Annotated in this window: 50 protein-coding genes, 6 tRNA genes and 2 other annotated features (1 of these 58 running past the window's edge); of the genes, 49 read left to right on the top strand and 7 right to left on the bottom strand. The window is 30.3% G+C overall.

What is annotated here, in order from left to right; all coding sequences use genetic code 11:
- The 4 genes in view from G594_RS0110470 to G594_RS0110455 are tightly spaced (at most 20 nt apart) and all read left to right on the top strand, a layout consistent with a single transcriptional unit that may run on beyond the window.
- A protein-coding gene (locus G594_RS0110470) for a sensor histidine kinase (protein WP_027098535.1) crosses the window boundary here: on the top strand, positions 1-1,930 show its 3' portion. The gene continues 788 nt to the left of window position 1, outside the view; only the last 1,930 of its 2,718 coding nucleotides appear in the window; its start codon lies off the left edge, out of view; its stop codon occupies positions 1,928-1,930.
- Positions 1,899-2,591: a response regulator gene (locus G594_RS0110465; protein WP_081663676.1), complete on the top strand. Its 693-nt coding sequence runs from the start codon at positions 1,899-1,901 to the stop codon at positions 2,589-2,591. The genes G594_RS0110470 and G594_RS0110465 overlap by 32 nt, the downstream gene beginning before the upstream one ends.
- Before the next feature lie 20 nt (positions 2,592-2,611).
- Entirely contained in the window at positions 2,612-4,477 is a 1,866-nt protein-coding gene (locus G594_RS18790) for a HAMP domain-containing sensor histidine kinase (protein WP_051195978.1), read from the top strand.
- Positions 4,455-5,117, top strand: coding sequence for a response regulator (locus G594_RS0110455; RefSeq protein WP_027098533.1), 663 nt, complete (start codon positions 4,455-4,457; stop codon positions 5,115-5,117). Before G594_RS18790 ends, G594_RS0110455 begins: the two co-directional genes overlap by 23 nt.
- Before the next feature lie 44 nt (positions 5,118-5,161).
- Here the strand turns inward: G594_RS0110455 and asnS are convergent, their stop codons facing one another.
- Positions 5,162-6,556, bottom strand: a complete 1,395-nt coding sequence (gene asnS / locus G594_RS0110450) for an asparagine--tRNA ligase (RefSeq protein WP_027098532.1) — start codon at positions 6,554-6,556, stop codon at positions 5,162-5,164.
- Positions 6,557-6,619: 63 nt separating this feature from the next.
- Positions 6,620-6,858 (bottom strand) — a binding site (T-box leader).
- Between the two features lie 88 nt (positions 6,859-6,946).
- Here asnS and G594_RS18785 point away from each other — a divergent pair.
- The 5 genes from G594_RS18785 to G594_RS0110425 all read left to right on the top strand — a co-directional run bounded on the left by G594_RS18785 (position 6,947) and on the right by G594_RS0110425 (position 11,596).
- A complete protein-coding gene (locus tag G594_RS18785) occupies positions 6,947-7,369 on the top strand; it encodes a cytochrome b5 domain-containing protein (RefSeq protein WP_051195977.1) in 423 nt (140 codons plus the stop codon).
- 99 nt (positions 7,370-7,468) lie between these two features.
- A complete protein-coding gene (locus G594_RS0110440; RefSeq protein WP_027098531.1) occupies positions 7,469-8,452 on the top strand; it encodes a DUF4178 domain-containing protein in 984 nt (327 codons plus the stop codon).
- A gap of 15 nt (positions 8,453-8,467) precedes the next feature.
- Positions 8,468-9,592 (top strand): DUF4178 domain-containing protein, encoded by a 1,125-nt coding sequence (locus G594_RS0110435; RefSeq protein ID WP_034866442.1) that lies wholly within the window; start codon positions 8,468-8,470, stop codon positions 9,590-9,592.
- Positions 9,593-9,607: 15 nt separating this feature from the next.
- Positions 9,608-10,030 carry a DUF350 domain-containing protein gene (locus G594_RS0110430; RefSeq protein WP_027098529.1) on the top strand — a complete coding sequence of 141 codons (423 nt, stop codon included), beginning with the start codon at positions 9,608-9,610 and terminating at the stop codon, positions 10,028-10,030.
- Positions 10,031-10,069: 39 nt separating this feature from the next.
- On the top strand, positions 10,070-11,596 hold the full coding sequence (locus G594_RS0110425) for a polyamine aminopropyltransferase (protein WP_027098528.1): 1,527 nt from the start codon (positions 10,070-10,072) through the stop codon (positions 11,594-11,596).
- Positions 11,597-11,668: 72 nt separating this feature from the next.
- On the opposite strand, the gene G594_RS0110420 is transcribed toward G594_RS0110425, so the two are convergent.
- Complete coding sequence (locus G594_RS0110420) at positions 11,669-12,367, bottom strand: metallophosphoesterase family protein (RefSeq protein ID WP_027098527.1); 699 nt, start codon at positions 12,365-12,367, stop codon at positions 11,669-11,671.
- A 115-nt stretch (positions 12,368-12,482) separates the two neighbouring features.
- Between G594_RS0110420 and G594_RS0110415 the strand changes: the two genes are divergently transcribed.
- The 4 genes from G594_RS0110415 (at position 12,483) to G594_RS0110400 (ending at position 15,666) form a co-directional block, all read left to right on the top strand.
- Positions 12,483-13,565 (top strand): M24 family metallopeptidase, encoded by a 1,083-nt coding sequence (locus tag G594_RS0110415; RefSeq protein WP_027098526.1) that lies wholly within the window; start codon positions 12,483-12,485, stop codon positions 13,563-13,565.
- Between the two features lie 123 nt (positions 13,566-13,688).
- Entirely contained in the window at positions 13,689-14,057 is a 369-nt protein-coding gene (locus tag G594_RS0110410) for a GntR family transcriptional regulator (RefSeq protein WP_027098525.1), read from the top strand.
- Positions 14,050-14,922, top strand: a complete 873-nt coding sequence (locus G594_RS0110405) for an ATP-binding cassette domain-containing protein (RefSeq protein ID WP_027098524.1) — start codon at positions 14,050-14,052, stop codon at positions 14,920-14,922. The genes G594_RS0110410 and G594_RS0110405 overlap by 8 nt, the downstream gene beginning before the upstream one ends.
- The gene (locus tag G594_RS0110400) at positions 14,923-15,666 is read left to right on the top strand and encodes a hypothetical protein (RefSeq protein ID WP_027098523.1); all 744 of its coding nucleotides are present in this window, start codon (positions 14,923-14,925) and stop codon (positions 15,664-15,666) included.
- Between the two features lie 161 nt (positions 15,667-15,827).
- Here the strand turns inward: G594_RS0110400 and G594_RS0110395 are convergent, their stop codons facing one another.
- From G594_RS0110395 to murC, 3 genes are all read right to left on the bottom strand, one after another.
- Positions 15,828-17,048: a NupC/NupG family nucleoside CNT transporter gene (locus G594_RS0110395; protein ID WP_027098522.1), complete on the bottom strand. Its 1,221-nt coding sequence runs from the start codon at positions 17,046-17,048 to the stop codon at positions 15,828-15,830.
- A 49-nt stretch (positions 17,049-17,097) separates the two neighbouring features.
- Complete coding sequence (locus G594_RS0110390; protein ID WP_027098521.1) at positions 17,098-17,916, bottom strand: purine-nucleoside phosphorylase; 819 nt, start codon at positions 17,914-17,916, stop codon at positions 17,098-17,100.
- A gap of 206 nt (positions 17,917-18,122) precedes the next feature.
- Positions 18,123-19,499 (bottom strand): UDP-N-acetylmuramate--L-alanine ligase, encoded by a 1,377-nt coding sequence (murC, locus tag G594_RS0110385; protein ID WP_027098520.1) that lies wholly within the window; start codon positions 19,497-19,499, stop codon positions 18,123-18,125.
- 204 nt (positions 19,500-19,703) lie between these two features.
- On the opposite strand from murC, the gene purR reads away from it, so the two are divergent.
- The 34 genes from purR to G594_RS0110215 all read left to right on the top strand — a co-directional run bounded on the left by purR (position 19,704) and on the right by G594_RS0110215 (position 52,328).
- Complete coding sequence (gene purR, locus G594_RS0110380; protein WP_027098519.1) at positions 19,704-20,519, top strand: pur operon repressor; 816 nt, start codon at positions 19,704-19,706, stop codon at positions 20,517-20,519.
- A 126-nt stretch (positions 20,520-20,645) separates the two neighbouring features.
- Positions 20,646-20,933, top strand: a complete 288-nt coding sequence (gene spoVG, locus G594_RS0110375; protein WP_027098518.1) for a septation regulator SpoVG — start codon at positions 20,646-20,648, stop codon at positions 20,931-20,933.
- 370 nt (positions 20,934-21,303) lie between these two features.
- Positions 21,304-22,671, top strand: a complete 1,368-nt coding sequence (glmU, locus tag G594_RS0110370) for a bifunctional UDP-N-acetylglucosamine diphosphorylase/glucosamine-1-phosphate N-acetyltransferase GlmU (protein WP_027098517.1) — start codon at positions 21,304-21,306, stop codon at positions 22,669-22,671.
- Positions 22,672-22,725: 54 nt separating this feature from the next.
- On the top strand, positions 22,726-23,685 hold the full coding sequence (locus G594_RS0110365) for a ribose-phosphate diphosphokinase (RefSeq protein ID WP_027098516.1): 960 nt from the start codon (positions 22,726-22,728) through the stop codon (positions 23,683-23,685).
- 190 nt (positions 23,686-23,875) lie between these two features.
- A complete protein-coding gene (locus G594_RS0110360) occupies positions 23,876-24,562 on the top strand; it encodes a response regulator transcription factor (protein WP_027098515.1) in 687 nt (228 codons plus the stop codon).
- Positions 24,563-25,978: a HAMP domain-containing sensor histidine kinase gene (locus G594_RS0110355; RefSeq protein WP_027098514.1), complete on the top strand. Its 1,416-nt coding sequence runs from the start codon at positions 24,563-24,565 to the stop codon at positions 25,976-25,978.
- Between the two features lie 16 nt (positions 25,979-25,994).
- Complete coding sequence (locus G594_RS0110350) at positions 25,995-27,113, top strand: S1C family serine protease (protein WP_027098513.1); 1,119 nt, start codon at positions 25,995-25,997, stop codon at positions 27,111-27,113.
- A gap of 168 nt (positions 27,114-27,281) precedes the next feature.
- The gene (gene pth, locus G594_RS0110345) at positions 27,282-27,857 is read left to right on the top strand and encodes an aminoacyl-tRNA hydrolase (protein WP_027098512.1); all 576 of its coding nucleotides are present in this window, start codon (positions 27,282-27,284) and stop codon (positions 27,855-27,857) included.
- A 14-nt stretch (positions 27,858-27,871) separates the two neighbouring features.
- Positions 27,872-31,378: a transcription-repair coupling factor gene (mfd, locus tag G594_RS0110340; protein ID WP_027098511.1), complete on the top strand. Its 3,507-nt coding sequence runs from the start codon at positions 27,872-27,874 to the stop codon at positions 31,376-31,378.
- Positions 31,379-31,473: 95 nt separating this feature from the next.
- Positions 31,474-32,487 (top strand): peptidylprolyl isomerase, encoded by a 1,014-nt coding sequence (locus G594_RS0110335; RefSeq protein ID WP_027098510.1) that lies wholly within the window; start codon positions 31,474-31,476, stop codon positions 32,485-32,487.
- Between the two features lie 139 nt (positions 32,488-32,626).
- Positions 32,627-33,184, top strand: a complete 558-nt coding sequence (gene spoVT, locus G594_RS0110330) for a stage V sporulation protein T (protein ID WP_027098509.1) — start codon at positions 32,627-32,629, stop codon at positions 33,182-33,184.
- 101 nt (positions 33,185-33,285) lie between these two features.
- Positions 33,286-34,824, top strand: a complete 1,539-nt coding sequence (locus tag G594_RS0110325) for a putative polysaccharide biosynthesis protein (protein WP_027098508.1) — start codon at positions 33,286-33,288, stop codon at positions 34,822-34,824.
- Between the two features lie 25 nt (positions 34,825-34,849).
- Positions 34,850-36,301, top strand: coding sequence for a bifunctional methyltransferase/pyrophosphohydrolase YabN (gene yabN, locus G594_RS0110320; RefSeq protein ID WP_027098507.1), 1,452 nt, complete (start codon positions 34,850-34,852; stop codon positions 36,299-36,301).
- Positions 36,302-36,518: 217 nt separating this feature from the next.
- Positions 36,519-36,794 carry an HU family DNA-binding protein gene (locus G594_RS0110315; RefSeq protein ID WP_027098506.1) on the top strand — a complete coding sequence of 92 codons (276 nt, stop codon included), beginning with the start codon at positions 36,519-36,521 and terminating at the stop codon, positions 36,792-36,794.
- Positions 36,795-36,850: 56 nt separating this feature from the next.
- Complete coding sequence (locus G594_RS0110310) at positions 36,851-37,111, top strand: RNA-binding S4 domain-containing protein (protein ID WP_027098505.1); 261 nt, start codon at positions 36,851-36,853, stop codon at positions 37,109-37,111.
- 64 nt (positions 37,112-37,175) lie between these two features.
- Positions 37,176-37,448, top strand: coding sequence for a sporulation protein YabP (gene yabP, locus G594_RS0110305; RefSeq protein WP_027098504.1), 273 nt, complete (start codon positions 37,176-37,178; stop codon positions 37,446-37,448).
- 5 nt (positions 37,449-37,453) lie between these two features.
- A complete protein-coding gene (yabQ, locus tag G594_RS0110300; protein WP_027098503.1) occupies positions 37,454-37,846 on the top strand; it encodes a spore cortex biosynthesis protein YabQ in 393 nt (130 codons plus the stop codon).
- A 75-nt stretch (positions 37,847-37,921) separates the two neighbouring features.
- Positions 37,922-38,215 carry an FtsB family cell division protein gene (locus tag G594_RS0110295; protein WP_027098502.1) on the top strand — a complete coding sequence of 98 codons (294 nt, stop codon included), beginning with the start codon at positions 37,922-37,924 and terminating at the stop codon, positions 38,213-38,215.
- A 60-nt stretch (positions 38,216-38,275) separates the two neighbouring features.
- Positions 38,276-38,683: a S1 domain-containing RNA-binding protein gene (locus G594_RS0110290; protein ID WP_027098501.1), complete on the top strand. Its 408-nt coding sequence runs from the start codon at positions 38,276-38,278 to the stop codon at positions 38,681-38,683.
- A 174-nt stretch (positions 38,684-38,857) separates the two neighbouring features.
- Positions 38,858-38,946, top strand: a tRNA-Leu gene (locus G594_RS0110285).
- A 19-nt stretch (positions 38,947-38,965) separates the two neighbouring features.
- Positions 38,966-39,041: transfer RNA gene (locus tag G594_RS0110280), tRNA-Met, on the top strand.
- Positions 39,042-39,047: 6 nt separating this feature from the next.
- Positions 39,048-39,124, top strand: a tRNA-Met gene (locus G594_RS0110275).
- 5 nt (positions 39,125-39,129) lie between these two features.
- Positions 39,130-39,218 (top strand) — tRNA-Leu (locus G594_RS0110270).
- A 418-nt stretch (positions 39,219-39,636) separates the two neighbouring features.
- On the top strand, positions 39,637-42,027 hold the full coding sequence (gene spoIIE / locus G594_RS0110265) for a stage II sporulation protein E (RefSeq protein ID WP_027098500.1): 2,391 nt from the start codon (positions 39,637-39,639) through the stop codon (positions 42,025-42,027).
- Positions 42,028-42,131: 104 nt separating this feature from the next.
- Positions 42,132-43,526, top strand: a complete 1,395-nt coding sequence (gene tilS / locus G594_RS0110260) for a tRNA lysidine(34) synthetase TilS (protein ID WP_207734678.1) — start codon at positions 42,132-42,134, stop codon at positions 43,524-43,526.
- 4 nt (positions 43,527-43,530) lie between these two features.
- Complete coding sequence (gene hpt, locus G594_RS0110255) at positions 43,531-44,070, top strand: hypoxanthine phosphoribosyltransferase (RefSeq protein ID WP_027098498.1); 540 nt, start codon at positions 43,531-43,533, stop codon at positions 44,068-44,070.
- A 73-nt stretch (positions 44,071-44,143) separates the two neighbouring features.
- Positions 44,144-45,973 (top strand): ATP-dependent zinc metalloprotease FtsH, encoded by a 1,830-nt coding sequence (ftsH, locus tag G594_RS0110250; protein ID WP_027098497.1) that lies wholly within the window; start codon positions 44,144-44,146, stop codon positions 45,971-45,973.
- 197 nt (positions 45,974-46,170) lie between these two features.
- On the top strand, positions 46,171-47,838 hold the full coding sequence (locus G594_RS0110245) for a formate--tetrahydrofolate ligase (protein WP_027098496.1): 1,668 nt from the start codon (positions 46,171-46,173) through the stop codon (positions 47,836-47,838).
- A 142-nt stretch (positions 47,839-47,980) separates the two neighbouring features.
- Positions 47,981-48,760 (top strand): type III pantothenate kinase, encoded by a 780-nt coding sequence (locus tag G594_RS0110240; protein ID WP_027098495.1) that lies wholly within the window; start codon positions 47,981-47,983, stop codon positions 48,758-48,760.
- 5 nt (positions 48,761-48,765) lie between these two features.
- A complete protein-coding gene (gene dusB / locus G594_RS0110235; protein ID WP_027098494.1) occupies positions 48,766-49,734 on the top strand; it encodes a tRNA dihydrouridine synthase DusB in 969 nt (322 codons plus the stop codon).
- 262 nt (positions 49,735-49,996) lie between these two features.
- On the top strand, positions 49,997-50,479 hold the full coding sequence (gene greA, locus G594_RS0110230) for a transcription elongation factor GreA (protein WP_027098493.1): 483 nt from the start codon (positions 49,997-49,999) through the stop codon (positions 50,477-50,479).
- A 13-nt stretch (positions 50,480-50,492) separates the two neighbouring features.
- A complete protein-coding gene (gene lysS, locus G594_RS0110225) occupies positions 50,493-52,004 on the top strand; it encodes a lysine--tRNA ligase (protein WP_027098492.1) in 1,512 nt (503 codons plus the stop codon).
- 150 nt (positions 52,005-52,154) lie between these two features.
- Positions 52,155-52,229: transfer RNA gene (locus G594_RS0110220), tRNA-Asn, on the top strand.
- 24 nt (positions 52,230-52,253) lie between these two features.
- Positions 52,254-52,328, top strand: a tRNA-Asn gene (locus G594_RS0110215).
- Between the two features lie 30 nt (positions 52,329-52,358).
- Here G594_RS0110215 and G594_RS0110210 read toward each other — a convergent pair.
- Entirely contained in the window at positions 52,359-52,862 is a 504-nt protein-coding gene (locus G594_RS0110210) for an LURP-one-related/scramblase family protein (protein ID WP_027098491.1), read from the bottom strand.
- A gap of 116 nt (positions 52,863-52,978) precedes the next feature.
- Positions 52,979-53,147: a binding site (T-box leader), on the top strand.
- A gap of 52 nt (positions 53,148-53,199) precedes the next feature.
- Between G594_RS0110210 and G594_RS0110200 the strand changes: the two genes are divergently transcribed.
- Together G594_RS0110200 and murD are read left to right on the top strand one after the other, a co-directional pair.
- Positions 53,200-54,600, top strand: a complete 1,401-nt coding sequence (locus tag G594_RS0110200; protein ID WP_027098489.1) for a glycine--tRNA ligase — start codon at positions 53,200-53,202, stop codon at positions 54,598-54,600.
- Positions 54,601-54,800: 200 nt separating this feature from the next.
- Positions 54,801-56,180, top strand: coding sequence for a UDP-N-acetylmuramoyl-L-alanine--D-glutamate ligase (gene murD, locus G594_RS0110195; RefSeq protein ID WP_027098488.1), 1,380 nt, complete (start codon positions 54,801-54,803; stop codon positions 56,178-56,180).
- Positions 56,181-56,210: 30 nt separating this feature from the next.
- Here murD and G594_RS0110190 read toward each other — a convergent pair whose 3' ends face one another.
- Positions 56,211-57,197 carry a DUF5050 domain-containing protein gene (locus G594_RS0110190; protein ID WP_027098487.1) on the bottom strand — a complete coding sequence of 329 codons (987 nt, stop codon included), beginning with the start codon at positions 57,195-57,197 and terminating at the stop codon, positions 56,211-56,213.
- Between the last annotated feature and the right edge of the window lie 474 nt (positions 57,198-57,671).

The raw sequence follows: 57,671 nt of genomic DNA, 5'->3' as shown, positions 1-57,671 counted from the left end.
TGCAAAAGTTATTAGAACAGCTGCAAGAATGGCAGAAGCTTTTCATGGGAAATTTATAGCTTTGTTTGTAGAAACTACTTATTCAAAAGAGTTAGGTTCAAAGAATATAGAAAGACTTAGAAATAATTTGAAATTAGCAGAAGATTTAGGAGCAGTTATAGAAACTGTTTATGGAGATGATGTTCCTTATCAAGTTGCAGAATTTTCGAAAGTAAGTGGAGTATCAAAAATTATTATTGGGAGAAGTGAAAGAAGAAGAAATATATTTGCAAGTAAAATTGGAGTTGTAGATAGGCTTATAGAATTAGCTCCGGATATAGATATATACGTCATTCCAGATAAAGAATCACGTTTATATAATCCAAAAAGAAAATATATAAAGCAGATAGAATTATCAGCAATAGATACTTTAAAGACTGTAGTAGTATTAACGTTCTGTGCAATGTTAGGACAGTTGTTTTTTAAAGCAGGGTTTGGAGAAGCCAATATTATTACAATATTTATACTTGGTGTTCTTGTTATTTCTAATCAAACAAGAGGAAGATTTTATGGTGCTGTTTCATCATTTATAGGAGTAATGAGTTTTAACTTTTTATTTACAGAACCAAGATTTACCTTTAACGCCGATGATCCAGGTTATATAGTTACATTCTTTATAATGCTTATAGCAGCATTTGTTACGAGTACATTAACGAGCAAAGTAAAATCTCAAGCTAATTTATCTGCAATAATAGCATACAGGACTAATGTATTATTGGATTTAAGTAGAGATTTAGAAAGGTGTAATGATATAGATAGTATTATATTATGTGCTCAAGAGAAAATATATAAGTTACTTAAAGAACCAGTAGTTATTTATACAGCAGAGGATGAAAAGATAAGTAAAGTTTATAATTATAAAGATGAAGATGGAATAGAATTAGAAGAAAAGTTTATAGGGGTAGATGAACAAGCTGTTGTTAGTTGGGTAATAAAAAATAAGAGAAGAGCAGGAGCAAATACAGATACTCTTCCAGGAGCAAAGCTAATGTATACGCCCTTAGTTGGAGAGAAAAAAGTAATGGCAGTTGTAGGAATTGTTATTAATACAGAGGAGAGAATAGACAGTGGTGAAAAGTCATTGTTTGCTGCATTATTAAATCAGATATCATTTGCGATAGAAAAGTTTTTATTAAATGAATTACAAAAAAAAGCATTGATGCAAGCAGAAAATGAGAGATTTAGAGCAAATCTTTTAAGGGCGGTATCTCATGATTTGAGAACACCTCTTACAAGTATATCAGGAAGTGCAAATTCGATATTATCTAATAACTTTGATGAAGATACAAAGAGAAAATTAATTTTAGATATATATGATGACTCTTTATGGTTGATTAATTTAGTAGAAAATTTATTGTCAGTATCAAGAATAGATAATGGAAATGTTAATTTACGAACTGAACCTCAACTTGTGGAGGAAATAATAAATGAGGCATTACAACATGTTAATAGAAAGTCAGTTAAATATAAGATTAATGTAAATTTACAAAATGAACTATTAATGGTTAATGTAGATGTTAGATTAATAGTTCAAGTTGTAATAAATATAGTAGATAATGCTATAAAGTATACAGATGAAGGTTCAGAAATAACTATAAATTCATTTGTAAGAGGTAAAAAGGTAGTAATAGAGGTAGCTGATAATGGAAGTGGAATAAGTGAACAAGATAAGAAATGCATATTTGATATGTTCTTTACTGTGAATGGAAACAGAGGAGACAATAGAAGGGGCTTAGGTTTAGGGTTAGCACTGTGTAAATCTATAATAAATGCACATGGAGGAAAAATATATGTTAGAGATAATAAACCGAAAGGAACGATAATGGGGTTCACATTAGATTTAGTGGAGGTAAGGAATAATGAAGACATCAATTTTAGTAGTAGAGGATGATAAGGCAATAAGAAACTTTATTAGTGCTACACTAGAAGTACATTCTTATGATTGCTATACAGCAGAGAATGGAGAGCAAGCTATTTTATTAGCTACATCTAAAAGGCCAGATATAATAATTTTAGATTTAGGATTACCTGATATTGATGGAGGAGAGATTATAAAAAAAGTTAGAATGTGGTCAAACTGTCCAATAATTGTGGTAAGTGCTAGAAGCGAAGATAAAGATAAGATTGAAGCTTTAGACTCAGGTGCTGATGATTACCTAACTAAGCCTTTTAGTGTTGATGAACTTTTAGCAAGAATTAGAGTTGCTATAAGAAAAATGAATTATGATAATACAAAAAATAGCGAAAGTACAGAATTTATTAATGGAGGATTAAAAGTAGATTATGTATCAGGATGTGTTTTTGTAGATGGAGAAGAGACTCATCTAACGCCTATAGAATTTAAGCTTATTTGTTTATTGGCTAAAAATGTAGGGAAAGTTCTTACTCATAAATACATATTAAAAGAGATATGGCAAAGTTCATTAGATAGTGATATACCGTCATTAAGAGTTTTTATGGCTACATTAAGAAAGAAAATTGAGAAAGGCAAAAAAACAGGAAGCTATATTCAGACTCATATTGGAGTAGGTTACAGATTAGTAAGACTTTAGGATGAGGAATAAGTTAGATTATGAAAAGTATAAAATCAAAAATATATTTAATTTTAGTTGTGTTTATTTTTTTTACTGTTGGAAATAGCCTTGTATCTATAAATTATTTTAATAAGCTTCAAAAGTCGATAGAGTCAATAATGCTTTCTAATTATGACAGTGTTGTTGCTGCTCAGAGCATGAATGATGCTATAGAAAGGCAAGACAGTATTGAGCTGGCTTTTATCTTTGAAGAGAATTTAAGTCTTGGAAGTGAATATGAATCTAACCATATGAAATTTTTAGAATGGTTTTATAAAGCAAAGGATAATATTACGGAGGATGGAGAGGGGAAAATTATTTCTAATATAGAGAAGCATTATGTAGAATATACAAATAAGGTTAATAAACTAGAAAAGCTAAAAAGTAATGAAGGAAATAATATTACAAGTAGATATTATTATACCGATGTATTACCTTGCTTTGAAATATTGAAAAAAGAATGTAGTAATCTTTTAGAAATAAACCAAAATTCAATGTTAACTAAAAAGTTAGAGTCACAAAGGTTAGCTGATAAAGCTAGTTATTCAACATTGGGAATGTCAATGGTCGTATTACTATTAGGGATGTCTATCATGTGGTATCTGCTAAATAAACTTATTCATCCATTAGAGGATTTAGCAGTAGGAATAAATGAGGTATCAAGGGGGAAATATGAGTATTCTATACCACTTAATAGAGAAAAAGAGGTAAATTATATACTAAATGATTTTAATATAATGGTATCTAAATTAAGAGAGTATGAACAATTAAATATTAATGAGATATTAAGAGAGAAACAAAAAGGTGAAGCAATAATAGAAAGTATAGATTCCCCCCTTATTGTTACTGATGGTAGCAATAAGATTAATATGGTAAATAAATCAGCAGAAAGACTTCTTGACGTTAAAGAAAAAAATATATTTGGTAGACATTTCCTTGAGGGGATAAATAATAGAGATATTTTTAATATAATAAAAAAATCAAGGGAGTCTATTAAAGAATATAAGGGAGTTGAATATATAGAACTTGGGGAAGGGGATTTAAAAAAGTATTTTAAAGTTATATCAAATCCGATATGGTTTAGGAATGAAAAAAATATTGGTACTGTAACAATAATGCAAGATATAACTAAGTTTAAAGAGATAGATAACATGAAATCTGAATTCATATCCACCGTTTCTCACGAATTTAGAACCCCATTAACATCTATAATTATGGCTGTAGAGCTACTTAAAGAAGAAGCCTACGAAGGAGAAGAAGGAAAAAAAGAATTGCTAGATATTATAAGTAATGATAGCGATAGGCTTAATAATCTTGTGAATGATCTTTTGGATTTATCAAAAATGGAATCTGGGAAGATAGTAATGGATATAAAAGAATTTGATATATCAAAAACAATAATTGAAGTAAAGAAATCATTTAAGATGCAATTAGAAGAAAAAAAGGTAGGATTAAATATAGATATAAATGGAGTTAATAAGAATGTAAAAGCTGATGAAAGTAAAGTTTCTTTGGTTTTAGCTAATTTATTAGGTAATGCCTTAAGATACGTTGATAGTAACGGTGAAGGGTTAATAGAGATATCTGTTAAAGAAGTTAATAATACAATGCTTATCTCTGTTAAAGATAATGGAGAGGGTATTGAAGAATGTGATCAGAAAAAGATATTTGATAAGTTTGTGCAAATAAAAAGCAATAATAAAAATAATTCTGGAAGTTCAGGATTAGGTTTAGCTATTTGTAAGGAGATTATAAAGGCAAATAGTGGTGATATATGGGTAGATAGTATTATTGGTGTAGGAAGTACTTTTTATTTTACTCTTAAGCTTGGAGGGGTTATTTATGAAAAAGATATTAATAGTTGATGATGAAAGTAATATTAGATTAGGGCTTAATAAATGCCTTGCAAAGGAAGGGTACTATATAGAAGAAGCTAGTAACGGTGAAGAGGCATTGCAATTAATTTATAATAAAAAATATGATCTTATTTTAATGGATGTACAAATGCCAGAATTAAATGGATTTGATGTGTTAAAAAGAATAAGAAAGTTTGGAAATTCAACTAGAGTTATCATGATGACTGCATTTGGAACAGTTGAAATGGCAGTAGATTCTATGAAGATTGGAGCAGTAGATTTTTTGAGTAAGCCATTTACTATTTCTAAAGTTAGAGATGTTGTAAAAGAAGTATTAGATAAAGATATGAATATTTTAAGAGTAGATAAAGATATCTCAAGATATATAGAAGAAGCTAGAGATGCTATCTTTAACAAGGATTATGATAAAGCTAAATTCTGCTTAAAAGAGGCGTTAGTGAATGACAGTAGTAGTGCAGAAATACAAAATCTTCTTGGAGTTATTGAAGAAAAAACAGGAGATAGGCAATTAGCACAAAAATATTATAGAGCAGCGTTATCTCTAGATCCTACATATGAGCCAGCAGATAATAATTTAAAAAGGACAGCAATGTTTAATAGCTTTAGTTCGAAAGTTGATTTAGGATAATAAAGAAAAGCTAGTAAACAAGCTGTTTACTAGCTTTATTTATATTAGAAATCAGATTGTCCTGTAGTTCTTGGGAATGGTATAACGTCTCTTATATTGCTCATACCAGTGATGTACATGATTAGTCTTTCAAATCCAAGACCAAAACCAGCATGTTTAGTTTCTCCATACTTTCTAAGTTCTAAATACCACCAGTAATCTTCTTCCTTAAGACCTAATTCAGCCATTCTGCTCTTTAATACATCAAGTCTTTCTTCTCTTTGACTTCCTCCAATGATTTCACCTATTCCAGGAACTAAACAGTCAGTTGCTGCAACAGTTTTTCCATCATCATTTAATCTCATATAGAATGCTTTAATGTCTTTTGGATAATCAGTAACGAATACTGGCTTCTTAAAGTATTCTTCAGTTAAATATCTTTCATGTTCAGTTTGAAGGTCTATACCCCATTCTACGTCATATTCAAAAGCTTTACCGCAGCTTTTTAATATTTCAACAGCTTCTGTATAAGTAACTTTACCGAAGTCTGAAGAAACTACATGGTTAAGTCTTTCTAGTAATCCTTTATCAACAAATTGATTGAAGAATGCCATTTCTTCTGGACATTCATCCATAACATACTTGATTACATACTTTAACATATCTTCTGCAAGTTCCATATCATCTTGTAAATCTGCAAAAGCTATTTCAGGTTCTACCATCCAGAATTCAGCAGCATGTCTTGCTGTGTTTGAGTTTTCAGCTCTAAATGTAGGACCAAAAGTATAAACATTTCTAAATGCAAGTGCAAAAGTTTCAGCATTTAATTGTCCTGAAACTGTAAGGTTAGTCTCTTTACCAAAGAAATCTTCCTTAAAGTCTATAGCGCCTTCTTCAGTTTTTGGGATGTTGTGTAAGTCAAGAGTAGTTACTCTAAACATTTCACCTGCACCTTCACAGTCACTACCTGTTAATATTGGAGTGTTAGTGTAAACAAAGCCTTGTTCTTGGAAGAACTTATGAATAGCATAAGCTGCAACTGAACGAACTCTGAATACTGCTGAAAAAGCGTTACTTCTTGGTCTTAAGTGAGCTATTGTTCTTAAATACTCAAAAGTATGTCTTTTCTTTTGTAGTGGGTAATCAGAGTCTGATAAACCTTCAACAATAACTTCCTTTGCATGAATTTCAAATGGTTGCTTAGCTTCAGGAGTTTCAACTAGAGTACCTATAACTGTTATTGATGAACTAATAGGTAACTTAGAAACTTCTTTAAAGTTTTCTAGTTTGTTATCAAAAACTACTTGAATGTTTTTGAAGAATGATCCATCGTTAACTTCTATAAAACCAAAAGCATTTGAAGCTCTTAAAGTTCTAATCCATCCTGAAATTGTAATGTCTTTTGATAAATATTCACTTGTGTTTCTGTAAAGTGATTTTACTAATGTTGATTTGTTCATTTCATACCTCCTGTTAATATTAATAGTTATTTTATCCTAAAAATAAAAAAACTTTCATCCTATTATCAGGACGAAAGTAAAATTCGCGGTACCACCTAATTTGCTATAAATAGCCACCTTAATAGACACTATATAATGTCTTCCAACTGTAACGTGTTGGCTACGTCTAAGTCTACTTGTTATAAAACTTTCGGTTAGAAACTCGGAGATGTTCTTCATCATTAGGCTTCGTATAAGGCTTACACCATCCCTTATTCGCTAAGACTACTTCCTAAGATTACTCTTCTCGTCAAAGTTAATAAAATATAATAAGTAAATTTTACAATACTTTTCTAACAAATGCAACTTATCTATCATACATTATTATAGATTATGATTTTGGAGGAATATATGAACCAAGAAAAATTGTTATTAAAGAAGTTTAATAGACTAAATTACTTAAAGGGGGTATTAGTGTCCAGAAGTGAAGAAGACAGAGAAGCTATAATAGAAGAAATAAAAGATATTATAGATGATATTGAGTTAATTATTAATGATTCTAATGAATCTGAAAATAATGAAGAAGTAACTGGATATAGATCAGGTAAAGAATTTACCTTAGAAGAGCTAGAAGGGTTTGATGGAAAGAATGGTAATAGTGCATATGTAGCTGTGGATGGAACTATATATGATGTTACTGAAAGTTCTTTTTGGAGGAGTGGTAATCATTTTGGAGTGCAAGCGGGAAAGGATTTGACAGAGCAATTCTATTCATGTCATTCCAACAATTTAGAATCTATGAGAGGTATAAAGGTAGTTGGCATACTTAAGTAATAACTAGAGTATAAAAAGAGTAGTGAACAAAGATTAGATTCATTACTCTTTTTTGTATGCTTATTACTCTTTGTGGTAAAATATAGGAGGGTGAGTGAGGTGTTCTTTAGGACTAATTCTAAATTGAAAATTGATGATAATAATTATAGAGTTATTGGGGTAACAACATTTTCTAATATGAATACTAAAGAAAAGTGGGCAGAATATATATTGGAAGATTTAGATAGTAATAAAGTATGTTGGTTAGAAGTAAATGAAGCTTATAAAGAATACATATTATTTCAAAATAGAGAGTTTTTTAGGGGAATTGACTCTAATGAATTATTTAGTAATAATTTTATTTTATATAGTTCAGGAACTGCAGAAATAGTGGTTAATACCGGACTTTCCAATAGGAGTAATGGAGATGAAATAAAGTATAGAAGGTTTGAAAATGAATTTATAGGAAAGGTTATAGAATATAAAGGATGGAATGATGAAGAGGAATATTCAATAGGGGAATTTATAAATGAAAATAGAATAAGTGTACCAACTAGTAGTGTAAAAACAGATTTTGATGGGGTAAAAGATGAAGATGGAATGTATGATAATATATATGAATTAAATGTTGTAGAAAACTCTGATGAAGAAAGATTTAGAAAAACTTCATATTCTATCTTTACTATTTGTCTAGTGCTTATTTTAGTTTTCTTAGGGATTAAGTTTATTGGAGTAATTAAGGGGGAGACCCTTGATAATGTAGTAAGGTTTGATAAAAATTTTACCTACAAAACATCTTTGAGTGATGGTAATAGCTTAGCTAATGTATATAGCTCATCAGAGACATTAGAAAGAACAGAAAATATAATATTAAATAATGCCAGTGTAAGCTATAAAACTAAAGATGTAGAAACTGGTACTATAGTACTTATGGATGATAAAGAACTTTGTATTATTTATACTAGTATATTAGGAGAGATATTAATACAGATAAGCAGTAGTGAATATGATGCTAATACTGGAGTTTATGATGCTACTGAAGAGGTGAAAAAAATATATATAAAAAGTTTTAGTTTATATAATTCAAATAAATTGAGTTTTTAGTTTTTGGGGGTAAAAATGAATTTTGATATTAATTCTAAAATAAAGATAGAGGGAATCTTATATTCAGTATTAGGGAAAATATCATTTATAAATTATGCTGATAATTATAAATGGACAGAGTATAAAGTAATGTGTGCTAATACAAAAGAAATAAAGTGGCTAAGTGTTGACGAAACTTATGATGAATATGCACTATATACTCAAAAAAATAGCTCTAGGGGATTTAGTGAGGATGAAATACTGAAAAAAGGATATAAAGAGGCCGACTATGGTACGGCTAAGGTAACTTATGTCGAAGGAGTAAGTGATACACAGGTTGGAGATAATGTAAGTTATAGGGAATTTGAAGATATAACAGAAGAGAAAGTTATTTCTATTGAAGATTGGGAGGGAGATAAGGAGTATTCAACAGGATATTATTTAGATAAAGGTGAGATTACTAGAGAATATACAACAACATATGAAGAAGATAGGTATGCTAATAGTGCAGATTCTTCACATAAATTAAGAAATAATACGTTGTCAATTTTTATAGGTGGAGTTGTAGTTTTATTGATACTTATGTCTTTAGTAGTTTTTTTTACATCAACCAGTGGAAGTGGTTCTAGAAAAATATCAGAATATTTAAAGACAAGTATTAACTATGAATATAGCACTTCTATAACATCAGAAGTTGAAAGTGATGAGAGGGCTGATGTTTATAAGACAAGCTTGACTGTAGACGGTTCATCAAAAGATATAATAGATGGAATAGATGGCGATGTGGAGGATGTTCAGGAGAATCCAGATGACGGTACTGTGGCAATACTAACTAAAGATGAATATTGCTTAGTATATTTTAGTGAATCTAATGAAACATTGGTTCAAGTAAGCTCAAGGTTATATTCTTATACAAGCAGTAATGCTCCATATAGAGCAAGACATAGTTCTGCGTCTTATTATAGAAGATATTATTATTCCAGAGGATACAATACAGATAGGACAAGATATAATAAAAAGACAACAAGTTATGAAAACTATGATGATGGAACAATTAATCCAAATACTAATGATAAATATAAAAATTATTCAGAGAGTGTAAGGCAAAGTAGTACAAGTTCTAGACCTACATCAGGTGGGGGAACAAGTTCAGGAAAGTAAAAAGGGGGATATATAATGCAAGATATTTTAATAACAATTTTTTATTCATGTATAGGTATAGTCTTAATGACATTAGGAACTTTCTTGGTAGATTTAGTAATACCATGTGATTTTCCTGTAGAGATAAAGAAAAGAAATTTAGCAGTAGGATATATTATGGCTGGATCATCTATTGCAGTTGGAATAATATTAAGGGCAGCGGTAATGTCTCCAAGTATATCTAATACGACACAAACATTACTAGAGGGGATAGGAAGTACAGTGTTATATTTCTTTATAGGAATGATATTTTGTATTATTGGGTATTTGTTTATGAAGGTATTCAATAAAAAGTATGATTTAAATAAGGAGATAGGTGAGGGTAATCCTGCTGCAGGAATAATGGTCATGGGAATGTTTATAGGATTAGCATTATTAATTAGTGGAGTAATATATTAAGTGTGATAAAATCACACTTAATATTTGTTGGTGATTTAAATGGAAGAAGATAAGAAATTTAATTATAAGATACTGATGATGACAACATTGATAATATCAGGTTGTTCTATAATATATGAAGTTTTAATTAGTTCAGTAAGTTCATATTTAGTTGGAGATAGCATTAAGCAATTTTCAATAACTATTGGATTATATATGTGTGCAATGGGAGTCGGCTCATATTTATCTAAGTTCATTAGAAAGCACTTGTTTGACTGGTTTGTACTTGTGGAGTTAGGCGTTGGGATATTTGGAGGAATAAGTTCATTGATACTATTTTTATCAAATGTATATATAGAATCTTATGAACTTGTTATGTATATACAAATTATATTAATAGGAACTCTTGTGGGCTTAGAAATACCTTTACTAACTAGAATAATTGAGGATAATGCAAAGAATTTAAGGGTAACATTATCAAGCATATTTAGTTTTGATTATATTGGAGGGTTAATAGGATCTATAGCTTTTCCATTAATTCTTTTACCTAAGTTTGGGTACTTTGCTACAGCATTTTTAACAGGAACATTAAATATAATAATTTCAATTATTATAATTCTTAAGTACAAAAATTATATAAAGAATATTAATTTATTCAAGATAAGTGCTGTATTAGCTTTATTATTAATGCTTTTAGGCACAATCTTTTCTGAGAATATAGCGAATAATATAGAAAGTAAGCTATACAGGGATAAAATAATAATAAAAGAACAAACACCATATCAAAATATAGTAGTTACTAAGCATAAGGACGACTTAAGATTATTTATTAATGGAAATATTCAATTTTCAAGTTCTGATGAATATAGGTATCATGAAAGTTTAGTTCATGTTCCTATGTCAGTGTCAAAAAGTAAGAGTAAAATATTGATTCTTGGCGGTGGGGATGGACTTGCTGTTAGAGAAGTACTTAAATATGAAGATGTTGAAAATATAACACTAGTTGATTTAGATGAAGATATGGTTGAATTATGTAGAAATAATAAGAACATAGTAGATATAAACAAGGGTGCATTAACTAGTAGTAAATTGAATGTTGTATATAATGATGCATTTAAATATCTTCAGGACAGTAATGATTTATTTGATGTAATATTAATAGATCTGCCAGACCCTAATGATGAAAATTTAAATAAGCTTTATACTAATGTTTTTTATAGACTTGTTGGAAGTCATCTAAATGAAGGTGGGATAATATCTGTACAGTCAACTAGTCCATATTATGCTAAAAAAGCTTTTTGGTGTATTAATAAAACATTAGAGGAAGAGGAGTTTTATGTTTTACCATATCATGTTCAAGTACCATCATTTGGTGAGTGGGGATTTCAGCTAGCATCAAGAAATCCTATAGATATAGAGAATATACATGTTGATGTAGAAACTAAATTTTTAAACAATGAAACCGTTGATAAACTTTTTTCTTTTAGTGAAGATGAGAAAGTTGATAAAGACAAACTGTTAAGCAATACACTTTCAAGACCTCAATTGATAGAGTATTACTTAGAAGCAGTTAATAATTGGAGGTAAAAAGTAAGCTATTGCAATTTTGCAATAGCTTACTTTTTAGTGATAGATAGTAAAAAATGTTTAATCCAATTTCTATTCAACGCCTTCTTCAAAACTTCTTACTAAAGCGGAAGGGAAGTTTAACATTTGCATATCTTTTACTATTCTTTTATATTCATAAGAAACGTGTCTTATTTTTCCTTTTATATTACCATCCTTATCGATGTCTAAAATACAATATGTTGAGTCAGGTGATCCTATTTTTGGCTTTCCTACACTACCATCATTAACAAATAATTTATTATTGTATTCTTTTATTGATGGGATATGTGTATGTGCACAAACTAAAACATCTTCTTCTAAAGAATTCATAATATTAATTGTGTTATCTGAATCCTCTAAAAGATATTCATTAATAGAATTGTTACTTCCGTGAACAAACTTTATTCTTTTACCATTAAACTCTAGAGTAATATTTGTAGGAAGATTATCTAGATAATATCTATTTTCTGCTCTTAACTCTTCAACAGTCCAAGGAAGAGAGAAAGAGTTAATTGCTGTATCTCTAATATAAGTGTATGCTCCATCTACTACAGAAGCGTCGTAATTACCTTTTATACATATTATGTTTTTTCTTCTAATCATAGAAACTACTTCATTTGGATGGGGGCCATATCCAACTAAATCTCCAAGACATATAATAGTGTCTACTTTTTGATCATCTAAGTCCTCTAACACTCTCATTAGTGCATAAATGTTTCCGTGTATATCTGATATAATTCCTATCTTCATTTAAATTCCTCCAATACACTTTATATATAAGTAATTATAGCATAAAGAAATAGATATTATAATTAATGTGATGTAATATAAGAATAAAGTAATTAATATTTTAGGAGTGAAACAAATGAAAGAAAATAGAGTAAATAAAGTACTAGAAAAAATGAAAAATGAGGGGTTAAAACAAATTTTAGTTTCAGCACCTCCAGCAATATTTTATTTAACAGGGAAATGGTTTCATCCAGGGGAGAGAATGGTTACGCTTTTATTAAAGACAAATGGAGAACATAAGCTTATAGTTAATAAGTTATTCCCTGTAGAAGAGGAGTTAGGTGTAGATTTAGTTTGGTATGAGGATACAGATAAGCCAGTAGAAATATTAGCGTCATTTTTAGATAAAAGTGAAAGGATTGGGGTAGATAAGAACTGGCCAGCTCATTTCTTAATTTCTTTAATGGATATGAATGCTGCAAGTGGATATGTAAATGCCTCTCCAATTATAGATAGATTAAGAATGATTAAAGATGAAGAAGAAAAAGAGTTAATGTTCATATCTTCTGAAAAAAATGATAGAGTAATTGAAAGGTTAATAAGTGAATTAGAAGAAGGAAAAACTGAAAAGTATTATGCAGAACGTGTAAAAGAACTTTATGAAGAAGAAGGTGTATTTGAATTTTCTTTTTCGCCTATAGTTGCATTTAGTCCTAATGGAGCAGATCCTCATCATGGAACAGATAATACTGCATTGAAAAAAGGTCAAAGTATAGTAATTGATATTGGGGGAGTGTATAAATCTTATTGCTCAGATATGACTAGGACAGTATTCTTTGGGTGTGAACCAAGTGAAGAAGATAGAGAAGTTTATGAAGTGGTTAAAAACGCTAATTTAAATGCAATATCTATGGTTAAGGAGGGAGTAAAATTCTCTGATATAGATAAAGCTGCGAGGGATTATATAGAATCAAAAGGGTATGGAAAGTACTTTACTCATAGAACTGGGCATAGTATAGGAATTGAAGATCATGATTTTGGTGATGTTAGCTCGGTGAACCATGAGGAAGTAAAAGAGGGAATGATTTTTTCTATAGAGCCAGGAATATATATCCCAGGAAGAATAGGCGTAAGAATAGAGGACTTAGTTATGGTTACTAAGGATGGATGCAAGGTTTTAAACTCTGTAACAAAAGATTTATTAGTAATAGAAAAATAAGCTTAAAAGAACTGTGTAAATACAGTTCTTTTATTTTGTGGAAAAAAATTCTTGACGACAAAATTCAGGAGTGCTATAGTTAATTACATAAGTAACTAACTAATTAGGTGGGGAGGTGAAAATATGTTTGAGTTTAATGATGAGTCACCAATTTATATACAAATAGCTAACACAATAGAAGATGGAATTCTAAATGGGATATACGAAGAAGAGGAACAAGTGCCTTCTACAACAGAAATATCTGTGACATATAAAATAAATCCAGCAACTGTAGGAAAGGGATATAACCTGTTAGTTGGGGATAATATTATTTATAAAAAGAGAGGTGTAGGTATGTTTGTTTGTAGTGGGGCAAAAGAAAAGTTAAAGAAAAAAAGAAGAGCAACGTTTTTTGATAATTATGTATCTAAGTTAATAGAAGAAGGAAAAAGGTTGGGAATAACAAGTGATGAGGTAATAGAAATGATAAAAAGGGGGCTAAGTAATGAGTAATATTAAAATATCTGGGTTAGTAAAGACATATGCATCAAATAAGGTTTTAGATAATATATCTTTAGAATTTGAGTCGGGAAAGATTTATGGGCTTTTAGGGAGAAATGGAGCTGGTAAAACAACTCTTTTAAATTGTATAACAAATAGAGTATTTTTAAATTCCGGGGAAATAATTGTAGACGGAGAAAGCGCTATAGAAAATGATGTGGCACTTTCTAAGATATATTTTATGACAGAAAGAGATTTATTACCTACTGAATATAAGATTAAAGATATATTCAAGTGGACAAAAGATTTTTACAAAAACTTTGATATAGACTATGCAAAAAAACTAAGTGAATTATTTGAACTAAATATAGATAAAAAGCTAAGAAGTTTATCTACAGGATATAATTCAATATGTAAGATTATTATAACTTTAGCATCTAATGCAGAAGTGCTTATATTTGATGAGCCAGTTTTAGGTTTGGATGCAAATCACAGAGAATTATTTTACTCAGAATTGTTAAAGGTTTATGAAAAAAATGAAAGTACTATAATCCTTTCAACCCATATAATTGAAGAAATATCTGATCTTATAGAGTATGTAGTTATTATTAAGGATGGAAAGGTATTAAAGTGTAATTCGGTAGAATCATTAATCTCTGAATGTTATGCGGTATCAGGAAAGAGTGATAAGGTTGATGAATATGTAAAAGATAAAAAGATAGTATCAGAAGAGGTTCTTGGCGGATTTAAAAAAGTTACTATAGAGGGCAAGAGAAGTAATGAAGATAGTATGAAAGTTAAGGAGTTAGATTTAGAAATATCAAAAGTTGAGCTTCAAAAGCTATTTGTAAATTTAACAAGTAAGGGGGAAGTGTAGATGGATAAAGCAAAAAAGGTATGTAAATATCAAATAGAAACATTTATTAAACCAACTATAATATATTATTCAATATTTATAGCAGTAGTAGTTGTATTAACTATAGTAGCTAAATATAATGAAGGAAATTTTGTGTCATCAGGTTTAGAATTAAGTACATGGATTTTTATTTTTGTAACAGCTTTAAATTCATTTAAAAGTCCTTTCTACTTTTCACAAGCTAATAATGTTTCTAGAAAAAGTTTTTATTTAGGAACACTTTTTTACTCTGTTGTAGTCTCATTGGTGATTCCTGTGATAGATATTATAATCAATAGAATCTATAATTTATTTGTAGAGTGTCCAATGAACTATGATATGATTTATGGGAAAGTTAGAGATATAGCTTTTTTTGAAGGTGTATCATTTAAGGTTGATAATAGTATTACATCTCTTTTAGGAAATTACTTATTTTTAGTTGGAGTATTATTAGTTATATTTTCTATAGGGTTATTAATTACTACAGTATTGTTTAGACTAAACAATATTGGAAAGTGTATTGCTGGAGGAATTATAGCAACCCTTACAATAACATCAAGTTTTATTTCAGAAAGTTTTTGGGCTAATATAGGAAGTTTATTTTCAAATATATTTGGATATGGAAGTAGAAATGTTTATATTGGAGTAACAACTCTTGTTGTAATATCTTCCTTATGTTTTGCGATTAATTATATTTTACAAAGAAAAGCTGAAGCAACTAAATAAAAATTCAATAACTTACAAATATATAAATATATAAATATATAAATATAACAATAAAAAAATATATGAATATATAAATATATAGGTTATATAGGTGAAAGCAGAGTTGATGAGGTTAGAATAAATAGAAAAGCGAGTATTGTAAAATAATACTCGCTTTTCTATTAGAATAATATTCCTGCTATTGTAGCTGTTAAACAAGTTGCTAATGCACCACCAAGTAATGCTTTAAAACCTAATTTAGCAATCGTTCCTTTTTTGTTTGGTGCCATAGCTCCTATACCACCAATTTGAATTGCAACTGAACTAATGTTGGCAAATCCACAAAGTGCATAAGTCATAATTAAAATTGTTTTCTCTTGTAGTACTCCGCTTGCTGATAGAGCTGAAAGATCAGAGTAAGCAACGAATTCATTAATCATAACTTTTTGGCCTAATAAGCTACCAGCTGCTGATAAATCTCCAGTTGGCACTCCCATTACAAATGCTAGTGGGGAGAAAAGTTTACCTAAAATCCAGTTTAAACTTAATTCAGGGAAACCAAATAATCCACCAACTAAACCAATTAAGTAATTAAATAAAGCAATAAGTGCAACAAAAGCTAATAGCATTGCAGCAACATTAAGAGCTAACATTAAACCATCACTAGCACCATTTGCAGCAGCTTCAACCACATTTGAAGCAGTCTTTTCAACTTCAATATTAGTTATATCCTTTGTTTCAGGTTCTTCAGTTTCTGGAACTAGCATTTTTGCTAAAACAAGTCCAGCTGGTGCAGCCATTATACTAGCAGCTAGAAGGTGACCTGCATTAATTCCCATTGCTACATATCCAGCCATAACACCACCGGCAACAGTTGCCATACCACCAACCATGATAGCCGTCATTTCTGATTTAGTCATAGAGCTTATGTAAGGTCTAACTAATAAAGGTGCTTCTGTTTGCCCTAAGAATATATTACCAACAGCACTAAGTGTTTCTGCTCCTGATGTACCAAGTAATTTACATATTCCCTTAGCTATAAACTTAACTATAGCTTGCATTATTCCTAAGTAATAAAGAATTCCCATTAAAGCTGAGAAGAATATAATTGTTGGCAATACATTTAAAGCAAATATTGAACCAAAAGTAGCTTGATCCGTAAGGTTACCAAATAAGAAGGTAGTACCTTCAGCAGTAAAATCAAGAATTCTTGTTATAAAACCACTAGCAGCTTCAAATACTTTTCTACCAAATGGAACTTTTAATATAATTAAAGCAAATATTATTTGTAGTCCTAATCCCGTAGCTACAAGTCGCCAATTAATTTTTTTCTTATTTTCTGAAAATAAATAAGCTATTCCTAAAATAACGATAACGCCTAAAATTCCAATAAATCTGTCCAATTTAATTTCTCCTTTGTTATACTAAAATTTTATCATTTGTTTGTATTTTTTATAATCTTTCGATTAAAGATGTCATAAGATTTATAAAATTATTTTTTGCCATATTTGAAGTTTCCATAACTTCTTCATGATTTAAAGGTTGATCTAAAATTCCTGCAGCCATATTTGTTAAACAAGATATTCCTATAACATTCATACCAGAATGTTTAGCAATTATAACTTCTGGAACTGTAGACATACCAACAGCATCAGCCCCCATAACTCTAACCATTCTTATTTCTGCAGGAGTTTCATATGTAGGACCACTCATCATTGCATATACTCCTTCTTTAATATCAAGACCTTGAGATGAGGCAACATCCTTTACTAAAGATACTAGATTTTTATTATAAGCTTCTGACATATCAGGGAACCTAACTCCAAATGAATCAAGATTTCTACCTATTAGTGGATTTGAACCAGAAAGATTTATATGATCAGTTATTATCATAAGATCTCCTGGACTAAATGATGTATTTACGGCACCTGCGGCATTAGTAACAACTAATGTTTTAACGCCAAGAAGCTTCATAACTCTTACTGGAAAAGTGACATCAGTCATGCTATATCCTTCATAAAAGTGGAATCTTCCTTGCATAGCAACAACTATTTTCCCTTTAAGTTTACCAATAACTAGACGTCCTGCATGCCCTTCAACAGTTGAAACTGGGAAGTTTGGTAAGCTACTATAATCATAGTATTCAGCGTCTTCAATACTATCAGCCAATGAACCTAATCCAGAGCCTAGTATTAGCCCTATTTCAGGGGTATACTTGCTCTTTTTTTGGATAAATTCTACGGCGGTTTTGATATTGTTTAATAAATCCATAAAAATCACTCCTACTTATATTTTGTTATAAATTATTAATTTTATAAGTCTAATTTTAAATAACTACTATAGCTTATAAAAAAGATGAAGATTTTTCAATGATAAATAAAGGATTTTTATATAAATTATGAGAGGAAAGTTTAGGGTATAACAAAAGACATTATCTAAAATAATAGTATTTTAGATAATGTCTTGATTTTTTTGTTCTATTTTCCTAATATTTTATCTCCAACAATAACTACATCCCCTGCACCTACTGTTAATATAATATCTCCACTTTTTGCTTTTGATTTTAAGATATTAGCTGCTTCTTCATGAGAATGAGCATTGGTACATTTTATTCCTCTAGCTCTTATTGCATCACCTAGTTCATCTGATGAGACTAGACCTGTATCTGCTTCTCTTGCAGCATATATGTCCATTAAAATAAGTTCATCACAATTATCGAAAGCTGTTGTAAATTCATCAAATAAAGTTTTTGTTCTAGTGTATGTGTGTGGTTGGAATACACAATAAACTTTATTATGCTCAACTTTTTGAGCTGTATTTAATGTGGCTTTTATTTCAACTGGATGATGTGCATAGTCATCTATAATTGTTATGCCATTAATTTCACCCTTATATTCGAATCTTTTATGAGCACCCTTGCATTTCTTTAGACCAGATATTATCTTATCAGTTGGAATGTTAAATATTAAACCTGTAGATATAGCTGAAAGGGCATTTAATACATTGTGTTTTCCTGGATTTGATAAGGAAACATTGAATAACTCCTTATCTTTTTCATAAACAGTAAATGTTGCACAACCTTTATTATCATAAGAAATATTTTTAGCAACGATATCTTCATTATCAAAGCCATAGCTTATAGTATTACAGTCTGCTTTATCTAATATAGCCTTTACTCTGTGGTCTCCCCCGTAACCTATTAAGTATCCATCTTTAGGTATTAGATGAGAGAATTTTTCAAATGTTTCTGCGATATGATTTATATCTTTGTAGTAATCTAAGTGGTCTGCATCTATGTTAAGAATTATTCCAACGTATGGGAAGAATTTTAAAAATGAAGCTTTATATTCACATGCTTCAGTAATAAAATAATCACTTTGACCAATTCTATAATTACCGTTAATTACATCTAATTCTCCACCGACTAGTATAGTAGGGTCTAGATTTCCTTCAAGAGTTATATGTGAAATCATAGAGGTACATGTAGTTTTGCCATGAGTACCAGCAACTGCTACATTATATTTATGACCTTTCATTATTAATCCTAAAAATTCTGCCCTATCCATTAATATTAAGTTCTGCTTCTTAGCCTCTATAATTTCAGGATTACTGTCGGGAATTGCTGCTGTATATACTACTAAGTCAACATCAACTAAGTTTTTACTATCATGACCTATGTATATTTGTGCTCCTTTTTTTCTAAGTTTATCAAGAATTGCAGACTCTTTAGAATCAGAACCTGAAACCTTATATCCGTTATTTAATAAAACAGCGGCTAATCCGCTCATACTGATTCCACCAATTCCAATGAAGTGGATTTTCATATGTTTATCTTTTATAAAATCAAATGACAAGTTATCATCCCCTTTTTCTTAGTACATTTATAATTATATACAAATTTTATAAAATGAACACACATTAGGGTAAAAAAATACCATTCTACAAAATTAGTGTTTAAAAGCTATTGATATTGGTAAAGATATGGAATAGAATATGAATATTAGGAGTTGTTTATAATTGGATAATTCGTGTAATTATGAAAAATGTAGGTGATATAAATGGAAAAGTTAAGTAGAAATAGTAGGGTTGTAGCTATTACAAAGTTATTATTAGAAAACCCTAATAAAATCTTAGGATTAAATCAATTTTCGGATTTATTAAATGCAGCAAAATCAACAATAAGTGAAGATATAGTTATAATAAGAGAGTTGTTAGAAAAACTTGAAATGGGAAGAGTTGAAACAATTTCTGGAGCAGCTGGTGGAATAAAATTTATTCCTATTATAGGTTATGAAAAAGGAAACAAATTTGCTTTAGAATTATGTGATTTACTTAAAGATGACGGAAGAGTTATTGCAGGTAACTTTATATATGTTACTGATGTTATGTACAATCCTCAAATTATAGGTAAAGCAGGAGTAATATTATCATCATGTTTCAAAAACATGGACATAGATTACGTAATAACAGTTGAAACAAAGGGGATACCTCTTGCATATGAAGTTGCTAGAAATTTAGGTGTTCAACTTGTTATAGCAAGAAGAGATACTCAAGTTACTGAAGGCCCTACGGTAACTATAAACTATGTATCTGGAACAAGTGGAAGACTACAACAAATGTCCCTATCTAAGAGATCTATGAAGCCATCAAGTAAGTGTATTTTTATTGATGACTTTATGAAGGGTGGAGGAACTGCTCAAGGAATTAAAGACTTGCTAAAGGAATTTGACAGTGAATTAGTTGGAATAGGAGTTCTTATAGATAATAAGCAAGTAGAAAAAAAATTAGTTGATGATTATGTTTCTATTGTAGAACTAAATTCAGTAGATAAATCTTCAATAATAGAAGTACAACCATCAGAAATGTTTTCTTAATAAATCAATGTTTTAGTGGAAATATGATGCAAAACTAAATTTTCTAAATTTATTTTGAATAAAAAGAGGAATTTGGGAGGAAATGGAGAATTATATTACCATTAAGGCAACTGGAGGTGTAGTGCAGTGCAAATCACAGATGTTAGAATCAGAAAGATTACTACTGACGGGAAGATGAAAGCTATAGTTTCCGTTACTTTTGATAATGAATTCGTTGTACACGATATTAAAGTTATTGAAGGTCAAAATGGATTATTTATTGCTATGCCAAGTAGGAAGACACCAGATGGGGAGTTTAAGGATATAGCGCATCCTATAAACACAGACACTAGAGAGAAGATTCAAGGTTCTATATTAGATGCTTATGAAAAAGCGCTTAATGAAGAAACAACTGAAGAATCAGTGAGTGAATAATTTATTTGCTAAAATAAAAGGAAGTAGTACTTCCTTTTATTTTTTTTACTATCTAGGAAGGTAAAAAAATTTAATTTTCTATAAATCAAAGTTATTGTTACATTTTCATATTATAAGATATAAAATAAAGGATAATATTTTTATAATTTCATTACTTTAAGTATGAAGGAGATAGATATTTATTTTTCTGTTACTTGGAGCTTGATATGGAACAGGTAAACCAATAGCCACCCCACCTTTTTTGATTTTATAGAATTATGCAAAAATTTGCGAAAGGTTGAAATGATATAGTTATTCAAATATAATAAAGTAAGTATATATAGTTTACTTAGTTATTTTATATAATAAAAGAAAGTTTTGAGGTGGTATTGTGTATAAATGTGCTCTTATTCTAGCAGCTGGTCAAGGAAAGAGAATTAAATCAGATATTCCAAAGGTATTACACAAAGTTTGTGGAAAAGAAATGGTGAATCATGTTATAGACAACATGAGAAAAGCTTGTATACAAGATGTTAATGTAATTGTAGGAAAAGGTGCAGAGCTAGTAAAAGAAGGCACAAAAAGTAGATGTGTATCTTACTCATTGCAAGAAGAGCAATTAGGAACTGGTCATGCTGTAAAGTGTGCTAAGAGTTTCTTAGAAGGAAAAGATGGTGTGGTTGCGATATTTGCAGGAGATGCACCACTAACTAAGGTAGAAACTATAGAAAAATTAATGAATGAACATATAGAGAAAAACAATTCTGCAACTTTATTATCTGCTTTTGTAGATGACCCTACTGGATACGGTAGAATTATAAGAAATGGAGATGAAGTTGTAAAAATTGTAGAACATAAAGACTGTAACGAAGAAGAGCTAAAGGTTAACGAAATGAATGCAGCAATGTATTGTTTTGATATAAAAGAACTTTTATCCTCATTAGAGAAGCTTTCTAACAATAATTCACAGGGTGAATATTATTTAACTGATGTTATCGGAATACTAAAAGAAGCTGGTAAGAGGGTTGGGGCTGTATTAGCTGATTATGAAGATACTATAGGTGTAAACTCGAGAGATCAATTAGCAGAAGCTGAAGAAATATTAAGAAGCAGAATAAACAATATGCATTTAGAAAATGGTGTAACATTAATAGATCCAAAGACTACTTATATAGGAACAGACGTTGAAATAGGAAAGGATACTATTATATATCCTAATAATATAATTGAAGGAAAAACAGTTATAAAGGAAAACTGTACTATTCTACAAAATTGTAGAATAAAAGATAGTATTATAGAAAGTGGTGTCGAAGTCCAAGCATCAGTAGTATTAGAAAGTAAAATTGGAGAAAATACTACAGTTGGACCATTTGCATATATTAGACCAGAAACTAGTATTGGTAAAAATGCTAGAATAGGTGATTTTGTAGAAATAAAGAAATCGACTATTGGCAATGAAACTAAAGTATCTCATTTAACATACATAGGTGATGCAGAAGTGGGAAGTGGATGCAACTTTGGTTGTGGAACTGTTGTTGTAAATTATGATGGAAAAGAAAAGCATAAAACTGTTATAGGCGATAATAGTTTTATAGGATGTAATACTAATTTAGTATCTCCAGTAAAGGTTGGAGATAATACTTATATAGCTGCAGGCTCAACTATAACTTCTGAAGTAAAAGAAGGAGATCTTGCTATAGCTAGGACTAAGCAAAGAAATATTGAAGGTTGGGTTAAAAAGAGGGGTTTAATAAAATAATATAGATTATACCAAAAACTAAAGAGTACTAATTTTAAGGAGGTCCCCAAATATATGCTAACTCATGGCAAAAATATAAAAGTTTTTACTGGAAATTCACATCCTGAATTGGCAAATGAAATTGCTAAGATATTAGGTGTACCAATGGGTGCATCAAAAGTATCAACATTCAGTGATGGAGAAATATCTGTTGATATTAATGAAACTGTAAGAGGTGCTGATGTATTTATAGTGCAATCTACTTGTTCACCAGTTAATAATAACTTAATGGAGTTGTTAATAATGATAGATGCATTTAAAAGAGCATCAGCAGGTAGAATAAATGCTGTTATCCCTTATTATGGATATGCAAGACAAGATAGAAAGGCTAAATCAAGAGATCCTATAACTGCGAAATTAGTTGCTGATCTTTTAACCGCTGCAGGAGCAGATAGAGTTTTAACTATGGATCTACATGCTTCACAAATACAAGGATATTTTAATATTCCTGTAGATCATTTAATGGGAGCACCAATATTAGCTAAACACTTTGTTAAAAAAGGATTAGCTGATCAAGATGATGTTGTAGTAGTTTCACCTGATTTAGGAAGTGTTACCAGAGCAAGAAAGTTTGCTGATAGATTGCATGCACCAATAGCTATAATTGATAAGAGAAGACCAAAGGCTAATGTTTCAGAAATAATGAATATCATTGGTGAAGTTGAAGGTAAGAAATGCATTCTTATTGATGATATGATAGATACTGCTGGGACAATAGCAAATGCGGCAAATGCACTTAAGGATTTAGGAGCAACTGCTGTTTATGCATGTTGTACACACGGAGTTCTTTCAGGACCTGCTTTTGAAAGAATCAATAATTCTGCAATAGAGGAATTAGTAATGTTAAATACTATTACTTTACCAGAAAATGTAGAAACAGATAAGATAACTTCTCTTTCAGTAGCACCTATTTTTGCAGAAGCTATTAAGAGAATATATGATGATGAACCAATAAGTAAGTTATTCGAAGAATAAATACATAATTAAAAAGTGTTCTAGTTGATGTTTTGTGTCAATTAGAACACTTTTTTTCTTTAGGAATTTATAGTGTAGGGATGTATGTTTTCTAGTGAATAATTTGTAACATTTGTATCTAAAGTATATATATTTATTGGAAATAGTGATAAATTTATAGTTAGAGTTAATAAGAAGGAGAGGATTATTCATGGATGGTAAGTTAGGCAAGGTATTAGTAGTAGATGATGATAACAATATTTGTGAAGTACTTAATATGTATTTGAAAAGTTCTGGATATGATACAAGAGTAGTTTATGATGGGAAAAGAGCCCAAGAAGAATTTATAAATTACAAGCCAGATTTAGTATTACTAGATGTTATGATACCTAGCGTTGATGGTATTGATGTATTAAAGTGGATAAGAAGAGAAGGAAGTACTCCTGTAATAATGCTAACAGCAAAGGGAGATACATTTGATAAAGTTTTAGCATTGGAACTTGGGGCTGATGATTATGTAGTAAAGCCATTTGAGCCTAAAGAATTAATGGCAAGAGTTAAGGCTGTAATGAGAAGATATTCTATTGATAGTACAAACAAAGAAGTGTTACATTTTAGTGAATTAATAGTAGATGTAAATTCATATAAAGTTGAATACAAGGGTGGAGAGGTTAAGATGCCTCCTAAAGAATTTGAATTATTGTATTATTTAGCATCTAATAAAAATAAAGTGTTCACTAGAGAGCAACTTCTATGTGAAGTATGGGGATATGATTACCCGGGAGATTCTAGAACAGTAGACGTTCACGTTAAGAGACTTAGAGAAAAGCTTAGTGGAGGAGAGGATTGGCAAATAGAAACTGTATGGGGAGTAGGATATAAGTTTGAGGTGAAGTAGATGAAGAGAAAGGGGTTAGTATACAAGCTTATAATAACATTTTCTGGTATTCTAGCTTTAATACTAATAACGCTTGCATTAGTACTTTCCTTATGGTTTAAGAACTACTTTTTTAGACAAAAGATACAGGAGTTGGATAGACAAAGTAAAGTTATATCTGATTCTGTTCTTTCCTATCTTAATGGTAAGGAGAATTCAAAGCAAAATGAACTAAAGGATTGTATAAGTTTTGTTGGCAATTCTATGGATGTTGATATCTTGATAACTGACAATATTGGGTATGTATATGAAGTATCTAGTGATAAGTTCATAGAAAATAAGTATACGAATATAGGCGTATCACAAAAAAATATGGATAAATTAAAAAGTGGTTTAGCTATTGAACACGGTGGAAGAGAGATTATGAAAACATCACCACATACTTATTTAAAACCTATATTTCAGGATAGCTATTTTCGTGGAATTATAGTAATGATAACATCGGAACAGAGTATAAGAAGTGGATTAAAACATGTATATGAAATTGTTTGGTTGTCTGCAATAGTTGCTGTAATAGTAGCTGCAATAATAATATATTATTTTGCAAAAAAAATAATAATAAATCCACTTAATGAAATAAATATAGCAGCTAGAAGATTAGCTAGGGGAGATGTAGGAAAAAGGGTAAATATAACCTCAAATGATGAAATAGGAGAACTTGCACATTCCTTCAATGTTATGGCAGAATCTATTGAAGAATCAGATAAAAATAGAAGAGATTTTATATCTAATGTTTCTCATGAATTAAGGTCGCCAATAACTTCTATAAAGGGATTTGTCGCAGGAATATTAGATGGGGTTATACCTAAAGATAAGGAAAATTACTATCTAAATATTGTTTATGATGAAATAAGGAGATTATCTAGATTAGTTATCGACTTATTAGATATATCTGCTATGGAGGAAGGAAAATTCAAACTTAATATGGTTGAATTTGATATTAACATATTGATAAAGCAGTGTATTGCAAAGTTTGACGGGAAAATAAGAAATAAAGGAGTTAATGTTGAGGTTACTTTTGGGAGAGAACATGAATTTGTATATGCAGATAGAGATAGGCTAATACAGGTATTAACCAATATAATTGATAATGCTATGAAATATAGTAATGATAATGGAAATATAAAAATTACAACTAATGATAAAGGAAGTAAGGTATATGTAAGTGTATTTAATAACGGACCTTTATTAAAAGATGAAGAATTAGCAAGAATATGGGATAGGTTTTATAAATCTGATAAAGCCAGAACTAATAAAGACAGTACAGGGTTAGGACTGCCTATAGTTAGATTAATATTAGCTCAGCATGGAGAAGACATTTGGGTTAACAATGAACAAGATGGAGTAAGATTTACATTTACTATATCTAAGATATAGTTTTTGGAGGGGTTTTATGAGTGACGAAGAAAATGGGAATAGAAGTCAAGAAAATGAGTCGCAAATATATTTTAGAAAAAGAGTAAGATACTTTAGAATTAAAAATATAGTTATAATTATATGTTTTATACTTATTGCAGCCATAAGTGGAGCCATATCTGCAAAAGTTATAATTCAAAAAAGTTTTTCGAAGGAAAATGTTTTAAATAGTACAACGCAAAATTATGGGATTAATAAAGATTCCTTACAAAAGAGCTTTTCTGAAGCAATAGAGAAGGTATCATATTCTATGGTTAGTATTTCTAATGAGGAGAGCAAACTTTCATATAATACATATGAAGAAGAAAATGTAACAGGTATAGCCATAAGAAAAGAAGGATACATAATTACAAGTTATGCAAGAGTTAAAAATTTCAAGGATATTTATGTGAATGTGACAGCACCAGGTATTAAGCCCACAAAAGGTGATTTAGTAGCCTATGATAAAACAGCAGATATAGCATTGATAAAAATAGATTATGATAATTTGGTACCAATAGAAATAGAGGAATGTAACAATTATAAAGAAGGGGAATTTATTGTATCAATAGGAAATGCTATGTCGGATAGTTATGTAGGCATATCTTTGCCTGGAGTAATAACATCAACGAATGATAAAGTAAAGGATGATAAAGGGAATGTATATTCAATAGTTCAAACTAATACAGTTATTAATAAGTTTAATGACGGTGGAGTGATATGTAATATGAATGGTAAGTTAATTGCCATGAATAGTAAGTTTATAGATAATAAGTTTGGTGAAGATGACTTGAGTTTCGCTATAAGTGGAAATGAAGTTAGCCATATAGTAGAAAGATTAATAGAAAATACCGATATATTAGGAATAAATAGGGGAATTGCCTTGAGTGAAAAACAAGAAAATGTTAAAGGTGTATATGTTGCTACTGTAAAAGCTGGAGGAATTGCAGATAAAGCTGGAATAACTCCTACTGATATAATAATTAATATAAATGGGGTTGAAGTTGATAAACCGGAAGATATATATAAATTAGTTAAGGATAAAGACCCTGGTGATATTGTTAAAGGTACTATACTTCACGATGGAATAAAAACTAATATAGAGTTGGTCATGTAATAAAAAGAGATCATATGAAGATCTCTTTTATTTTTAGATATTTTGTACAGTTTAAATATAAAGTAACTTGGTTACTTTTTTATTTTTATTATAATTGGATATTTTAATAGTATAATATTATTTAGTATAATTATTTAAGATAATAATTGAAACAAAAGGAGAATAGGTATGTTTTTAATAGTTGGACTAGGAAATCCAGGGAAAGAATATGAAAATACAAGACATAATATTGGTTTTGATGCTATAGATAAAATTGCTGAAAAGTATAATATAGAATTAAATAGGATAAAATTTAAAAGTGTCTATGGAGAAGGATTCATAGGCGGTGAAAAGGTTATACTTTTAAAGCCTACAACATATATGAATTTAAGTGGAGAAAGTTTAAGGGCAATAATGGATTTTTATAAACTTTCTAATGAGGATGTTTTAGTGCTTTATGATGATATAAGTCTAGAAGTTGGAAGAATAAGAATAAGAGAAAAGGGTAGTGCAGGTGGACATAATGGTATAAAAAGCATAATTGCTCATTTAGGTTCTGATATTTTCTCTAGAATAAAAATAGGGGTAGGACAACCTAAATCTGATCTAGTTAATCATGTATTAGGAAAGTTCTCTAAAGAAGAAAGAGAAGTGTTGGAAGAAACTTTAAAGGCTGTTGTTGATTCGGTAGAAGTTATAATTAAGACTGATACTAAAGAGGCAATGAATAGATTTAATGGGTTTATACCAAATAAGAAGATTTAAGGATGGTGCGTAAAATGAGGTTGAGAGGGTTAATGGAACCCTTAATAAGTAGTGAAGAATTTATTGAGCTGGAATCATATATAAAAGGTGATAAACATCCTATAGAAATTGAAGGATTATCGGAATCAGGTAAATCCTATGTGATAAATGGAATATATGAAGTTAGTAACAAACCTGTTGTTATAATAACTAATAGCGATATGGAAGCTAAGAATTTATATGAAGATTTAAATTTATATTTAAGCAATGTATATTATTTCCCAGCTAAAGAAATAGTGTTTTATAATGTTGATGCAATTTCAGGAGATCTAAGATGGGCAAGGCTAAATGTAATAAAAGAAATATTATCAAATAATAAAAATATAATAGTAACATCAATTGATGCATTTGCAGCTAGATATACTCCAAAAGATCTTTTTAAAACACATACAGTTAGTATTAGTGTAGGTGATGAGGTTGATTTTAAGGAGTTATCTAAGATACTTGTTGAAGCAGGTTATGATAGAGTTGATGTTGTAGAGGGAAAAGGAGAGTTCTCACTTCGTGGAGGGCTCTTAGACTTGTTCCCTACAAATTCTATATATCCATATAGAATTGAATTGTTTGGTGATGAAATAGATTCTATAAGAACCTTTAATACAGAATCTCAAAGAAGTATTGAGAAAGTTAATTGTATCGAAGTTTTCCCTGCAAAAGAAATTATAATAGATGATGAAATTATAGATTATGCATTAAGTAACATTAGAGAAGAATTAGACTTAACATTAAAGAATAATAAGGATAAAGAAAGAGGTATTAAGTTAAATACTATTATTTCTAAGAACTTGGAAGAGCTAAGAGAAACTCATGATTTTGAAACTATAGATAGCTATTTACCATTGTTCTATAAGAAGAGTGAGAGTTTATTTGACTACTTAGAAGATTATATATTTGTTCTTGATGATAAGGTAAGATGTCTGGGTAAGTTAGATAGTACCTACTTAGAGTTTAATGAAAATTACTCTATTTTTCTTCAAAGGGGAGATATACTACCTTCTCAAGGAAAACTATTACTTGAGAAAGAAGAACTTATTGACTTATTAGAAGAAAAGATAAATATTACTATGGATGCAATTAATAAGGGAGGGGGATTCTTATCCCCTATAAGGAAGATAGAGATTAATTCTGCTATTTTGCATCATTATCAAGGTCAATTGGATTTGCTAATTGAAGATATTTTAAAGAAGAAAAAAGACGGATATAGAACAGTTATATTATCAGGTACACGAGTTAGAGGAGAAAGGCTCGTTTCTACACTTAGAGAAAGAGAAATAGAGAGTAGTTATAGAGATAATATTGAATCTATAGCATTAGGAGAAGTTGTTATAACATTTGGAAATTTATTAAAGGGATTTGAGTGCCCTAAGTATAAAACCTGCGTGATATCAGACAAAGAGGTATTTGGAGAAGCTAAAAGAAAGCTGTCTAAAAGCAAAAGTAAGAGCAAAGGTGTATCTAAAATAAAAAGCTTTGCTGAATTAAAACCTGGAGATTATGTAGTACATGTAAACCATGGAATAGGTGTATATAAGGGGATTAAACAAATAGAGGTTAGTGGACATAAGAGAGATTATCTAGATATTGTATATGATAAAGGTGATAAGTTATATGTGCCTGTTGATCAATTAGATTTAGTCCAAAAGTATATTGGAAGTGAGGGAAAATCCCCTAAAGTAAATAAACTAGGTGGAGCAGAGTGGCAAAAGGCTAAGAGTAAAGTTAAAAAATCTATCAATGAAATTGCAGAGGATTTAGTAAAACTTTATGCTGCAAGAGCTGCGGTTAAGGGATATAAATATTCAAAGGATACAGAATGGCAAATGCAGTTTGAGGATGAATTCCCGTTCCAAGAAACACCCGATCAACTATCATCAATAGAAGAAATTAAGAAGGATATGGAATCAGACAAACCAATGGATAGATTACTTTGTGGTGATGTTGGGTATGGAAAAACAGAGGTTGCTTTAAGAGCAGCATTTAAAGCTGTAATGGAAGGGAAACAAGTAGCATTTCTTGTTCCTACTACAATATTAGCTGAGCAGCATTATAAAAATATGATTAAGAGATTTTCAGATTTTCCAATTAAAATAGATATGGTAAGTAGATTTAGAACTACTAAGGAACAAAAAAGTACTTTGCAATCTGTAAAAGAAGGTAATGTAGATATTTTAGTTGGAACTCATAGATTGGTTTCTAAAGATATAGTATTTAAAGATCTAGGGCTATTAATAGTAGATGAGGAGCAACGATTTGGTGTTGCACAAAAAGAGAAAATTAAGAATCTAAAGAAGAATGTAGATGTTCTTACTTTAAGTGCTACCCCTATTCCGAGAACATTACATATGTCTTTAACTGGTGTTAGGGATATATCTGTAATAGAGACACCACCAGAGGAACGTTATCCTATACAAACTTATGTTGTTGAGCAGAATGATCAATTAATTCGAGATGCAATTATGAGAGAAATAGGTAGAGGTGGTCAAGTATACTTTGTATACAATAGGGTAGAGGATATTGAAAAAATAGCTAACTACATTAAAAATCTTGTTCCTGAAAGTAGAGTTGGAGTAGCTCATGGACAAATGACAGAAAGACAATTAGAAAAAGAAATGCTAGATTTTATGACTAATGAATATAATGTACTTGTATGTACAACTATAATTGAAACTGGAATTGACATTCAGAATGTAAATACAATTATTATATATAATGCAGATAAAATGGGATTATCTCAGTTATATCAGTTAAGAGGAAGAGTTGGTCGTTCTAATAGAATAGCATATGCTTACTTATTATATACAAAGGATAAAGTTTTAACTGAGGTTGCAGAAAAAAGGCTAAAAGCTCTTAAAGACTTTACTGAGTTAGGTTCGGGCTTTAAGATAGCTATGAGGGATCTTGAAATTAGAGGTGCTGGAAACATGATGGGATCTGCACAGCATGGACATATGGCTGCTATAGGATATGACTTGTATTGTAGAATGCTAGAAGATACAGTGAAACTAATTAAGGGTGATATTGATAAAGAACCTATAGAGACAACGGTGGACTTAAAAGTTGATGCATATATTCCATCATCATATATAGAAGATGAGATGCAAAAAATAGAAGTATATAAAAAGATTGCAGCTATAGAAAGCATAGACGAGTATATGGATATAAAAGAGGAGCTAGAGGATAGATATTCAGATATTCCAGATCCTGTTTATAACTTAATGGATATTGCATACATAAAGAGTAGAGCTAAGTTATTATCCATAGAAGAAATAAAAGAAAGCGTAAATGATGTTAGCTTTAGATTCCAAGCAGGAGACAGTGATTACGAGAAGATATTTAAAATAATAATAGAGAAGTATAAAGATAGTATAATGCTGAAGTTTGGGGAAGCACCATCCTTTATATTTAAGCTAAAAGATCAAAAGAAAGAAAACATGTTAGCTTTCTTTAAAGAGATGTTAGAAAATTTAATAAAAAATAAATAAATACAGAAGGTATTTGTATTTGAAATGACACATTAATATTGTATACTTATACTGTATAAATTTTACTTAATAAAGAGAAAAGTGAGGGAATAGCTTTGAATAAGATAAAAAGGTATGTGACTATGGCTGTAGCCGGTATAATGATGTTTTCTTTAGCTGGATGTAATATGATAGAAAGAACACCAGAATCAAAAAGAAAAGTTGTATTAGCTAAGGTTAACAATGAGAAGATTACAAGAGGAGATTTAGATGATTCTATGAAATCAACATTAGAGTATCTAAAGACTCAATATGGAGAAGACTTTGAAACTAATGAAGATATAAAAGAAGATTTAAAATCTGCTAGAGAAGAAGAATTAGATTTTATGGTACTTAGAGCTTTACTTGTACAATATGGTAAAGATAATAACTTGCTTATGACTGATGAAGAAGCTAAAAAGAAACTTGATGAGCAAATACAAGCGTTAATAAAGGTAGCAGGAAGTAAAGAAGCTTATGAAAAAGAAATAAAATCATCTTATGGAATGACAGTAGAAGAATATGAAGCATTTCTTAAGGAGATAGTTATTGCAAGTGATGTTAATGACAAGTTAAGAGAAGAAGTTAGTAAAGATGTAACAGTTTCGGATGAAGAGATAAGTGAATATTATGAAAAGAATAAGGCGTCAAAATATACAACAAAAGCAGGTGCTGATACTTATAATATATTATTAGATTCTGAAGAAAAGGCTAAGGAAGTAAGAGCTCAAATTAAAAATCTAGATGATTTTAAAAAGCAAGCAGATACTTATAACACAGATTCTACAAAAGGCAAAGGTGGATATTTAGGCTGGGTAGAATATGAAAATAGCGGAATGGTGGAAGAGTTTGATGCAGCATTTAAGAAGTTAAAGAATGGAGAAATATCTCAACCAGTAAAATCTAAGTTTGGATGGCATTTAATAACTGTTGCAAATGTTCAAGGGGAAGAAAAAGTAAAAACTCTAGAGGAAGTTAAAAAAGAAGTTAGTGAAGCTATTAAATCAGAGAAAGTAACTGAAGCTTATAATAAAAAGATTGAAGAGTTAAAGAAAGAATATAATGTAAAAACTTATACTGATAGATTTTAATAGATAGGAAAAGTAGGGAAACTAATCCCTACTTTTTTTATTTATATAAATATTGGCTATATGTGAATAAAATTTCTAAGAAGTCAAATAATAATAGTGCTACAAATTAATTAGTTTTTTAAGGAGGTCAATTTTAATAATGAAAGCTACAGGAATTGTAAGACGTATTGATGATTTAGGTAGAGTTGTTATACCAAAAGAAATAAGAAGAACTTTAAGAATTAGAGAAGGGGATCCATTAGAGATATTTACAGATAGAGAAGGTGGAGTAATATTAAAGAAATATTCTCCAATAGGAGAATTAACAGATTTCTCAAAGGAATATGCAGAAAGCTTACAACAAGCTATAGGACATATTGTTTTAATATCTGATAAGGATGCTTTCATATCTGCTAGTGGTGGACCAAAGAAAGATTACATAGAAAGAAAAATAAGTAATGAGTTAGAAAAGATAATGGATGATAGAAAAACAGTTCTTCTTGGAGAAGGAGGAGATAAAATAATTCCATTACATAATGATGATGATGGAGCAGAAGAAAAATATGTTTCACAAGTTATTTCTCCTATAATAGCAGAAGGAGATGCTATAGGTGCTGTAGTCATATTATCTAAGCAAGCAGGAGAAAAGTTAGGTGAATTAGAAATAAAGTTAGCAGAAACTGCTTCTGCGTTCCTTGGAAAGCAAATGGAACAGTAATCTTTTTATATCCTGAATAAAAATAATGTAAATAAACAGTAATAATACCTCTAAGCTTGAAATAAAAATAATTAGTACCATGTAAAGTTTGGAGGTATTTTATGAAAAAACAATCTTTAATAAAAGGTAGCCTTATATTAGGTATAGCTGGAATATTGACAAGGTTCTTAGGGTTATTTTTTAGGTGGCCATTAGTTATGCTAATTGGAGATGAAGGGATAGGATATTATCAATTATCGTATCCATTATATATGTTTTTTGTTGCAATGGCATCAGGCGTTCCTATAGCTATGTCTAAACTAATATCTGAAAGAAATGCAGTTGGAGATGTTAAGGGTGGTTTTGAAATAGTAAAAGAATCATCTATGCTTATGCTTATTCTTGGGACAGGCACATCTTGTATATTATTTCTTTTTGCACGTCCAATTATGAGTATTTTAGAATGGAGACCAGAAGCATATTATTCGCTTATAGGAATTTCATTTGCACCAGTAATAATTTCTATTATGACTGTATTTAGAGGATACTTTCAGGGGTTGCAAAATATGACTCCATCAGCAATATCTCAAATTTTAGAGCAAATTGGTAGAGTTGTAGTTGGAGTTGGATTAGCGATAGTATTAAGACCAAGAGGTATTGAATACTCGGCAGGTGGAGCAGCATTTGGAGCTGCTGCTGGAGGCCTTATAGGAAGTGTTTATTTAGGTTTTAAATATATGCGAGTTAAAAGGAGTTATGGAATAAAAAAGATAAAAAGTAATCCTGAGGTGTTAAATAGAATATTAAAAATGGCTATACCAATTTCACTAGGGGCTACTGTTGGCTCTATAATGAGTTTGATTGATTCTATACTAGTGCCACAAAGGTTGAATAGTGCAGGTTTTTCCGGTCAGCAGGCAACTATATTATATGGACAATTAACAGGTAAGGCATCTGTTATCGTAAATATTCCACTAACTTTATCTATGGCTCTTTGTACATCTTTAATTCCTATAATTGCAGAGTGCTATTTTTTAAGAAAACAAGGAGAAGTAAGAAATAAGATTAATTTATCATTGAAACTTTCATCAGTTATAGCAGTACCATGTTTTTTTGGACTTTTCTTTATGGCAGAGCCTATAATGAAGTTTATATTTCCTGGAAGGTTTGATGGGGTAGATATTCTAAAATACTTATCTATATCTATACCATTTATCATAGTGACTCAAACAACTACATCCATATTACAAGGAGTTGGATCATATATTCTTCCTGTAATAAATTTATTTATTGGATGTATTGTAAAAGTAATATTAACAGTAGTTTTAGTAGCTATTCCGGAGTTAAATATATATGGAGCTGTAATTGCCTCTATAGGAGCTTATATAGTTTCTACATTACTTAACTTGATTACTATGAAGGTTAAGCTTGGAAGTAATATAGAGCTGTATAACAATTTTATAAAGCCAGGATATGCAGCTAGTTTAATGATTGTAGTAGTAATATTAACATATAACTTTTTATATAGAAATACAATGAGCAATAGTATATCATGCTTACTATCTATATCTTTAGGTGCTATAATATATGGCATAGGTATATTTGCACTAAGAGTATTTAGTGTAGATGATGTGAAAAATAGGATAAGAAAGAAAGCTTAATAATATATAAAAAGGAGAGAATCTAATGATTAAGATAGTTGGATTAGGACCTGGAGCACCAGAAGCATTAACTATAGGGGCTGTAGATGCTATTAGAAAGAGTAATAATGTATATTTTAGAACAGAGAAGCATCCTACAGTAGAATATATAAAAGAACAAGGAATTGATTTTAAAACTTGTGATTATTTTTATGAAAGCTCAGAAAGCTTTGATGAAGTGTATAAGAGAATTTCAGAAAATATAATAGAAGAATACAATAAAACTGGAGAGTTAGTTTATGCTGTTCCAGGGCATCCTTTAGTAGCTGAGAAATCAGTATTTAACTTGATTGAGTTGTGTGAAAAAGCATCAATTGAATATAGTATTTTACCAGCTGTTAGTTTCATAGATGCAATGATGGATAGATTAAAGATAGACCCTATAAATGGATTAAAGGTTATAGATGCATTTGATATAAAGAATCAAGTTCTAGATAAAAGAATAGGAACAATAATAACTCAGGTATACAATCAATTGATAGCTTCAGAAGTTAAACTAGCATTAACAGAATACTATGATGATGAGACTGAAATTATATATTGTAGGGCAGCAGGTATAGAGGGTGAAGAAAGCATAAGAAACATACCTTTATATGAGTTAGATATGCAAGAGGACATAGATTATTTAACATCTATATATATTCCTAAGGATTTAAATAATAAAAAGGATATATATGATTTGATTCAGATAATAGATACATTAAGGGGTGAGGATGGTTGTCCTTGGGATAGGGAGCAAACTCATGAGTCTATAAAAAAAGCTATTATAGAAGAAAGTTATGAAGTAGTTGATGCAATAGATAAGGAAGAGGATAATGCTTTAATAGAGGAACTTGGAGATGTACTATTACAAGTTGTTTTTCACTCAGCAATAGGAAAAGAAGATGGATATTTCAACTTTAATGATATAGTAGAAGGTATTTGTAATAAGATGGTATATAGACATCCTCATGTGTTTGGAGATAGTCATGTGAATACGTCAAGTGAAGTTTTATTAGAATGGGAAGATCTTAAAAAGAAAGAAAAGAATATTGAAAGTGTAACAGAAGATTTAGAAGGTATAGCGAAAGCGCTTCCTGCATTAATAAGAGCTGAAAAGATTCAAAAGAAGGCAAGTAAAGTAGGGTTTGATTGGAATGAAGTAGAAGAAGCTGTGAAAAAAGTAAGAGAAGAGATAAATGAATTAATTGAAGTATATAATAGTGAAAATAAGGCAAAAATAGTAGAAGAAGTTGGAGATTTGATTTTTGCTTGTGTAAATGTAAGTAGGTTTTTAAAAGTGGATAGTGAAGAAGCTTTAAATTTAACAAGTGATAAATTTATTCGAAGATTTAATTATATTGAAACAAAGGCAAAATCCATGAATATTAAATTAGAAGAAATGACATTAGAAGAGATGGATAAGTTATGGGAAGAGGCAAAAAAACTAGAAAAATAACCTATCGGAGAAGGAATTTATATATTTATGGAGAATAATATAGTTTATTAGTGCTATACCACGTATAAGCATATAATTATGTATCATTTGACTAACTATACAAAAAATACAAAAAATGTATAGACGAGTTAAAAAAGAGGTTATATAATAAGGTAATGTAAGTATAGTACATAAGAGCAGTTAGAAATAATAACTGTATTTTAAGGAGGATGTAATCGTGAATAAATCAGAATTAATCGCTAGCATGGCTGAAAAGTCAAAATTAACTAAGAAGGATGCTGAAGTTGCTTTAAAGGCTTTCATAGAAAGTGTTGAAGAAGCTTTAGAAAAGGGAGAAAAGGTTCAATTAGTTGGATTTGGTACTTTCGAAACTAGAGAAAGAGCAGCTAGAGAAGGAAGAAACCCAAGAACTAAAGAAGTTATAAAAATAGCAGCATCAACAGTTCCTGTATTTAAGGCTGGTAAAGAATTCAAAGAAAAAGTTAATAAGTAATTAATAAGAACCCGAGATTTCTCGGGTTCTTTTAGAATAAAAAAGGAGAAGTTAATGTGAGATTAGATAAATATCTTAAAGTATCAAGAATAATAAAAAGAAGAACAGTTGCAAAAGAAGCTTGTGAAAGTGGAAGGGTTACTATTAATGGCAAGGTTGCTAAGCCATCTACAGATGTAAAAGAAGATGACATAATAGAAATAAGTTTTGCAAATAAAGTATTAAAAGCAAAGATAATAAATATAGCCCAACATGTAAAGAAGGAAGTAGCAAAAGACATGTACATAATTATAGAAGGAGAAGAAGATAAAGAGTAGTAAATTAGAATAAAGAACTTTTCTTATTCATATATTTTATTAGAATGTTTAGGAGGAGAAGTGTATGGAAGAAGAAAGAAAAAGTTCTTTATCTTTAGAGGATAGAAAAAAACTTACATTATCAGGAGTGTTAGAAGTAGTTAACTTTGATGATGAAAAAATATCTTTAAATACTATATTGGGGAATCTTGCTATTAAAGGTGAGGGGTTAAAAATGAATAAGCTTGATGTTCAAAATGGAGATGTGATTATTATGGGATACATATCATCTATGATTTATAGCGGTAAAGATGGTAAGAAGAGTAAAGAAAGTATAATTAAAAAGATTTTTAAGTAGAAAATATGCCGTTACAGTTAAATATTCAAGTTAATATAGTAATATATAGTTTGCTAGCCGGTGTTTTGACTGGAATACTTTTTGATGCATATAGGTTAATAAGAGGATATAAGATTCCAAAAGTAATAGTAGTTGTGGAAGACTTATTATTTTGGGCACTATGTGCATTAGTAGTATTTACTTTTTTATTATATACAAATTATGCTTTTCTAGGTCCATATGTATATATCTTTATTGGAATAGCAATTGCGGTTTATATCAAATTTATAAGTCCCCATATATTAAAAACAGAGAGAACCATAGGAAAAAAAATCTCAAAATCATTAAGAGTGAGTGCTAAGAACTTTATTTATCCATTTAAGATATTTATGTCAAAAATGGGAAATAAAAATAAGTAACTATAGAAAAATTACTTGAATAAAGTAACTATAGTGATTACAATATATTTATAGAATTTGAATGAGGTGCTATGGATGAAAAGGAGGTTAACTATAAAAAATTTAATATTAGTAGTGCTTGTAGCAATTTTCATTTTTAGTTTTGTTAGGCAAGAAAAAGCTATGAGAAGAATTGAAAAGGAGAGAGTTGCGAAAGAAGCTCAGTTGGAGTATTTAAAGAATAAACAAGAGAGGCTGCAAGAAGAGCATGATAAAGCACAGTCTAATGAGTATCTAGAGCAGTTGGCGAGGGAAAGACTTAATATGATAAAGAAAGGTGAAACCTCTGTAGAACAACAAAAGAAAGCTGACTCAAATTCTCAAAATTAGGTTATTATATTAATAACATATATTATTATTTATTTATATTTAAGGAGGAGTCTTATAAACATGACCTTGGCGACAGGAAACATATTAGAAGGAACAGTGGTAAACATCACAAATTTTGGAGCCTTTGTGGAGGTAGAAGGAAAAACTGGATTAGTTCATATATCTGAAGTAGCAGACTCATTTGTAAAGGATATTAGACAACATTTAAATGAACAAGATAAAGTTAAAGTTAAAGTCATTTCCATTGATGATAACGGAAAAATTAGTTTATCGATAAAACAAGCTAATGTTCAAAAGAAGTCAGTTAGACCTGCTGAATTCGATTGGGGAACTGATAAATCAAGTAAGCCTAATTCTGCAAATTTTGAAGATAAGATATCAAAGTTTTTAAAAGATAGCGAAGAAAAAATGCAAGATGTGAAAAAACATCAAGAATTCAAAGGTAAGAATAGTAAGAATAGATCGTAAGATATTGTTTATATAATTAATATAAATTAATAAAGCAAGCTCTCTAATTTAGGTAGAGTGCTTGTTTTTATTATTTGATTAAATAATAAAAAAAAGAATGTAAAAAGATGTTGACAGTATATTAATCATGCTTTATAATAAGTCTTGTCGTTGAGAACGGCATATGAAAGCTAAGCCGAAGTGGCGGAACTGGCAGACGCACAGGACTTAAAATCCTGCGGTGGTTAAACACCGTACCGGTTCGATTCCGGTCTTCGGCACCAATCTTTCATAATATAATATCGCGGGGTGGAGCAGTTGGTAGCTCGTCGGGCTCATAACCCGAAGGTCGTAGGTTCAAGTCCTGCCCCCGCAACCATAACGTGGCGGAATAGCTCAGCTGGCTAGAGCATTCGGTTCATACCCGAAGGGTCGTAGGTTCAAGTCCTATTTCCGCTACCACGTATGCCGAAGTGGCGGAACTGGCAGACGCACAGGACTTAAAATCCTGCGGTGGTTAAACACCGTACCGGTTCGATTCCGGTCTTCGGCACCAAAAAAGATCTAAGATATTCTTAGGTCTTTTTTTATTATAAATTTTTAGATAGGGTTAAATCCATAATAGTTAAACTATATTGCGGTTTATCATATAAAGAATAATTCTATGATACTGGGAATAAAAATATTCATATCAACTTCTATCAATAAAATACAAAGATGCTTCATTAATGACAAAATTAAAAAAAAAGTAAAATTCTTTAAGAAATGAGATATAGGCTTGTTTAATAAGAAAAACTGATTAATAATTCTAGATTAATAAGTTGAGTAAATTGGAGATAAAAAAAAGAAAAGTAAGAATAATAAAAGTAAATGTCCTACGAAAAAATAAAATAAGGTCCAATAAGTGACATATATCGTAAAGTGGGTGGTGATATAATTTATTTACAATTTATGTAAATAAGGAGAGGTGACTTATGCAGTATGGACTAAAGGTGGAGAATTATAAGAGAGTAAATGATAAGAAAAGGGTTCTAGTAAATGAAAAAGAAAACATTTTAAGTTATCTGACTATATTATTAGCATCAATTTTAATTAGTAGAGTTACGTTGCTTTTGAATAGAGGAGATATAAATGGAATGGCTCCATTTGGTATAGCATTTTTAATATCCATAGGAACTTTAAAAGATATAAAGAAGTATTTAATAGCTAGCGTTGGAGTTGCCATTGGGTATATGACTATATTAAATATTGCTGGTGAAAGATATATAAATTTAGTAGTATCAGCTGTAGTTTTATTTGTATATATCACAAGCTATATATTAGAGAAAAGAATAAAAGATACTGAGTTCTTTATAGCTGCATTTATAGGATTTGTTTTTTGTGGCCTCTTTATAAATAAGTATACATTAGGTGTTAACATAACGTTAGCGTTGATAAATACTATAGTTGTAGTTCCTATATCATTTGTTCTTAGATATGGGATTAAGTGTTTAGATGAGTTTAAAGATAATTACTTGTTTACGATAGAAGAAGTGATTAGTGCTGGAATACTTATATGCTTGATAATTTCTGGTATAGGAAATTTGAGTATATTAAATATTGAATTAAGAAATATAATATCATATTTATTAATTTTGATTATAGCCTATGCTGCTGGAGGGACTTATGGTGCAGCTATTGGTGTAACAATGGGTATTATAGTTGGATTAAGTTCCGGAGACATGATGCTAGGTGTAGCAATGTATAGCTCCATAGGATTAATAGCGGGAGTGTTTAAGGATACTGGAAGAGTGTTTTCGTTTTTAGCATATTTTATTATGTATATAGCTCTAGCTCTATACTCTGATAATTTATATATAGCATCAGTAGTTGAAGTGATAATTTCAGGAATGATTTATATTGCTATTCCTAAAAAGGTGTATTATAAAATTGAGTTAGAATTAAATTGTGATAGAAAAACTGATAGTATAAATAATATATCCTTAGACGAAATTAGAGAAGAAATGTTTAATAAGGTAAAGCAAGTGAAAATAGTACTCAATTCCGTATCCGATGCTCTTAAGGTACCTAGGGGAAATACTAATCTTGTTTTTAATAAGAAGGGAACAGAATTAACAGAAAACTTGGTAGGTAGGGTTTGTGGTGACTGTGTAAGAAGACAAATATGTTGGAATCGTGAATTTACTTCTACATTTAACTCTTTTCAAACCTTATTAGAAAACTGTGAAGGGAAAAAGATGAGTTTTCCATTAGAGTTGGAGAAAAAGTGTAAAAAGAAGTTTGAGTTAATAAAGGGAGCGGAAAAGATTATTGATAATTCTAAGGGCGAAGAGGCTCTAAAGGGAAAATTAGAAGAAGGTAGAATGATGATAGCTTCTCATATTGATAATATGTCTAAGTCTGTTGATAAGGTTTTGTTAGATCTTAATAAAGAAGTGGAAGTTGATTATGAGATAAAAAAGTTAATTAAGAAGGCCTTTAGTAAAGTTTCTATTGAATATAAAAAAGTATATTGTTATAGAGATGTTGATGGAAGAAGTAAAATTAAGATTACAATGAACAATTGTTGTGGCAGTAAGTATTGCTATAAAAAGATTTTGCCTATAATAAATAATGTCATGAGAAAACCTATGACTATATCAGGGGAAGGGTGTTGTATAAATCCTAAAGACAATGAGTGTAATATAATATTTGAAGAAATGCCTAAGTTTTTTGTAAGGTCATATGGTGCTGTAAAGTCCAAAGATGGGGAAGAATACAGTGGAGATTCCTACAGCTTTGGGAAAAGTGTAGGTGGCTCATATGTAACTATACTAAGTGATGGTATGGGGTCAGGACCTGATGCTGGAAGAGAAAGTAATGCAACTGTTTCTTTGGTAGAGCAGTTTTTGGAAGCTGGACTATCTAAAGAAACGGCAGTTGATATGATTAATTCTATAGTTGCTTTAAAGTTTGATGAAGATGAAAAATTTTCTACACTAGATTTGAATGTTGTAGATTTATATTCTGGGAAGGTAGACTTCATAAAGATTGGAGCAGTGGCAAGTTTTATAAAAAGGAGTAATTCTGTTGAGGTTATAGAAAGTAATATGCCGCCTTTTGGGTTGTTGGATAGTATGGATTTAGATGAAGTTAAAACTAATGTAAGTAATGGAGATTTGATTATTACATTAAGTGATGGTGTTTTAGATATAGATAAGAAAAATGTTGGTGTATATAGCTGGATGAAAGAGTTTTTAGAAGGCGCATCAAAAGACCCTAAACAGTTGGCTGAAGATATTATAAATAAGTCTAAAGAATTAAGTGGTGATATATGTAATGATGATATGACTGTGGTTGTGTCTAAGGTATATTCTATGTACTAATTTTTAAGAGTTAAATAGCGGACTGATAAGGTCTGCTATTTTAATTTTTTTAATATAAAGGTAAAATAGTAGGTATAGTATTTTTTAAAAAGAGGTATTAATTGATGAGCGTGGAGAAACGAGTATTAGAATATATATTAGAAAATAAATTGTTACAAGAAAAAGAAAAAGTTGTTGTTGGAGTGTCAGGAGGGCCTGATTCTATATGTTTGTTAGAGGTATTATATAAGTTACAAAATCAGCTAGAAATAGAACTGGTTGTAGCTCATATTAATCATATGCTAAGAGGAGAAGAGGCTAATGAAGATGAAAAGTACGTAAATGATTTTTGTGTGGAAAGAGGTATAGAAGTTTACTCAAAGAGAATAAATATAAATGAATTTGCGAAAAAACAAAGAATGTCAACTGAAACTGCAGGTAGAGAAGCTAGATATCAATTTTTTAGAGAAGTTATGAAAAAAACTAATTCTAATAAAATTGCTACTGCTCATAATGCAAATGATCAAGTTGAAACTATATTCATGAGAATTATGAGAGGAACTGGATTAGAAGGATTAACAGGAATTTCGGTGAAAAGAGACAGCATATATATAAGGCCGATTTTGTTTTTACAAAGAGAAGAAATAGAATGGTATTGTGAAAAAAATAATTTAAATCCAAGAATTGATAAAAGCAATATGGAACGTAATTATAGTAGAAATAAAATAAGGTTAGATATAATTCCATATATGAAAGAAAATTTTAATTCTGATTTAGTAACAGTTATAAATAGGATGGCAGATACTCTGAAAGAAGATAATGAGTTAATAGAGAGTGTTATAGATGAGTATTTGTTTAAGTATTGTAAGGTTGAAAAAGACTATCTTATTATAAGAAGTGATATTATTGCTTGTAAAAGTGTAATAATAAATAGAGTTATTAGGAAGGCTACTTCTATTATAAGTGGAAGTGGATATAATATAGAAGCTAAGCATATTGCTAGTATAAGAAAGCTTTTAAATCTAGGTACCAATAAACGAGTAGATTTACCAAATGGTTTATATGCAGAGAATGTTTATGGAGACATTTATTTAAGAAAGATGGAAAGTAAGGAAGATAAATACTGCCAAGAGGTAGTGATTAATAAAGATGATATAGAAAGTGAATTTAGCTTTGGGGCGTATTCTATTAAGTTTGAAGTTTTAGAAAATGTAAAAAATATAAAGTTTGCTGATAATAGTTTTATAAAGTATTTTAATTATGATAAAATTAATGGTAATATTATCATTAGAACCAGGAAAAATGGAGACAAAATGATTCCTCTAGGAATGAATGGTAGGAAGAAAATAAAAGATATATTCATAGATAGTAAGGTTTCAGTAAGTCAACGAGATATAGTACCTATTATTCAATTTGATGATGAGGTTGCTTGGTTAGTAGGGTTAAAGGTGTCTAATGAATATAAAGTAACAAAAGATACTAAAAAGTTACTAAAAATAACTGTAATGGAAAGGAATTAAGAGGATGAGGGAAGATGTTAAAGAAATACTATTTAGTGAAGAACAAATTAGTGATAAGGTAAAGGAACTTGCAAATAGAATTAGTTGCGATTATAAAGATAAGAACTTGTTAGTAGTTGGTGTGTTAAAAGGATCAGTTTTGTATGCAGCTGAATTAATAAAGAATATTACAGTTCCATGTGAAATTGATTTTATGGCTGTATCTAGTTATGGGAACTCTACTGAGACATCAGGTGTTGTTAGAATATTAAAGGATTTAGATCACAGTATAGAAGGAAAAGATATTTTAATAGTAGAGGATATAGTTGATAGTGGGGTAACATTAGATTATTTGTTAAAGTATTTAAAAGCTAGAAAGGCAAATAGTATAAACATAACTACATTGTTAAATAAAGAAGCAAGAAGAAAAGTGGATATTGATGTGAAATATGTTGGGTTTGAAGTCCCTGATGAATTCATAGTTGGATATGGAATAGATTATGCAGAAAAGTATAGGAATCTACCTTTTATAGGAATATTAAAACCAGAGGTATATGAAAGATAGAATATAAATATAATTGTATAAAAAAATAGCGTATGTTAAAATTTAAAATAACTAGAAGAGAGGGGGGCTTTGAATGGCGAATAAAAAGAATTCAAGCTCAGCTTTATGGATAATAGTACTATTTGTTCTGGTATTTGCTGCTTTTACTATTTGGCAAACTAAAGGAACAACTGATAGTATTCCATTTAGCTTATTTCAAGAAAAGTGGAAAAGTAACGAAATTGAGAGTATAGTAATAAGACAAGATAAGATGCAAGTTCAAGGTAAAACTCGAGATAATAAGATATTTACTACTAATGCTCCAGATGAGATGATAAACTCATTATTAAAAGATAGTCCAAGAAGTGATGTTAAAATTGAATATGAAGCTCCATCTAATAATGTAGCGTGGTTAAGTATAATACCTGTGGTATTATTGGTGGTTCTGTTTTTAGTGTTTTTATTTGTATTTACACAACAATCTCAAAGTGGAGGTGGCGGAAGAGGGGTAATGAACTTTGGAAAAAGTAGAGCTAAAATAGCCTCTCCTGATGCTAAAAAAGTAACATTTAAGGATGTTGCAGGTGCTGATGAAGAAAAAGCTGAATTAGAGGAAATTGTTGATTTTCTAAAGCTTCCTGCTAAATATATAGAAATGGGAGCAAGAATTCCTAAGGGAGTGTTACTAGTTGGGCCTCCTGGTACAGGTAAGACGTTATTAGCAAAAGCTATAGCTGGAGAAGCTGGAGTTCCGTTCTTTAGTATATCTGGTTCTGACTTTGTTGAAATGTTTGTAGGTGTTGGAGCTTCTAGAGTTAGAGATTTATTCCAAGAAGCTAAGAAGAATGCACCATGTATTGTTTTTATAGATGAAATTGATGCAGTAGGTAGACAAAGAGGTGCTGGCTTAGGTGGCGGTCATGATGAAAGAGAGCAAACTTTAAATCAGTTACTTGTTGAAATGGATGGATTTGGAGTTAATGAAGGAATAATAATGATAGCTGCAACTAACAGACCAGATATTTTAGACCCTGCTCTATTAAGACCAGGCAGATTTGATAGACAAATTGTTGTAGGTGCACCAGATGTAAAGGGAAGAGAAGAAATTTTAAAGGTTCATACAAAGAAAAAGCCTCTTAGCGAAGATGTTAATCTTGAAGTGTTAGCAAAGAGAACACCAGGATTTAGTGGGGCTGACTTAGAAAATCTTTCAAATGAAGCAGCTTTACTATCTGTAAGAAGAAGTAAGAAGCAAATTGGCATGCTTGAGATGGAAGAAGCTATTACAAGAGTAATAGCTGGACCTGAAAAGAAGAGTAGAGTTATAAGTGAACATGATAGAAAATTAACTGCTTATCATGAGGCAGGTCATGCTGTTGTTATGAGATTATTGCCTAATGCAGATCCTGTTCATGAAATATCTATAATACCAAGAGGTAGAGCTGGTGGTTATACAATGCATCTTCCAACAGAAGATAGAGCTTATACATCAAAGTCTAGACTTAAAGATGAGATGGTAGGATTGTTAGGTGGAAGAGTTGCTGAACACCTAATTTTAGGAGATATAAGTACTGGGGCTAAAAATGATATTGATAGAGCTAGTGATATTGCAAGAAGTATGGTAATGGAATATGGTATGAGTGATAAGATTGGTACTATATCCTATGGATCAGATCAAAATGAAGTTTTCTTGGGTAGAGATCTAGGAAGAGGAAGAAATTTTAGCGAAGAAGTCGGAGCTAAAATTGACAAAGAAATTAAAGCTTTAATAGATGAAGCTTATAATAAAGCTGAAACTTTATTAAAAGAGAATATAGAGAAACTTCATGCTGTTGCAGGTGCTTTATTAGAAAAAGAAAAGCTTGAAGGTCAAGAATTCTTAAAAATATTTGATAATGCTGATAAAACAGATAATTTAGCATAATAAAAAAGTGTCGAGTTTATCGGCACTTTTTATATTGTACGAAAGTTAATTTTATAATAATAATATAAATCATAAAATTTAGGTATAAATACGAATAATAATGTAAGAACAATATTAAATGTACGAAAAATATTTCAAAAAAATATAGTCAATGGTATAATCTTAATATGAACTTTATAATAAGGAGGAAAATAGTAGTGAAAAGTGATATTCAAATAGCTCAAGAAGCTAAAATGGAACCTATTATAAAAATTGCGCAAAAATTAAATTTAACAGAAGATGATATAGAGTTATATGGTAAGTATAAGTGTAAAATAGGATTAGATGTACTGAATAATAATAAATCTAAAGAGGGAAAATTAGTACTTGTTACAGCAATAAATCCAACACCAGCGGGTGAAGGAAAGTCCACAGTTACAGTGGGACTTGGTCAAGCGTTGTGTAAAAAAGGGAGAAATGCAGTTATTGCGTTAAGAGAACCTTCTTTAGGTCCTGTTTTTGGCATAAAAGGGGGAGCAGCTGGAGGGGGATATTCTCAAGTTGTTCCTATGGAGGATATAAATTTACATTTTACTGGAGATATGCATGCAATAACAGCAACAAATAATTTATTATGTGCTGCTATAGATAATCACATACATCAAGGGAATCTTTTAAGAATTGATTCAAGAAGAATTGTATTTAAAAGAGTTATGGATATGAATGATAGAGCGCTTAGAAATGTAATCGTGGGGATGGGCGGTAAAGTAAACGGGTTTGTAAGAGAAGATGGATTTATGATAACTGTTGCATCAGAAATAATGGCGATTCTTTGTTTGGCTTCTGATTTAAATGACTTAAAAGAAAGAATGGGTGAGATTGTTGTAGCTTATGACTTAGATGGAAATCCGGTTTATGCTAAACAATTAGAAGTAGAAGGTGCTATGGCATTATTAATGAAAGATGCAATAAAACCTAACTTAGTTCAAACCTTAGAAAATACTCCTGCTATAATACATGGAGGGCCTTTTGCAAACATTGCTCATGGATGTAATTCAGTCATAGCTACTAAATTGGCGTTAAAGCTTGGTGATATAGTTGTTACAGAAGCTGGATTTGGAGCAGACCTAGGTGCAGAAAAGTTTTTAGATATAAAGTGTAGATATGGTGGATTAAATCCAAATTGTGTAGTGGTTGTTGCTACCATTAGAGCTTTGAAACATCATGGTGGTGTTTCAAAAGAGGAATTAAATACACCTAATGTTGAGGCTCTATCAAAAGGGATAGTTAATTTAGAAAAACAAATTGAAAATATCAAGAAGTATAATGTTCCTGTTGTTGTAGCTATAAATAAGTTTTTAACAGATAGCAATGATGAAGTTAAGTTTGTAAAAGATTATTGTAACAATATTGGTGTTAAGGTGGCTCTTTCTGATGTTTGGGCAAAAGGAGGAGAAGGTGGATTAGAATTAGCTGATATAGTAGAAGATGTTCTAGAAAATGAAAAGTCTGATTTTAAACCAATATACGATGTTGAAAAAAGTATAGAAGAGAAAGTGCTAACAATAGCTAAAGAGATATATGGAGCAGATGGAGTTCAATACAGTGCAGCAGCTAAGAGGCAAATAAAAGAACTAGAGAAGTTTGCATTAGATAAGCTTCCTATATGTATGGCAAAAACTCAATACTCTTTATCTGATAATCCGTCATTATTGGGTAGACCAAGTGGATTTGATATAACTGTAAAGGAAGTAAAAGTTTCAAATGGTGCAGGATTTATTGTGGTATTAACAGGAGATGTAATGACAATGCCAGGATTACCAAAAGTTCCTGCCGCAAATAAAATGGATATATTAGAAAATGGAGAGATAGTAGGGTTATTCTAATGGTAAGCAATGTTTATGGTGTTTTAATATACTTGACAAATTATGTTGGCTTGCTAAAATTATATTGTTAAATTTAAGTTATTTTACTGAAATAAAGGCAGCTTTTAATAGCTGCTTTTAATTATATTAAAGGGGTGCTTTTATGATTTTACTTGTTGATGTTGGTAACACTAATATAGTACTTGGTGTACATAAAGATAATGAGTATATAGCAAGTTGGCGTATTTCAACTGATCCTAATAAAACATCGGATGAATACGGAATACAAGTTATGCAATTATTTTCCCAAAACAATTTAGATGCAAAAGAAGTTAAGGGGATAATTATATCATCAGTTGTTCCTAATATTATGCATTCTTTAGAGAATATGATAAGAAAGTGTTTTTCTATTGAACCTATAATAGTAGGTCCTGGAATAAAAACTGGAATAAATATTAAATATGATAATCCTAAAGAGGTTGGGGCAGATAGAATAGTAAATGCTGTTGCAGCATGTGAAAGACATAAAAGACCTGTTATAATAATAGATTTTGGTACTGCAACAACTTTTTGTGCATTAACAAGGAGCGGAGACTACTTAGGTGGATGCATTGTACCTGGAATAAAGATATCATCTGATGCTTTATTTGAAAGAGCTGCTAAGTTGCCTAGAGTTGAGTTGGAGTTGCCAGAACAACTAATTTGCAAAAATACTATTTCTAGTATGCAAGCAGGTATATTATATGGTTATATTGGTCAAGTTGAATATATAGTATCTAAAATGAAAAATGAAATGATGAGAAAAAATAGCGAGGAACCATATGTAATTGCAACAGGTGGTTTAGCTAAGTTGATATTTAAAGAAACTGATGCAATAGATGAAGTAGATGATGATTTAACATTAGAAGGTTTAAAAATACTATATTATAAAAACAAGGAGTAATTAAGATGAAGATAAGTAATCTGGTCTTTGATAACAATGTATTTTTAGCACCTATGGCCGGGGTTACTGATATTTCCTTTAGGGGATTATGCAAAGAAATGGGCTGTGGATTAGTAACAACAGAAATGGTTAGTGCGAAAGCATTACACTATGGAAGCGAAAACACACAAAGCCTTTTAAGAATAGCAGAAGAGGAAAAGCCTGTAGCTGCACAAATTTTTGGTAGAGATCCAGAGATAATGGCAGAGGTTGTTGAAAAATATTTTAACAATAGAAACGATATTTGTATTATCGATGTAAATATGGGATGTCCAGCACCAAAAATAACTAAAAATGGTGAAGGGTCGGCTTTGATGAAGGAGCCTGAATTAGCAGCTGAAATAATAAGATCTTTAAAAAAAGTATCCAATAAACCAGTTACGGCTAAGTTTAGAATGGGTTACGATGAAACTTGTATAAATGCAGTGGAGTTTGCTAAAAGATTAGAAGATGCTGGAGTTGATTCAGTAACTGTTCATGGAAGAACTAAGAAGCAAATGTATGAAGGAAATGCTAATTGGGATATCATAAGACAAGTCAAAGATGCTGTTTCTATACCTGTATTAGGAAATGGAGATGTATTTACAGCAGAAGATGCATTAAAGTTAAAAGAGGTTTCCAATTGTGATGGAATCGTTGTTGCAAGAGGTGCAATGGGAAATCCATGGATATTTAAGCAAATAGAAAGAAAGCTTAAAGGTGAAGATGATTTAATAATCACACATAAGGATAGAGTTGAAATGTGTTTAAGACATTATGAGCTTGCAATAAAATATGATGGAGAGTACAAAGCTGTAAGAGAGATGAGAAAACATGCATCTTGGTATATTAAAGGTCTTCCAGGTTGTACGGATATAAAAAATCATATGAATACACTAGATAATAGTGAAGAAGTGATTGAAATATTAAGAAAATATAGAGATCAGTTATCATAAAATTATTTATAAAAATATAAATTTAGAAAATAGGAATTAAATTTATATAAAATGATATAATATTTAAACAGATATTGTTTAAATATAAGGGTATTAATGGTAAGATTTAGGTTGTATAATGTTATTATATAACTTGAGTGGTAAGCGTGGGGTACCCTTAATTATCATTTATTGACATATTATATTGGCTGATTTATAATATGTTAAATACTTTTAGGAATTAATAAAACCAACCTGTCAGGTTGATAAAGGGGAGTATAATATGAGTGAAACTAAAAAATTTCTTATGACGTATGAAGGTGTAAAAAAGCTAGAAGATGAATTAGAATATTTAAAAGCAGTAAAAAGAAAAGAAATAACTGAAAAAATAAAAGTGGCTTTAGGGTATGGAGACTTAAGTGAAAACTCTGAATATGATGAAGCTAAAAATGAGCAAGCTTTTACAGAAGGAAGAATTCTTCAATTAGAAAATATGTTAAAGAATGCTGAAGTTGTTGATGAGTCAGAAATACCAACAGATACTGTTTCTGTGGGTTCAATAGTAAAGGTAAAAGATTATGATTTTGATGAAGAAGTTGAGTACACTATAGTTGGTTCAGCTGAAGCAGATCCAATGAACTTTAGGATATCTAATGAATCACCAGTTGGAAAAGGGTTAATTGGTAAAAAAGTTGGGGACGTTGTAGAGGTTAATGTACCAGATGGAGTTTCAAAATTTGAGGTACTTGATATAAGAAGAGCATAACGGAGGGATGTAAATGTCAACTGAGGAAATGAATATTCAAGAATTAGAATCTCAGTTCAGTGAACAAGAAAGATTAAGAAGAGATAAACTAGCTGAATTAAAGAGTGAAGGAAAGGACCCATTTGATGTATATAAGGTTGATAGAACTCATACATCAGAACAAGTAAAGTCTAACTTCGAAGATTTAGAAGGTAAAGAAGTTACTGTTGCAGGTAGAATAATGTCTAAGAGGGGACAAGGAAAGGTTGTTTTCTCTGATGTGCATGATAGAGACGGGAAAATCCAATTATTCATTAAGATTGATGAAGTTGGAGAAGAACAATTAAAATCATATAAAACATTTGACTTAGGAGATATGGTAGAGGCTACAGGAGAAGTTTTTAAAACTAGAACCGAAGAAATATCTATAAAAGTTAAGAATTTTCAATTAATTTGTAAGTCTTTAAAGCCATTACCAGAAAAGTGGCATGGATTAAAAGACCCGGATTTAAGATATAGACAAAGAGAAGTAGATCTTATAACTAACCCAGAAGTAAAGGATACTTTTATTAAGAGAAGTCAAATTATAAGAGGCATAAGAGAGTTCTTAGATAATAGAGGATTTTTAGAAGTTGAAACACCAATACTATCTCCTATAGCAGGTGGGGCAGCAGCTAGACCATTTATAACACATCATAATACATTAGATATTGATATGTATCTTAGAATAGCTACTGAGCTTTATTTAAAGAGACTTATTGTTGGTGGATTTGAAAAAGTTTATGATATGGGTAAAAACTTTAGAAATGAAGGTATGTCTGTAAGACATAACCCTGAATTCACTATGATAGAGTTATATGAAGCTTATTCTGATTATAATGATATGATGGAAATTATGGAAAACTTAGCGGCGTATGTTTGCGAAAAAGTAAATGGTACAACTAAGGTTATGTACCAAGGAACAGAAATTGACTTTAAGCCACCATGGAGAAGAATAACTATGGTTGATGCTGTTAAGGAATATGCAGGGATAGATTTTAATGCTATTGCATCTGATGAAGAAGCACAAGCTATTGCAAAGGAAAAGCATTTAGAATTCCCGAAACCATTAAATACTGTAACGAAGGGCGAAGTATTAAATGCTCTTTATGAAGAGTTTGCAGAACAGCACATGATACAACCTACATTTGTTATGGATTACCCGGTAGAGATTTCACCTCTTACAAAGAAGAAGAGAGGAAACGAAATGTTTACTGAAAGATTTGAAGGATTTGTATTTGGAAGAGAAATCTGTAATGCGTATTCTGAATTAAATGATCCAATAGTTCAAAGAGAAAGATTTGAACAACAAGCTAAAGAAAGAGAGCTTGGAGATGATGAGGCGTATATGATTGATGAAGAATTCATGAGCGCTCTAGAGACAGGTATGCCTCCAACTGGTGGATTAGGATTTGGTGTTGATAGATTAATAATGTTCTTGACTGATGCACCATCAATAAGAGATGTATTATTGTTCCCAACAATGAAACCACAAACAAATAATTAACATAAAAAAGGAGTTGATTGAATCAACTCCTTTTTCTTTCCTATCTTTAAAATGCTCTGTTTTTTTCGTAAATACTACTATATTTAAATTATTTTAAAAAAAGTGTTGCATTTATAGATAAAGCTGATATAATATCTAATGTAATGACGTTCCGCGATAGCTCAATGGTGGAGCACTCGGCTGTTAACCGATAGGCTGGAGGTTCGAGTCCTCTTCGCGGAGCCAATTTTATCGTCATTATACTGATATTCCGCGATAGCTCAATGGTGGAGCACTCGGCTGTTAACCGATAGGCTGGAGGTTCGAGTCCTCTTCGCGGAGCCAAAGAAAAGCGATGAACAGTTATCGCTTTTTTTATTTTTCTTTTTTGTTGTCTTTATCATCTTTATTATGACATATCATATCTATTATCACAGCGGATGCCAAAATTAAGGCGTGATCATTAAAGTTTTTTATATCAATTATATATTTGTCTCTTATAGAAATAAGTTTTTTAGAAACTTTACCTATTTCATTTCCGTTAATTTTAAATGTATAATCATAGTCAATAAAATTCCCTTTTACTTTTATGGTTCCATATGGTGTTTCAATCTCAAACTTATCTCTAATGATATTTATTAAATCTTTTTTTAGAGTTGCATATATGTCTCCGTCTTTTTCAATAATGTATGTTTCTGTTAAGCGTAATAGTTTTTTCTTAATTTTAAATATTTTGTTATCATTTGAATCCGAAAAGTATAATTTTTCGCCTATAGTTAAAACTTTGCCATCTATCTTGAAAACCTTGTCTTTGTTTTCATCTAATATAGTGAAGTCGTCGCCAATAGATATAAGTCTTTGATTTAAGATGTATTTCATAAAACTCTCTCCTTACATTTTCGTTTATACAATTATTATATAAAAATATAAATATATATGATATACCTTTGGTATTGACATATAAAACTCTTTTGATAAAATGAATATATAATTAAATAGGCATGTTGATAGAGAAGAGTAGTATAATGCTTCATTTTAGAGAGGTGATATTTGGTGAGAATCACTATGAGTGTTTTATGAAAGGAACTCTTGAGTGCGCAGTTATGAAAGTAGGGCTTATTGCCAAGAAGGGTGGAACCGCGGAAAATGTTTTTCGTCCCTTTATGGTTGATATAGCTTTTTTTATTTACAAAAAAATAAATTAGGAGGTATAGATATGACAGTAGAAAAGACTATGGAAAAAATAGTTTCTTTATGTAAAAGTAGAGGGTTCATATTCCCAGGCTCAGAAATATACGGAGGATTAGCAAATGCATGGGATTATGGTCCATTAGGCGTAGAGTTTAAAAATAATGTAAAGAAAGCTTGGTGGAAGAAGTTCATACAAGAAAGTCCATATAATGTTGGAGTTGATTGTGCTATATTAATGAATAAAGAAGTATGGGTAGCATCAGGGCATGTTGGTGGATTTTCGGACCCGTTAATGGATTGTAAAGAGTGTAAAGCTAGATTTAGAGCAGATAAGTTAGTTGAAGATCATATGACAGAACAAGGAGTAGAGGTAGCATCTGCAGATGGTTGGTCAAATGACCAATTAAAAGAGTATATAGAAAAGAACAATATAGTATGTCCTAAGTGCGGCAAGTTAAATTACACTGATATCAGAAAGTTTAATTTAATGTTTAAAACTTTTGCTGGGGTTACTGAGGATGCAAAAAATGAAATATATTTAAGACCTGAAACAGCTCAAGGTATTTTTGTTAACTTTAAGTCTGTTCAAAGAACTTCAAGAAAGAAAGTACCATTTGGTATAGGACAAATAGGTAAGTCCTTCAGAAATGAAATTACCCCAGGTAATTTTACATTCAGAACAAGAGAATTCGAACAAATGGAATTAGAATTCTTCTGTAAGCCAGGAACAGATTTAGAATGGTTTGAATATTGGAGAGATTATTGTTGGAAGTTCTTATTGAACTTAGGTATAAAAGAAGAATATATAAGAATGAGAGATCATGCACAAGAAGAATTATCATTTTATTCTAAAGCTACTTCTGATATAGAATACTTATTCCCATTTGGATGGGGAGAATTATGGGGAATAGCAGACAGAACTGACTATGATTTAAAGAAGCATCAAGAACATTCAGGTCAAGATATGTCTTATTTAGACCCTCAAACAAATGATAAATATGTACCTTATGTTATAGAACCATCATTAGGTGCAGATAGAGTTGCTTTAGCTTTCTTAGTTGATGCTTATGATGAAGAAGATTTATCAACTGAAGATAAGCAGGATTCAAGAGTTGTAATGCACTTCCATCCAGCGTTAGCTCCATTTAAAGCAGCTATATTACCTTTATCAAAAAAGCTTTCTGATAAAGCTCTAGAGGTTTATGGAGAGTTAAGTAAGTACTTTAACGTTGATTTTGATGAAGCGGGAAGTATAGGGAAGAGATATAGAAGACAAGATGAAATAGGTACACCATATTGTATAACTATAGACTTTGATACATTAGAAGATGGTGCTGTAACTGTAAGAGATAGAGATAGCATGGAACAAGAAAGAATTAAGATAAGTGATTTACAAAGTTATATAGCAAAAAGTTTAGAGTTTTAATTTAAGGTGGAGTTATTATATAACTCCACTTTTTATGTTCATTAGAAGATGTGAGTGTAAAAAGTGGAGTGATTAAAGGAGTTTCACGTTTGTAGAACAAAATAATTAGAAGTGTTATAATTAGAAAGAAATGGGACAGACTTAAATAAGAATAATATATTAGATAATATAAAAAGTTGATGTTTTATGGAGGATTTAGGATGAAGAAGAATTTTAGTGAATTTAAGGAATTTATAAAGAATAAAAAGGTTGCTGTAGTAGGAATAGGCGTTTCTAACATTCCTTTAATTAAGTTTTTGGTTAAACTTGGTGCAGATGTATCAGCTTTTGATATTAAAGATGAGAAGACTCTAGGGAATATAGCTGATGATTTTAAAGAATTAGGGGTTAAATTAATACTTGGAGAAGGGTACCTAGATAGATTAACAGGATTTGATGTGGTATTTAAAACACCATCAATGAGAATTGATAGTGAAGCTTTAGTTAAAGCTAAAGATGAAGGTGCGTATATAACATCTGAAATGGAAGAGTTTGTTAGATACTGTAAGGGTAAAATATATGGAGTAACAGGTAGCGATGGAAAAACAACAACAACTACTATAATATCTAAGTTACTAATAGAAGAAGGGTATAAAACTTGGGTTGGAGGAAATATTGGTACACCATTATTTGCTCAAATTGAAGAAATTGATGAAAAAGATATGGTTGTGCTAGAGTTATCTAGTTTTCAACTTATGACAATGAACTCTCCTATAGATGTGGCGGTTTGTACTAACTTAGCTCCAAATCACTTGGATATGCATAAAGATATGCAAGAGTATATAGATTCAAAGAAAAATATATTCTTATACCAAGAAGATAATGAAGTTTTAGTAGTAAATAGAGAAAATGAAATAACATATGCTTTTGAAAAAGAAGCAAATGGAGAGGTAAGAGAGTTTAGTTCTAAGAGAATGTTACAAAATGGCTCTTACTATAAAGATGGAAGTCTATATCTTGACGGCAAAGAGGTATGCAAAAAGGATGATATAGTCATAAAAGGAATGCACAATGTGGAAAACTATATGGCTGCATTTGTTGCTACTAAGGATGATGTTTCTATAAGTACAATGAAAGCAGTTGCTGAAAGATTTACAGGAGTAGAACATAGATGTGAGTTAGTTAGAGAATTAGACGGAGTTAAGTATTATAATGATTCAATTGCTTCAAGCCCAACGAGAACTTTAGCAGGATTAAAAGCTTTTGATAAAAAGGTAATATTAATAGTAGGTGGGTATGATAAGCATATACCATTTGAACCATTAGCTTATGAAGGATATCCTTTTATAAAAGAATTGATAGTGTTAGGTGCTACTAAAGATAAAATTAAAGCTGCATTTGATAAATTAGAAGATGAGAAGAATATAAAAGTTAGTATGAACTTTGTAAGTAATTTAGAAGAAGCGGTAAGTAAGGCGAGGGAATTAGCAGAAGAAGGGGATGTGGTAACATTATCACCAGCTTGTGCATCCTTTGATATGTTCCCTAACTTTGCAGTAAGAGGCAATGTGTTTAAAGAGATAGTTATGAATATGAAATAGGAAAAGGAAGCTTATTTGATAAGCTTCCTTTTAATTTGGTTTAAATATATATGTATTATTTACATTTGATCTGATTTGAACAAAGAAGCCTTTTTTTGAAGGATAATATTCATTAATGCCTTGATTTATTATAGGTGATAGCGATACTTGATTGTTAGAATCGTTAATATCTAATGAGTAAAGATAATTGCTTTTATCAAGATTAATGAAATATAGAGTGTTCTTAAATGTTTTTAAATTTTCTCCATTTATAAGTGCTATTCTAGTAGCTCTTAAAGTTTCGGGATCTATTTTGTATAAGTTATTATTATCGTTAGAGTTAATGGCAACTATATAGTTGTTATAAGTAGCAAAGCTATTAACGGAAAAAGTGGTAACTTGTCCGTCTTCTGTGCCTTCTAAATTTGTTTTATACAACTTGGAAAAATCACTTTTGTTTTCATATAAAATATAATTTCCATTAAGTAGGTATTTTCCAACAACGTTGTTTATAATTATTTTAGAAGTTTTATCGATTGTATCATAAGAATACAACTTGCCATCAGTTTTGTTTATGTATAAGAGGTTGTTTCCAGTTAATAATAAGTTGCTGACATTATGTGAATTTAATTTTTTATATGTACCATCGATTATATTTATTGAAGATAGTGAGTTGTTGTTAGAAGCATCTGCAAAATAAATAATATCACCTTGTATTGTTAATGTATGTGTTGAATAGTTAAAGAACTTAACAATATCCTTTGAAGTGATGATTGATTGCGGAATAGGATCATTAATGATAGATATTTTATTATTATCATCCCAGTTTGGAAATATTAATGAGTTTGTGGAAGAAATAAATTGCGTTGGATATACGGTGTCTGGAGAAATTAAGAATGAAGACAATTTGTTGTTAGTGTTAGAATTATTGGTTTGTATAATAGTAGAAGTCTGAGAATTTAAATTGTTTTTATCATTATTACACCCAATTAAAATAAATGATGTTGATATTAGTAGTAAAAATAATGTTTTTTTCATATGTAAAACCTCCCGGATAATCTTTGTTTATATCATTATACTAGAATAAAATGTAATAGTAGTAAAGTTTATTAAATATTTGAGTATAAATTATTAAAAGACTTACTATACTTATCCAGGCGTATCTTTAATAGATATTTTAAGTAAAAGTTAGAAAAACACAGAAATTAATATATATTTTAAAGTAATGAGAAATAATTATACTAATTAAATATAAAAGAAATGCTACTATAATATCCGTCGCAGAGATGAGTTGTGACAAGTCAAAGAAGTTAAAAATACACATTAAAAAAGTGTTGACAACAAATTTGATAGATGATATTATGATATGGCAGTCAGGTGAGACTGCAGTTGATCTTTGAAAATTGAACAGAATATAAAGTTAAAAACCAGCAATTCTTTTTTACGAGTAAACTTGAGAAATCAAGTAGCAAGATTAAACTTTTTATTGAGAGTTTGATCCTGGCTCAGGAC

The organism is Clostridium paraputrificum AGR2156 (assembly GCF_000424025.1).
Classification (GTDB): Bacteria; Bacillota; Clostridia; order Clostridiales; family Clostridiaceae; genus Clostridium; species Clostridium paraputrificum.
The sequence above is the reverse complement of the archived record's forward strand: the minus strand, read 5'-3'. Positions and strand labels throughout refer to the sequence as shown.

Excerpts from the sequence above, each read along its gene's own strand:
- G594_RS0110465 (WP_081663676.1), top strand. The coding sequence starts at position 1,899 with ATGAAGACATCAATTTTAGTAGTAGAGGATGATAAGGCAATAAGAAAC.
- G594_RS18790 (WP_051195978.1), top strand. The coding sequence starts at position 2,612 with ATGAAAAGTATAAAATCAAAAATATATTTAATTTTAGTTGTGTTTATT.
- G594_RS0110455 (WP_027098533.1), top strand. The coding sequence starts at position 4,455 with ATGAAAAAGATATTAATAGTTGATGATGAAAGTAATATTAGATTAGGG.
- asnS (WP_027098532.1), bottom strand. The coding sequence starts at position 6,556 with ATGAACAAATCAACATTAGTAAAATCACTTTACAGAAACACAAGTGAA.
- G594_RS18785 (WP_051195977.1), top strand. The coding sequence starts at position 6,947 with ATGAACCAAGAAAAATTGTTATTAAAGAAGTTTAATAGACTAAATTAC.
- G594_RS0110435 (WP_034866442.1), top strand. The coding sequence starts at position 8,468 with ATGAATTTTGATATTAATTCTAAAATAAAGATAGAGGGAATCTTATAT.
- G594_RS0110430 (WP_027098529.1), top strand. The coding sequence starts at position 9,608 with ATGCAAGATATTTTAATAACAATTTTTTATTCATGTATAGGTATAGTC.
- G594_RS0110425 (WP_027098528.1), top strand. The coding sequence starts at position 10,070 with ATGGAAGAAGATAAGAAATTTAATTATAAGATACTGATGATGACAACA.
- G594_RS0110420 (WP_027098527.1), bottom strand. The coding sequence starts at position 12,367 with ATGAAGATAGGAATTATATCAGATATACACGGAAACATTTATGCACTA.
- G594_RS0110415 (WP_027098526.1), top strand. The coding sequence starts at position 12,483 with ATGAAAGAAAATAGAGTAAATAAAGTACTAGAAAAAATGAAAAATGAG.
- G594_RS0110410 (WP_027098525.1), top strand. The coding sequence starts at position 13,689 with ATGTTTGAGTTTAATGATGAGTCACCAATTTATATACAAATAGCTAAC.
- G594_RS0110405 (WP_027098524.1), top strand. The coding sequence starts at position 14,050 with ATGAGTAATATTAAAATATCTGGGTTAGTAAAGACATATGCATCAAAT.
- G594_RS0110400 (WP_027098523.1), top strand. The coding sequence starts at position 14,923 with ATGGATAAAGCAAAAAAGGTATGTAAATATCAAATAGAAACATTTATT.
- G594_RS0110390 (WP_027098521.1), bottom strand. The coding sequence starts at position 17,916 with ATGGATTTATTAAACAATATCAAAACCGCCGTAGAATTTATCCAAAAA.
- purR (WP_027098519.1), top strand. The coding sequence starts at position 19,704 with ATGGAAAAGTTAAGTAGAAATAGTAGGGTTGTAGCTATTACAAAGTTA.
- G594_RS0110365 (WP_027098516.1), top strand. The coding sequence starts at position 22,726 with ATGCTAACTCATGGCAAAAATATAAAAGTTTTTACTGGAAATTCACAT.
- G594_RS0110360 (WP_027098515.1), top strand. The coding sequence starts at position 23,876 with ATGGATGGTAAGTTAGGCAAGGTATTAGTAGTAGATGATGATAACAAT.
- G594_RS0110355 (WP_027098514.1), top strand. The coding sequence starts at position 24,563 with ATGAAGAGAAAGGGGTTAGTATACAAGCTTATAATAACATTTTCTGGT.
- G594_RS0110350 (WP_027098513.1), top strand. The coding sequence starts at position 25,995 with ATGAGTGACGAAGAAAATGGGAATAGAAGTCAAGAAAATGAGTCGCAA.
- pth (WP_027098512.1), top strand. The coding sequence starts at position 27,282 with ATGTTTTTAATAGTTGGACTAGGAAATCCAGGGAAAGAATATGAAAAT.
- mfd (WP_027098511.1), top strand. The coding sequence starts at position 27,872 with ATGAGGTTGAGAGGGTTAATGGAACCCTTAATAAGTAGTGAAGAATTT.
- spoVT (WP_027098509.1), top strand. The coding sequence starts at position 32,627 with ATGAAAGCTACAGGAATTGTAAGACGTATTGATGATTTAGGTAGAGTT.
- G594_RS0110325 (WP_027098508.1), top strand. The coding sequence starts at position 33,286 with ATGAAAAAACAATCTTTAATAAAAGGTAGCCTTATATTAGGTATAGCT.
- yabN (WP_027098507.1), top strand. The coding sequence starts at position 34,850 with ATGATTAAGATAGTTGGATTAGGACCTGGAGCACCAGAAGCATTAACT.
- yabP (WP_027098504.1), top strand. The coding sequence starts at position 37,176 with ATGGAAGAAGAAAGAAAAAGTTCTTTATCTTTAGAGGATAGAAAAAAA.
- yabQ (WP_027098503.1), top strand. The coding sequence starts at position 37,454 with ATGCCGTTACAGTTAAATATTCAAGTTAATATAGTAATATATAGTTTG.
- G594_RS0110295 (WP_027098502.1), top strand. The coding sequence starts at position 37,922 with ATGAAAAGGAGGTTAACTATAAAAAATTTAATATTAGTAGTGCTTGTA.
- G594_RS0110290 (WP_027098501.1), top strand. The coding sequence starts at position 38,276 with ATGACCTTGGCGACAGGAAACATATTAGAAGGAACAGTGGTAAACATC.
- spoIIE (WP_027098500.1), top strand. The coding sequence starts at position 39,637 with ATGCAGTATGGACTAAAGGTGGAGAATTATAAGAGAGTAAATGATAAG.
- tilS (WP_207734678.1), top strand. The coding sequence starts at position 42,132 with ATGAGCGTGGAGAAACGAGTATTAGAATATATATTAGAAAATAAATTG.
- hpt (WP_027098498.1), top strand. The coding sequence starts at position 43,531 with ATGAGGGAAGATGTTAAAGAAATACTATTTAGTGAAGAACAAATTAGT.
- ftsH (WP_027098497.1), top strand. The coding sequence starts at position 44,144 with ATGGCGAATAAAAAGAATTCAAGCTCAGCTTTATGGATAATAGTACTA.
- G594_RS0110240 (WP_027098495.1), top strand. The coding sequence starts at position 47,981 with ATGATTTTACTTGTTGATGTTGGTAACACTAATATAGTACTTGGTGTA.
- dusB (WP_027098494.1), top strand. The coding sequence starts at position 48,766 with ATGAAGATAAGTAATCTGGTCTTTGATAACAATGTATTTTTAGCACCT.
- greA (WP_027098493.1), top strand. The coding sequence starts at position 49,997 with ATGAGTGAAACTAAAAAATTTCTTATGACGTATGAAGGTGTAAAAAAG.
- lysS (WP_027098492.1), top strand. The coding sequence starts at position 50,493 with ATGTCAACTGAGGAAATGAATATTCAAGAATTAGAATCTCAGTTCAGT.
- G594_RS0110210 (WP_027098491.1), bottom strand. The coding sequence starts at position 52,862 with ATGAAATACATCTTAAATCAAAGACTTATATCTATTGGCGACGACTTC.
- G594_RS0110200 (WP_027098489.1), top strand. The coding sequence starts at position 53,200 with ATGACAGTAGAAAAGACTATGGAAAAAATAGTTTCTTTATGTAAAAGT.
- murD (WP_027098488.1), top strand. The coding sequence starts at position 54,801 with ATGAAGAAGAATTTTAGTGAATTTAAGGAATTTATAAAGAATAAAAAG.
- G594_RS0110190 (WP_027098487.1), bottom strand. The coding sequence starts at position 57,197 with ATGAAAAAAACATTATTTTTACTACTAATATCAACATCATTTATTTTA.